This is a genomic window from Anderseniella sp. Alg231-50 (genome assembly GCF_900149695.1).
GTDB lineage: Bacteria > Pseudomonadota > Alphaproteobacteria > Rhizobiales > Aestuariivirgaceae > Anderseniella.
In genome coordinates this window covers 2,286,374-2,343,883 of the sequence record NZ_LT703003.1, presented here as the reverse complement: position 1 = coordinate 2,343,883, position 57,510 = coordinate 2,286,374, and the positions used below count along the sequence as shown (strand labels likewise).

General features: G+C 58.2%; 53 protein-coding genes and 1 other RNA gene (2 of these 54 only partly in view). 38 read left to right on the top strand and 16 right to left on the bottom strand.

Annotation, left to right across the window (positions count from 1 at the left end; all coding sequences use genetic code 11):
- On the top strand, window positions 1–682 hold the 3' portion of the coding sequence (locus tag DHN55_RS11155) for an EamA family transporter (protein WP_108881345.1). The gene continues 188 nt to the left of window position 1, outside the view; the window shows 682 of its 870 coding nt (coding positions 189–870); its start codon lies off the left edge, out of view; the stop codon is at window positions 680–682.
- A 4-nt stretch (window positions 683–686) separates the two neighbouring features.
- Here the strand turns inward: DHN55_RS11155 and DHN55_RS11150 are convergent, their stop codons facing one another.
- Entirely contained in the window at window positions 687–1,079 is a 393-nt protein-coding gene (locus tag DHN55_RS11150; protein WP_108881344.1) for a hypothetical protein, read from the bottom strand.
- A 99-nt stretch (window positions 1,080–1,178) separates the two neighbouring features.
- On the opposite strand from DHN55_RS11150, the gene DHN55_RS11145 reads away from it, so the two are divergent.
- Complete coding sequence (locus DHN55_RS11145) at window positions 1,179–1,958, top strand: LytTR family DNA-binding domain-containing protein (protein ID WP_337660171.1); 780 nt, start codon at window positions 1,179–1,181, stop codon at window positions 1,956–1,958.
- A 17-nt stretch (window positions 1,959–1,975) separates the two neighbouring features.
- On the opposite strand, the gene DHN55_RS11140 is transcribed toward DHN55_RS11145, so the two are convergent.
- Entirely contained in the window at window positions 1,976–5,563 is a 3,588-nt protein-coding gene (locus DHN55_RS11140; protein ID WP_108881342.1) for a hydantoinase B/oxoprolinase family protein, read from the bottom strand.
- 98 nt (window positions 5,564–5,661) lie between these two features.
- Between DHN55_RS11140 and DHN55_RS11135 the strand changes: the two genes are divergently transcribed.
- The 5 genes from DHN55_RS11135 to DHN55_RS11115 all read left to right on the top strand — a co-directional run bounded on the left by DHN55_RS11135 (window position 5,662) and on the right by DHN55_RS11115 (window position 8,846).
- Window positions 5,662–6,186, top strand: coding sequence for a winged helix DNA-binding protein (locus DHN55_RS11135; RefSeq protein WP_108881341.1), 525 nt, complete (start codon window positions 5,662–5,664; stop codon window positions 6,184–6,186).
- The gene (locus tag DHN55_RS11130) at window positions 6,183–6,815 is read left to right on the top strand and encodes a glutathione S-transferase N-terminal domain-containing protein (protein WP_108881340.1); all 633 of its coding nucleotides are present in this window, start codon (window positions 6,183–6,185) and stop codon (window positions 6,813–6,815) included. The genes DHN55_RS11135 and DHN55_RS11130 overlap by 4 nt, the downstream gene beginning before the upstream one ends.
- 217 nt (window positions 6,816–7,032) lie before the next feature.
- On the top strand, window positions 7,033–7,389 hold the full coding sequence (locus DHN55_RS11125) for an META domain-containing protein (RefSeq protein WP_337660170.1): 357 nt from the start codon (window positions 7,033–7,035) through the stop codon (window positions 7,387–7,389).
- A gap of 12 nt (window positions 7,390–7,401) precedes the next feature.
- A complete protein-coding gene (locus DHN55_RS11120) occupies window positions 7,402–8,385 on the top strand; it encodes an aldo/keto reductase (RefSeq protein WP_108881338.1) in 984 nt (327 codons plus the stop codon).
- On the top strand, window positions 8,382–8,846 hold the full coding sequence (locus DHN55_RS11115) for a flavodoxin family protein (protein WP_337660169.1): 465 nt from the start codon (window positions 8,382–8,384) through the stop codon (window positions 8,844–8,846). The genes DHN55_RS11120 and DHN55_RS11115 overlap by 4 nt, the downstream gene beginning before the upstream one ends.
- A 12-nt stretch (window positions 8,847–8,858) precedes the next feature.
- Here DHN55_RS11115 and DHN55_RS11110 read toward each other — a convergent pair whose 3' ends face one another.
- Complete coding sequence (locus DHN55_RS11110; protein WP_108881337.1) at window positions 8,859–9,719, bottom strand: EamA family transporter; 861 nt, start codon at window positions 9,717–9,719, stop codon at window positions 8,859–8,861.
- Window positions 9,720–9,786: 67 nt separating this feature from the next.
- Here DHN55_RS11110 and DHN55_RS11105 point away from each other — a divergent pair, with 67 nt between their 5' ends.
- The 6 genes from DHN55_RS11105 to infA all read left to right on the top strand — a co-directional run bounded on the left by DHN55_RS11105 (window position 9,787) and on the right by infA (window position 13,033).
- The gene (locus DHN55_RS11105) at window positions 9,787–10,479 is read left to right on the top strand and encodes a TerB family tellurite resistance protein (protein ID WP_108881336.1); all 693 of its coding nucleotides are present in this window, start codon (window positions 9,787–9,789) and stop codon (window positions 10,477–10,479) included.
- On the top strand, window positions 10,476–11,222 hold the full coding sequence (locus DHN55_RS11100; RefSeq protein ID WP_108881335.1) for an N-acetylmuramoyl-L-alanine amidase: 747 nt from the start codon (window positions 10,476–10,478) through the stop codon (window positions 11,220–11,222). The genes DHN55_RS11105 and DHN55_RS11100 overlap by 4 nt, the downstream gene beginning before the upstream one ends.
- 55 nt (window positions 11,223–11,277) lie before the next feature.
- An RNA gene (gene rnpB / locus DHN55_RS11095) (RNase P RNA component class A) lies at window positions 11,278–11,696 on the top strand.
- 135 nt (window positions 11,697–11,831) lie between these two features.
- Window positions 11,832–12,035 carry a hypothetical protein gene (locus DHN55_RS11090; RefSeq protein WP_108881334.1) on the top strand — a complete coding sequence of 68 codons (204 nt, stop codon included), beginning with the start codon at window positions 11,832–11,834 and terminating at the stop codon, window positions 12,033–12,035.
- A gap of 242 nt (window positions 12,036–12,277) precedes the next feature.
- Window positions 12,278–12,490, top strand: a complete 213-nt coding sequence (locus tag DHN55_RS11085) for a cold shock domain-containing protein (RefSeq protein WP_108881333.1) — start codon at window positions 12,278–12,280, stop codon at window positions 12,488–12,490.
- 255 nt (window positions 12,491–12,745) lie between these two features.
- Complete coding sequence (infA, locus tag DHN55_RS11080) at window positions 12,746–13,033, top strand: translation initiation factor IF-1 (RefSeq protein WP_108881332.1); 288 nt, start codon at window positions 12,746–12,748, stop codon at window positions 13,031–13,033.
- Between the two features lie 60 nt (window positions 13,034–13,093).
- Here infA and DHN55_RS22315 read toward each other — a convergent pair whose 3' ends face one another.
- Both DHN55_RS22315 and DHN55_RS11075 read right to left on the bottom strand, forming a co-directional pair.
- Window positions 13,094–13,252: a hypothetical protein gene (locus DHN55_RS22315; protein ID WP_337660168.1), complete on the bottom strand. Its 159-nt coding sequence runs from the start codon at window positions 13,250–13,252 to the stop codon at window positions 13,094–13,096.
- 22 nt (window positions 13,253–13,274) lie between these two features.
- On the bottom strand, window positions 13,275–14,231 hold the full coding sequence (locus tag DHN55_RS11075) for a glycine betaine ABC transporter substrate-binding protein (RefSeq protein ID WP_108881331.1): 957 nt from the start codon (window positions 14,229–14,231) through the stop codon (window positions 13,275–13,277).
- Between the two features lie 380 nt (window positions 14,232–14,611).
- Between DHN55_RS11075 and rsmH the strand changes: the two genes are divergently transcribed.
- The 15 genes from rsmH (at window position 14,612) to DHN55_RS10995 (ending at window position 32,042) form a co-directional block, all read left to right on the top strand.
- Window positions 14,612–15,622: a 16S rRNA (cytosine(1402)-N(4))-methyltransferase RsmH gene (gene rsmH, locus DHN55_RS11065; protein WP_108881329.1), complete on the top strand. Its 1,011-nt coding sequence runs from the start codon at window positions 14,612–14,614 to the stop codon at window positions 15,620–15,622.
- A complete protein-coding gene (ftsL, locus tag DHN55_RS11060; RefSeq protein WP_337660167.1) occupies window positions 15,616–15,972 on the top strand; it encodes a cell division protein FtsL in 357 nt (118 codons plus the stop codon). Before rsmH ends, ftsL begins: the two co-directional genes overlap by 7 nt.
- Window positions 15,969–17,717: a penicillin-binding transpeptidase domain-containing protein gene (locus tag DHN55_RS11055; RefSeq protein WP_108881327.1), complete on the top strand. Its 1,749-nt coding sequence runs from the start codon at window positions 15,969–15,971 to the stop codon at window positions 17,715–17,717. The genes ftsL and DHN55_RS11055 overlap by 4 nt, the downstream gene beginning before the upstream one ends.
- Before the next feature lie 2 nt (window positions 17,718–17,719).
- A complete protein-coding gene (locus DHN55_RS11050) occupies window positions 17,720–19,183 on the top strand; it encodes a UDP-N-acetylmuramoyl-L-alanyl-D-glutamate--2,6-diaminopimelate ligase (protein ID WP_108881830.1) in 1,464 nt (487 codons plus the stop codon).
- On the top strand, window positions 19,176–20,597 hold the full coding sequence (locus DHN55_RS11045; RefSeq protein WP_108881326.1) for a UDP-N-acetylmuramoylalanyl-D-glutamyl-2,6-diaminopimelate--D-alanyl-D-alanine ligase: 1,422 nt from the start codon (window positions 19,176–19,178) through the stop codon (window positions 20,595–20,597). The genes DHN55_RS11050 and DHN55_RS11045 overlap by 8 nt, the downstream gene beginning before the upstream one ends.
- A 20-nt stretch (window positions 20,598–20,617) precedes the next feature.
- Window positions 20,618–21,706, top strand: a complete 1,089-nt coding sequence (gene mraY / locus DHN55_RS11040) for a phospho-N-acetylmuramoyl-pentapeptide-transferase (protein ID WP_108881325.1) — start codon at window positions 20,618–20,620, stop codon at window positions 21,704–21,706.
- Between the two features lie 15 nt (window positions 21,707–21,721).
- The gene (gene murD, locus DHN55_RS11035) at window positions 21,722–23,119 is read left to right on the top strand and encodes a UDP-N-acetylmuramoyl-L-alanine--D-glutamate ligase (RefSeq protein ID WP_108881324.1); all 1,398 of its coding nucleotides are present in this window, start codon (window positions 21,722–21,724) and stop codon (window positions 23,117–23,119) included.
- Window positions 23,120–23,122: 3 nt separating this feature from the next.
- Complete coding sequence (locus DHN55_RS11030; protein WP_337660166.1) at window positions 23,123–24,277, top strand: FtsW/RodA/SpoVE family cell cycle protein; 1,155 nt, start codon at window positions 23,123–23,125, stop codon at window positions 24,275–24,277.
- 5 nt (window positions 24,278–24,282) lie between these two features.
- Window positions 24,283–25,455: an undecaprenyldiphospho-muramoylpentapeptide beta-N-acetylglucosaminyltransferase gene (murG, locus tag DHN55_RS11025; protein ID WP_108881323.1), complete on the top strand. Its 1,173-nt coding sequence runs from the start codon at window positions 24,283–24,285 to the stop codon at window positions 25,453–25,455.
- The gene (gene murC, locus DHN55_RS11020; RefSeq protein ID WP_108881322.1) at window positions 25,452–26,870 is read left to right on the top strand and encodes a UDP-N-acetylmuramate--L-alanine ligase; all 1,419 of its coding nucleotides are present in this window, start codon (window positions 25,452–25,454) and stop codon (window positions 26,868–26,870) included. The genes murG and murC overlap by 4 nt, the downstream gene beginning before the upstream one ends.
- Complete coding sequence (gene murB, locus DHN55_RS11015) at window positions 26,870–27,787, top strand: UDP-N-acetylmuramate dehydrogenase (RefSeq protein ID WP_108881321.1); 918 nt, start codon at window positions 26,870–26,872, stop codon at window positions 27,785–27,787. The genes murC and murB overlap by 1 nt, the downstream gene beginning before the upstream one ends.
- Window positions 27,788–27,853: 66 nt before the next feature.
- Window positions 27,854–28,792: a D-alanine--D-alanine ligase gene (locus DHN55_RS11010; RefSeq protein ID WP_108881320.1), complete on the top strand. Its 939-nt coding sequence runs from the start codon at window positions 27,854–27,856 to the stop codon at window positions 28,790–28,792.
- Window positions 28,789–29,676, top strand: a complete 888-nt coding sequence (locus DHN55_RS11005) for a cell division protein FtsQ/DivIB (RefSeq protein ID WP_108881319.1) — start codon at window positions 28,789–28,791, stop codon at window positions 29,674–29,676. Before DHN55_RS11010 ends, DHN55_RS11005 begins: the two co-directional genes overlap by 4 nt.
- A gap of 60 nt (window positions 29,677–29,736) precedes the next feature.
- On the top strand, window positions 29,737–31,059 hold the full coding sequence (gene ftsA, locus DHN55_RS11000) for a cell division protein FtsA (protein WP_108881318.1): 1,323 nt from the start codon (window positions 29,737–29,739) through the stop codon (window positions 31,057–31,059).
- Between the two features lie 152 nt (window positions 31,060–31,211).
- Entirely contained in the window at window positions 31,212–32,042 is an 831-nt protein-coding gene (locus DHN55_RS10995; RefSeq protein WP_108881317.1) for a YhjD/YihY/BrkB family envelope integrity protein, read from the top strand.
- Window positions 32,043–32,058: 16 nt separating this feature from the next.
- On the opposite strand, the gene DHN55_RS10990 is transcribed toward DHN55_RS10995, so the two are convergent.
- Complete coding sequence (locus tag DHN55_RS10990) at window positions 32,059–32,796, bottom strand: helix-turn-helix transcriptional regulator (RefSeq protein WP_337660165.1); 738 nt, start codon at window positions 32,794–32,796, stop codon at window positions 32,059–32,061.
- Window positions 32,797–32,945: 149 nt separating this feature from the next.
- Between DHN55_RS10990 and DHN55_RS10985 the strand changes: the two genes are divergently transcribed.
- Window positions 32,946–33,785 (top strand): hypothetical protein, encoded by an 840-nt coding sequence (locus tag DHN55_RS10985; protein WP_108881315.1) that lies wholly within the window; start codon window positions 32,946–32,948, stop codon window positions 33,783–33,785.
- A 113-nt stretch (window positions 33,786–33,898) separates the two neighbouring features.
- On the opposite strand, the gene DHN55_RS10980 is transcribed toward DHN55_RS10985, so the two are convergent.
- The 3 genes from DHN55_RS10980 to DHN55_RS10970 are packed head-to-tail and all read right to left on the bottom strand — an operon-like array spanning window position 33,899 to window position 36,644.
- Window positions 33,899–34,786, bottom strand: coding sequence for a crotonase/enoyl-CoA hydratase family protein (locus DHN55_RS10980; protein WP_108881314.1), 888 nt, complete (start codon window positions 34,784–34,786; stop codon window positions 33,899–33,901).
- Between the two features lie 40 nt (window positions 34,787–34,826).
- The gene (locus DHN55_RS10975) at window positions 34,827–35,189 is read right to left on the bottom strand and encodes a cupin domain-containing protein (RefSeq protein WP_108881313.1); all 363 of its coding nucleotides are present in this window, start codon (window positions 35,187–35,189) and stop codon (window positions 34,827–34,829) included.
- Window positions 35,190–35,243: 54 nt separating this feature from the next.
- A complete protein-coding gene (locus tag DHN55_RS10970; protein ID WP_108881828.1) occupies window positions 35,244–36,644 on the bottom strand; it encodes an FAD-dependent oxidoreductase in 1,401 nt (466 codons plus the stop codon).
- 269 nt (window positions 36,645–36,913) lie between these two features.
- Here DHN55_RS10970 and ftsZ point away from each other — a divergent pair, with 269 nt between their 5' ends.
- Together ftsZ and DHN55_RS10960 are read left to right on the top strand one after the other, a co-directional pair.
- Complete coding sequence (gene ftsZ, locus DHN55_RS10965) at window positions 36,914–38,446, top strand: cell division protein FtsZ (protein ID WP_108881312.1); 1,533 nt, start codon at window positions 36,914–36,916, stop codon at window positions 38,444–38,446.
- A 204-nt stretch (window positions 38,447–38,650) separates the two neighbouring features.
- Complete coding sequence (locus DHN55_RS10960) at window positions 38,651–39,559, top strand: outer membrane protein assembly factor BamD (protein WP_337660164.1); 909 nt, start codon at window positions 38,651–38,653, stop codon at window positions 39,557–39,559.
- A gap of 26 nt (window positions 39,560–39,585) precedes the next feature.
- On the opposite strand, the gene DHN55_RS10955 is transcribed toward DHN55_RS10960, so the two are convergent.
- The gene (locus DHN55_RS10955) at window positions 39,586–40,251 is read right to left on the bottom strand and encodes an aquaporin (protein WP_108881311.1); all 666 of its coding nucleotides are present in this window, start codon (window positions 40,249–40,251) and stop codon (window positions 39,586–39,588) included.
- A gap of 12 nt (window positions 40,252–40,263) precedes the next feature.
- Entirely contained in the window at window positions 40,264–40,758 is a 495-nt protein-coding gene (locus DHN55_RS10950; protein WP_108881310.1) for an arsenate reductase/protein-tyrosine-phosphatase family protein, read from the bottom strand.
- Between the two features lie 205 nt (window positions 40,759–40,963).
- On the opposite strand from DHN55_RS10950, the gene DHN55_RS10945 reads away from it, so the two are divergent.
- From DHN55_RS10945 to DHN55_RS10920, 6 genes are all read left to right on the top strand, one after another.
- Window positions 40,964–42,469: a glutamate synthase-related protein gene (locus DHN55_RS10945; protein ID WP_108881309.1), complete on the top strand. Its 1,506-nt coding sequence runs from the start codon at window positions 40,964–40,966 to the stop codon at window positions 42,467–42,469.
- A gap of 26 nt (window positions 42,470–42,495) precedes the next feature.
- Window positions 42,496–43,263 carry a glucose 1-dehydrogenase gene (locus tag DHN55_RS10940; RefSeq protein ID WP_108881308.1) on the top strand — a complete coding sequence of 256 codons (768 nt, stop codon included), beginning with the start codon at window positions 42,496–42,498 and terminating at the stop codon, window positions 43,261–43,263.
- Window positions 43,264–43,326: 63 nt separating this feature from the next.
- Complete coding sequence (recN, locus tag DHN55_RS10935) at window positions 43,327–45,006, top strand: DNA repair protein RecN (RefSeq protein ID WP_108881307.1); 1,680 nt, start codon at window positions 43,327–43,329, stop codon at window positions 45,004–45,006.
- Between the two features lie 3 nt (window positions 45,007–45,009).
- Complete coding sequence (gene ligA, locus DHN55_RS10930; protein WP_108881306.1) at window positions 45,010–47,118, top strand: NAD-dependent DNA ligase LigA; 2,109 nt, start codon at window positions 45,010–45,012, stop codon at window positions 47,116–47,118.
- A gap of 159 nt (window positions 47,119–47,277) precedes the next feature.
- Complete coding sequence (locus DHN55_RS10925; RefSeq protein WP_108881826.1) at window positions 47,278–47,745, top strand: DUF1203 domain-containing protein; 468 nt, start codon at window positions 47,278–47,280, stop codon at window positions 47,743–47,745.
- A gap of 141 nt (window positions 47,746–47,886) precedes the next feature.
- Window positions 47,887–49,149 carry an aromatic ring-hydroxylating oxygenase subunit alpha gene (locus DHN55_RS10920; protein ID WP_337660163.1) on the top strand — a complete coding sequence of 421 codons (1,263 nt, stop codon included), beginning with the start codon at window positions 47,887–47,889 and terminating at the stop codon, window positions 49,147–49,149.
- Window positions 49,150–49,170: 21 nt separating this feature from the next.
- Here DHN55_RS10920 and DHN55_RS10915 read toward each other — a convergent pair whose 3' ends face one another.
- From DHN55_RS10915 to DHN55_RS10900, 4 genes are all read right to left on the bottom strand, one after another.
- Entirely contained in the window at window positions 49,171–50,013 is an 843-nt protein-coding gene (locus tag DHN55_RS10915) for an ABC transporter permease subunit (RefSeq protein WP_108881305.1), read from the bottom strand.
- A 3-nt stretch (window positions 50,014–50,016) separates the two neighbouring features.
- Window positions 50,017–50,979 carry an ABC transporter permease subunit gene (locus tag DHN55_RS10910; RefSeq protein ID WP_108881304.1) on the bottom strand — a complete coding sequence of 321 codons (963 nt, stop codon included), beginning with the start codon at window positions 50,977–50,979 and terminating at the stop codon, window positions 50,017–50,019.
- Complete coding sequence (locus DHN55_RS10905) at window positions 50,976–52,121, bottom strand: polyamine ABC transporter ATP-binding protein (protein ID WP_108881303.1); 1,146 nt, start codon at window positions 52,119–52,121, stop codon at window positions 50,976–50,978. The genes DHN55_RS10910 and DHN55_RS10905 overlap by 4 nt, the downstream gene beginning before the upstream one ends.
- 85 nt (window positions 52,122–52,206) lie before the next feature.
- Window positions 52,207–53,319 (bottom strand): extracellular solute-binding protein, encoded by a 1,113-nt coding sequence (locus DHN55_RS10900; RefSeq protein WP_108881824.1) that lies wholly within the window; start codon window positions 53,317–53,319, stop codon window positions 52,207–52,209.
- Window positions 53,320–53,813: 494 nt separating this feature from the next.
- On the opposite strand from DHN55_RS10900, the gene DHN55_RS10895 reads away from it, so the two are divergent.
- The gene (locus DHN55_RS10895) at window positions 53,814–55,766 is read left to right on the top strand and encodes an oxidoreductase (RefSeq protein WP_108881302.1); all 1,953 of its coding nucleotides are present in this window, start codon (window positions 53,814–53,816) and stop codon (window positions 55,764–55,766) included.
- Between the two features lie 83 nt (window positions 55,767–55,849).
- Here the strand turns inward: DHN55_RS10895 and DHN55_RS10890 are convergent, their stop codons facing one another.
- Window positions 55,850–57,510, bottom strand: partial view of an oxidoreductase gene (locus DHN55_RS10890; RefSeq protein ID WP_108881301.1) — the 3' portion only. 379 nt of this gene lie beyond the right edge of the window; the window shows 1,661 of its 2,040 coding nt (coding positions 380–2,040); its start codon lies beyond the right edge, outside the window; it ends in the stop codon at window positions 55,850–55,852.

Below are 57,510 nucleotides of genomic sequence, written 5' to 3'. Positions count from 1 at the left end.
TGTTCCCGGTGTGCTGGGCGGGATGGCGCTGACCATGGCCTATGCCGCTGGCATAGGGGCGGTGCAACTGACCAGCGTGGCCAATGCGGCGTTTCTGTTTGCAACCGCACCCTTCATGGTCGCTCTACTCAGTTTTCTGGTGTTGGGCGAACGGGTCCGAAAGGCCACCTGGATGGCCATGGTACTTGGTTTTGCCGGCATCGGCTTCATGGTGTCCGACAGTTTTACCACCGGCAACTGGCAGGGTGATGGTGTCGCGCTGATGGCGGCGTTGGGGTTTGCCCTGTTCACGCTCGCGCTGCGCCGGGGCAAGGCATCCGACATGATGCCGGTTTCATTTCTCGGTGGATTGTTTGCGCTGGTGCTGTCGGGGCTGGTTGTCTCCGGGACCGGGCAGGGGTTTGATCTGCCGATGCATGAAATCACCATTGCTGTCATGCTTGGCGTGGTTCTGCTCGCGCTTGGCATGACATTGTACACATTCGGGTCACAGGTCGTGCCGGGTGCCGAACTGGCACTTCTGTCCATGACCGAAGTGGTTCTGGCACCCATATGGGTGTGGATTGTGCTGGGAGAAACCGCAGCGGCGGCAACGCTGATCGGCGGTGGTATATTGATGCTGGCCATCGGTTTCAACGCACTGACGGGCTTGCGCCGCAAGCCTTTGCCGATGGGGCACTGAGCTGTTATCCGAACAGTATGGCGCTCATCATCCGCCCTGGCATGAACGCGAAGAAACCCGCGCCAAGCAGTGCGCCTATCATGGTTGATATCATTGCATATTTATGGATACGAATATGGCCCGTCCTGACCGCCCAGACCGCCTTGCACAACCCCAGCAGCGTCCATGCCGACAACAGATGAATCCAGCTGTAGCCTGAACCGTTCATGCCGGTTATCCAGAATGACGATATGCAGATGAGAGCCAGCATCGCCACCCATGCCCGTCCTATTCGCTTATGCGCGGGCGTTCCCCTTCGGATAACAATGATCGCCACCGACAGCATGACGGCAAAGGCAGCAGCCGCCACGTGCAGTTGAATGGCAGGGCCTGCTTCCAGCAATGGCTTGATGTTCATCCGGCATTCCTTCAGGTATGACTGGTGTCTCACCTGAAGGCATAGCGACGGGCTGCAGCATTTAAGAAGTTGTGATGCGTCAACAAGGGCAAGAGCTACGTGAAACGTCAGATTGTGCAACTCACGCTTCGTGAAATGCAGTCGCTGTTTTCCGACAAACGGCTGTGGATGGCGTTTGGCGCCATAGTCGCGCTGTTCGTGTTCACCGGCCCGTTCGGCACGATTGGCCAGCTGGGGTTCGCCGAACGGCTGGGGTTCTGGCTCACCGTGCATTTCGTGACATGGACAATTGCGCTGACCAGCGTCGCACTGGTCAGCGTGTGGAACGGTGACAGCTCCCGCATCGGCATATGGCAGACGGTCATCGGATGCTGCCTTGCAACGCCGTTCATCGGATTTGCGGTCAGCCTGATCAGGACATTGTTCCTGAATGAAGCAATAACCGTCACCAGTGTTTTCTGGCAGATGGTTCAGGCGTTGCCGGTTGCCATTATCATCGGCATTGTTGCGTATTTCTTCTTTCAGCCGGCTCAATCACCGTCGGCTGATGCTGACGCGCGCGATCCAGATGCGCGCCTGATGCTGCGCCTGCCGCCGGAAAAACGTGGTGAACTGCTCTATATGTCGATGCAGGACCACTATGTCGAAATCGTCACGGCCAAGGGCAGGGAACTTGTCCTGCTGCGGCTGGCGGATGCTATCAGCGAGGCAGGCAGCACAACCGGTATCCAGGTGCACCGGTCGCACTGGGTAGCCTTTTCCGCCATTGCAACCACCAGGCGAGACGGCGGCAAAACAAGCGTCGTCGTGTCCGACGGTACCGAACTGCCGGTCAGCCGAACCTACGCAAAGGCGGTGCGCGACGCGGGCGTCGCCTGACGTTCAGATCGTTTCGCTCAAGGCTTGCCATAGCCGCCACCGGTGGGTGTCTGGATGATGATGGCGTCGCCGGGATGAACCCTGGTCTGATCGCAGCCCTTGAGCGGCTCAACCGTGCCGTCCCCGCGGCGGCAGGAATTGATCCCGACTTCGCCCGGTTCTGCACCGTCAAGACCGAACGGCGGTACGCGCCGGTGCCCGGTGAGCAACGAAACATCCATTTCCTCCAGGAAGCGCACCGTGCGCCTGGTGCCGCCACCGCCGGACCATTTGCCGTGGCCACCGGCGCCACGCCTGATGCGGAAATCCTCCAGCACCACCGGATAACGGAATTCCAGAATTTCCGGGTCGGTGAGCCGCGTATTGGTCATGTGGGTATGCACGCCTGAAGTACCGTCATAACCCGGCCCGGCACCCGAGCCTGAACAGATGGTCTCGTAGTACTGGTATCTGTCATTGCCGAAGTTGAAGTTGTTCATGGTTGACTGCGAGGCAGCAACCGCGTTGAGCGCCCCGAACAGGCAACTGGTCACAGCTTGCGAGACCTCGACATTTCCGGCCACCACCGCTGCCGGGTATTCCGGCGACAGCATGGATTTTTCAGGCGTGACGATGGTGATGGGTTTCAGGCAACCGGCATTCATCGGAATGTTGTCGGCGACCATGCACCGGAAAACATACAACACGGCCGCATTGGTGATGGGACGTGGTGCATTGAAGTTGCTTTCCTGCTGCTCGCTGGTGCCGGTGAAGTCGACCACGGCAGTGCGGTTTTCACGGTCCACCCGGATATGCACCTTGATGCGCTGGCCTGCATCCATTTCATAATCGAATGAGCAATCATGCAGGGCACCGATGACACGGCGCACGCTTTCTTCCGCATTGTCCTGCACGTGGTTCATATAGGCCTGCACCACGTCGAGGCTGAACTGCGCCACCATCTTGCGCAGTTCCTGCACGCCTTTCTCGTTGGCGGCGACCTGGGCCTTGAGATCGGCAATGTTCTGGCCCGGATTACGGCACGGATAGTCGCCGGCGGTCAGCACCGCCATGGTTTCGTCTTCCAGGAAGATGCCCTTGTCGACCATCTTGAAGTTGTCGATGACAACGCCTTCCTCATGGATGGAGGTCGCAAGCGGTGTCATGGAGCCGGGTGCCATGCCGCCGACATCGGCGTGGTGGCCGCGGCTTGCAGTGTAAAACAGGATGGTCCTGTCGTCGGTATCGAAGACCGGCGTGACCACCGTGATGTCAGGCAGGTGCGTGCCGCCATTGTAGGGCGCGTTCAGCATATACACATCACCTGGATGCATGACCGGATTGTTGGCGATGATGGTCTCCACGGACTTGTCCATGGAGCCCAGGTGCACCGGCATATGCGGCGCATTGGCCACCAGCGCGCCGTCTGCATTGAACACGGCGCAGGAAAAATCGAGGCGCTCCTTGATGTTCACTGAATAGGCTGTTTTCTCAAGCGTCACGCCCATCTGCTCGGCGATCGACATGAACAGGTTGTTGAACACTTCCAGCATCACAGGATCAGCGTCAGTGCCGATTGCAAATTCGCGTTTGGCGGCTACGGCACGGGTCAGCACCATGTGATCAAGGCTGGAGATTTCAACCTGCCAGCCGGGCTCAATGACCGTGGTGTTGTGCGCTTCGATGATCAGCGCAGGGCCGGATATACTGAAGCCCGGCTTGAGGAAGCTGCGGTCGTAAAGCGGTGTCTCGTGCCATTCACCGTTTGCGTAAATGCGTGTCTGGCCCATGGCATCCGCAGAGCCCTGCTGCAGCGTGCGTGCAGGTTCTGCGCTGTCTGATCCGCCGCCAACCGATTCAACGGTGACGGCCTCAACTATTATGTCCGTGCCGGGGCTGGAAAAACCGAACTGGGCCTTGTGGGCCGTTTCAAACTGGGCGCGCATCCGCTCAGCTGTATCAAGGTCTGCGTCCAGAGCCGAATCCGTTCCCTTGTAGCGCAGCAGCGCACGTGGAAAGGTGGTTGTTTCGGATACAGAAACGCCCTGTCCGGTCAACTCGTTTACCGAGTCTTTTGAAAGGCTTGCGGCAATTTTCTGGAGAGTTGATTCAATGTCCGGGGCCAGGGTTTCCTCGACCGCCTGCTGGCGGTGGCTGCGAATGTCGGCCAGGCCCATGCCATAGGCCGAAAGCACGCCGGCAAAGGGGTGGATGTAGACGGTTTTCATGCCCAGCGTGTCGGCAATCAGGCAGGCGTGCTGGCCTCCGGCACCGCCGAAACAGTTGAGCGCATAGCCCTGCACGTCATAGCCGCGCTGCACTGAAATCTTCTTGATGGCGTTGGCCATGTTCTCGACCGCTATGCGGATGAACCCTTCCGCGACATCTTCAGGGTTTTTCCCATCGCCGATGTCATTGGCCATGGCGGTGAATTTTTCACGCACCACGTCAGCATCAAGCGGTTCATCGCCATTGGGCCCGAACACTTGAGGGAAGTGAGCCGGGTTGAGTTTGCCCAGCATGACGTTGGCATCCGATACGGCCAGCGGTCCGCCACGCCGGTAGCAGGCGGGGCCCGGGTTGGCGCCGGCGGAATCCGGACCGACGCGGAAGCGGGAGCCGTCATAGTGCAGAATGGAACCGCCGCCGGCGGCCACAGTGTGAATGCGCATCATCGGCGCGCGCATGCGGACACCGGCGACCTCGGTTTCGAAGGCGCGTTCAAACTCGCCGTTGAAATGGGCAACGTCGGTAGAGGTGCCGCCCATGTCAAAGCCGATGAGCTTTTCGAAGCCAGACATGCGCCCGGTTTCGACCATGCCGACAACGCCGCCGGCGGGGCCGGACAGAATGGCATCCTTGCCCTGAAACAGTTCCGCCGCGGTCAAGCCGCCGGATGACTGCATGAACATCAGCCGGCAGTCACTGCCTTCGGTTCCAAGCTCGGTCGCGACCTGGTCCACATAGCGGCGCAGGATCGGCGACAGGTAGGCATCCACAACCGTGGTATCCCCGCGCCCGACCAGTTTCATCAGGGGTGACACCTGATGGCTGATGGAGACTTGCGTGAAGCCGATCTCCTCGGCGATCTCACCGGCCAGGGTTTCGTGGGCGGTATAGCGGTATCCGTGCATGAACACGATGGCAACGGCGCGGATACCGGCATCGAAAGCGGCCTGCAGTGCAGATCTTGCACCTGTCTCGTCCAGCGGCGTTTCCACCGTACCGTCGGCCAGTACGCGCTCATCCACTTCGGTTACCTGTTCGTACAGCAGTTCCGGCTTGATGATGTTGAGGTCAAAAATGTTGGGTCGCGCCTGGTAGCCGATTTCCAGCGCGTCGCGAAATCCACGCGTGGTCAGCAGCAATGTGCGGTCGCCCTTGCGCTCCAACAGGGCATTGGTGGCCACCGTGGTGCCCATTTTGACCGCTGCAATCTGGTCTGCCGGTATAGGGGCATCTTTGGCAATCCCCATCAGGTCGCGAATCCCCTGTATGGCGGCATCGCGATAGTTCTCCGGGTTTTCCGACAGCAGCTTGTGTGCTTTCAGGCTGCCGTCGGGCATCCGCGCAACAAGGTCAGTGAACGTGCCGCCACGATCGATCCAGAAATCCCACTTGGCCATTGTACGTTCCCTTGGTTGTCCGCATTTATGGATGCCAGCCTGCGCTGGGGTGACGAAAATCCTTGCCAACGTCTACGATTTATCGGTAAATTGTCAACATGAATAATGAGAAGACTGGAAAACTCGGACCAATCGTCTCGTCGTCGCACCTGGCGCAAGGTGCGATGCCGTCGCTGTCGGAGTTTGAATTCGGCCTGATCATGGCGTCTCACGCCTTTCAGCGCTGGATGGTTCGCTGCATGACTGCCGCCGGCGTGCCCGGCCTGTCGCCGCTTGATGTGCTTGTGCTGTTTTCGGTGCACCATCGCACCAAGCCAAAGCGCCTGGCTGATATTTGCCTGGTGCTGAATGTCGAAGACACTCATCTGGTGACCTATGCCATTCGCAAGCTGGACGGGGCCGGGCTGGTGAAGTCGGGCAAGTCTGGCAAGGAAAAGACAGTTGTGCTGACCGACAAGGGCGACGAAGTGTGCCGCAAGTACCGTGAAGTGCGCGAGGAACTGCTGGTGGAAACCATCAAGTCCCTGGGCTTGAAACCCGAAACGGCATCGGCCCTTGCCAAGGAACTGCGGGTCCTGTCGGGTCATTATGATCAGGCAGCAAGGGCTGCTGCGTCGCTGTGAGCGAACCCGTCTTACTGTTTGGCGCCGACTATAGTGTCTATGTCCGCATCTGCCGCATCGTGCTGGCCGAAAAGGGTGTGGACTACACGCTGCATCCAGTGGACATCTTTGCCGATGGCGGGCCACCGGGGAGCTATCTCGAGCTGAACCCGTTTGGCCGCATTCCGTCATTCCGGCATGGCACGTTTGAGCTTTATGAAACCGATGCAATCACGGCTTACGTCAATGAGGCCTTTGACGGCCCTGACCTGATGCCGTCCGATATCCGGGCCCGCGCCCGGGCCCGCCAGATCATGCGGCTGGCGGACACTGAAGTGTACAAGCATCTGGTGTGGGGCGTGTATGTGCCGTGGAAGGACAAGGGTGTACTGCCCGGTCTTGGGCGTGCCGGTCTCATTCTGGGCGAATTGCAGCGGCTTGCCGGGGAAAACTGGCTGGCCGGAGGCCAGGTCAGCCTTGCCGATGCTCATGTCTATCCGATGCTGACCTATTTCTCCATGGTGCCGGAAGGTGCCGCAAAACTGGCCCAATTCCCCCGTCTGGCACTATGGATGGAACAAATGAGAGAGTTGAACAGTGTTGTTTTTTCCCGGTTTTCAGAGGAAAAATCCGGTGCTGGTTCACTTTAATTCGCCTCGTTCATTGTTTCTTCATAATTAGTCCCTATATTGATCATCAGAGACGCAGAGACCGGATGTACGTCCTGCGGTTTGGAAAGCGGTTCTAGTTTTGGCCTTTGGCCTTAACTGAATCGCTTTTTTGATTCCTGAACTGATTGACCACGGTGCGGGGTTCACCCATAATTTTGCGATGATAAAGCCGCGCTTTCTGGTTTTCTTTACATGCATGCTGATTTTTGCATCTGCCACCGGGGAGGCTGGTGGCGGTTCGCTGGCCGGGTCCGAGTGGGGTCTGGGCGAGGGTGATGACCGCTTTGTGCAGTTTGGCGCTGACGGCAAGGTTTCCGGCCATGCTGGGTGCAACCGGTTTTTCACCAGCTACGAACGAGACGGAACGAAGCTGAAGATCGCCGGCATCGCAACCACACGCAAATTATGCAGTGACGCCACCATGAAGCGGGAGAAGGAGTGGCTCGGGGTGCTGAAACGGGTGCGTGCAATCGAACTGACGCATTTGAAGCTCATCCTTTATGGTGCAAAACGAACCCGATTGGCGACCCTGAAACGCCGGGATTTCGATTAGGAGACTTGCTACATGGACTATGTGAAACTTGGTGGCGCCGGCGTTAAGGTATCGCGGCTCTGCCTCGGGATGATGAGTTATGGCACACCGGGATGGCCGCATCATCCCTGGGTGCTGGGCGAGGCGGAGGCGCAACCCTTCCTCAAGGGCGCACTGGATGCGGGCATCAATTTCTTCGACACGGCTGACTTTTATTCAACCGGCGCCAGTGAGGAGATTCTCGGCAATTTCGTTGCCGCGAACATGAAGCGGTCGAACGCCGTGATCGCCACCAAGGTGTGCCTGCCGATGGGCGATGACCCCAACGACAAGGGATTGTCACGCAAGCACATCCTCGAAGGTATAGATGCATCGCTGAAGCGGTTGAAAACCGATTATGTCGACCTTTTGTATATTCACCGGCTTGACCCCGACACCGGGTTCGAGGAACTGGCGGATGCCCTGAACGATGTGGTGCGGGCCGGCAAGGCGACCTATCTCGGGGCCTCCAGCATGTGGACCTGGCAGTTCGCCATGCTGCGTGAAATGCAGCGTGCCAATGGCTGGGCGCAGTTCCGCGTGATGCAGAATTTCTACAACCTGTGCTATCGCGAGGAAGAACGCGAGATGATCCCGTATTGCGAGGCAGAAGGCGTGGCGCTGGTGCCATGGTCGCCGATGGCGCGCGGCTTCCTGGCCGGCAACCAGCCGAAAGATGGCAAGGGTGCCACGTCGCGCGGGCAGACCGACAAGATCGCGCAAGGATACTTTGGCACCAGGCAGGACTATGCCGTGCTGGCGCGGGTGGAAAAACTGGCAGCGAAACTGGGTGTGAAACCGGCGCAGGTGGCACTGGCGTGGGTGCTGGCCAAGGGCATCACATCGCCCATTATCGGCGCCACCAAACCGCATCACCTGAGCGATGCGGTTGCGGCAACAGACATCAAGCTGACCGATGCGCAGGTCGCATCGCTCGAGGCCCCCTATGCGCCACGTGCGGTTCAGGGCCACTCGTGACCAAGCGGCTCCTGATAGTCGCGCATGTGCCGTCGCCCAACACCACCGCGCTTCGTGACGCAGCGGTGCGCGGAGCCTCGTCACCGGATGTGTCGGGCATAGAAACCGTGTCGAAAACACCGTTCGAGGCAGGTCCGGAAGATGTGCTGGCGTGTGACGGCATTATCCTCGGCACTACGGAAAATCTCGGCTACATGTCGGGTGCCCTGAAGGACTTTTTCGACCGCACCTATTATGGGGTGATCGAGGAAAAACAGGGCTTGCCGCTGGGTGTCTATATCCGGGCAGGCCTGGACGGCACCGGTACGCGCCGCGCCATTGAAAGCATTACCGGCGGCCTGCGCTGGAAACTGGTGCAGGAGCCGATGATCCTGCACGGCGAGTGGCAGGACGATTTTACGCAACAGGTTGAAGAGCTTGGGCTGGCCATGGCGGCAGGTCTTGAGGCAGGGGTCTTTTGAGATAAAGGCAACTCATGCCTTGCGGCCCATCCATACGCAAAGCGCCACTATTAGAGCAAAACCGAAGGTAACCGCGGTCACCGTTTCACCGAGCAGGGCCCATGATCCTGCCAGGGTCACGAAGATCTGCAGCAACTGCACCTGGCCCGCTTTTGCCACGCCGGCAAGTGCCATGCCGTTGTTCCAGAAGAAGAAGCCGAGGAACTGCGAGAACACGGCCACATAGGCAAATGCCAGCCAGGCTGAGGACGACGCATTCCAGTTCACCTCTGGCAGGGAAAACATCACCGGAATTATGATGATCGGCACCATGACCAGCAGGCACCAGGAAATGACCTGCCACCCGCCGAGCCGCCTGGTCAGATCGCCTGATATGGCGTAGCCGACGGCGGCGGCGATGATGGATGCCAGCAACCACAAATCGGCGCCGTAAAGCTCACCGCCGCCGGCGTTCAGCAGGGCAAACACAACCACCGCAACAGAACCTGCTATGGCCCAGGCCCAGAATTTCAATGACGGGTTTTCACCGGCGAACACGATGGCGGCAGCTGCCGTTGCCAATGGCAGAATGCCCAACACGACGCCGCCGTGACTGGCCGGGGCGGTTTGCATGGCAATGGCGGAAAACAGCGGAAAGCCGATGACGATGCCGAATCCCGCCAGTAATAATTTCAGCAGGTCGCGACGGACCGGACGGGGTGAACGCGTCACCAGCAGCATGAAACCTGCAATCACGGCGGCAAAAATGGCGCGGCCCAGACCGACGAACACCGGCGGCAATTCAGCCACGGCAATGCGCGTAAACGGCAGTGTCAGGCCAAAAATGACGACACCGGCAAATGCCAGCAAATAGCCCTTGGTGGTGTGCGACATGAAATCTTTGTAATTGATGCGGGAAACAGGTGCGAAACCTAATGGTCATCGGGTAGTCTGACAAGCAATGACGATATGGACGACAATCACTGAGATACTTCAGGCGGTGGGAGACAGTGTCAGCGAGGCATTGTCGCGTATCGTCGGCGCGCCGCGTGAAAAACGCGATCCGCAAAAATCCGTTGCCTTCACCATCGGCGTCATTGCTTTGTCCGCCAAGATGGCCAAGGCGGACGGGCTGGTAAGTGAAGCCGAGATCGCGGCTTTTCGCGAGATTTTCGTGATCCACCCGGAAGAAACCCAGAATGTTGCGCGGGTATTCAACCTGGCAAAGCAGGAAGTGACCGGCTTTGACAGTTATGCCCGCAAGATCGCCAGGTTGTTCAGCGATCAGAAGGACGTGCTGGAAGACCTGGTTGACGGCCTGTTTCACATCGCGCGTGCCGACGGGGCCGTTGGTGAACAGGAACTGGCGTTCCTGGAGGAAGTATCTCAGATATTCGGCCTCGAAGACCGCTTCGGCTGCATCCGCTCGCGAAACCTTCGCGGTACCGACAGCGATCCCTACAGCATTCTCGGCATTGACTGCGCAGCAAGCGACGGTGACCTCAAGGCGCATTACCGCAAGCTGGTGAAGGAAAACCATCCTGACCGTCATATTGCAGCCGGCATGCCCGAAGAAGCGGTGGCAATCGCCACAACCCGGCTGGCCCGTATCACCGAGGCCTGGGGGCAGGTCGAACGTGAGCGTGGTATATGAGTGTTACCGGCCTGCCGCATGAACTGATCCCGGCAACCAATTTCAGCGACCGCGTCGGCGTGGCCGGGCCGGACATACTGCTGCTGCATTATACCGGCGTGCCGACACCTGAATTTGCAATCGAGATACTGACAAACGGCGAGCGCGAGGTGTCATGTCATTACCTGGTGCGCCAGGATGGCGGCATCGTGCACATGGTCGATGAAGACAAACGCGCCTGGCATGCCGGCAAGTCATCCTGGGAAGGCGCCGGTGACATCAACTCACGCTCGGTCGGCATCGAGATCTGCAATCCCGGCCATGGTGACAACTATCATGATTTTCCAGATGTCCAGATCGAGGCTGTGATTGCCCTGGGGCAGGACATTGTCGCCCGTCACGCCATTGAGCCCCGGCACGTCCTGGCTCATTCGGACGTGGCACCGGGGCGCAAGATTGACCCGGGAGAAAAATTTCCGTGGGCCCGGTTGGCAAGCCGGGGTATCGGTTTGTGGGTGACGCCTGCAGCGATTGCTGACGGGCCGGTGCTGGCGGAAGGCGCTGTCGGTGCTGATGTCAGCAGCTTGCAGCAAAACCTTGCAGCCTTTGGATACGGCATCGATGTGACCGGTGATTATGATGGTGCGACGGCAACCGTGGTCCGGGCCTTCCAGCTGCATTTTCGACCGGAGCTGTGTGACGGGCGGGCGGATGTGTCGACACTTGCAACGCTTGCGGCCGTGCTGGCGGCCCGTTCTGCCTGAGCCGCAACAAGCCGGTGCATGTGCGCAACAAGTGTGCTAGATGAAAACCTTGACACCAGTCGGCTGGATGACCGCGCAATGTTACTGATCCCTTCGGGACCGGGGGCGTTGTGAGGAAAGTCCGGGCTCCACGGAGACACGGTGCCGGATAACGTCCGGCGGAGGTGACTCCAGGGAAAGTGCCACAGAAAGCAAACCGCCTCACGCCCGGCAACGGGCGAAGGTAAGGGTGAAAGGGTGCGGTAAGAGCGCACCGCGCGTCCGGTAACGGAAGCGGCACGGCAAACCCCACCGGGAGCAAGACTAAATAGGGGCAGCAGGCGCGCCTTAAATGGCGAGCCGGTTCGTGTTCTTCCGGAACGCTGCCCGGGTTGGTCGCAAGAGGTGTGCGGTAACGTACATCCCAGATGAATGGTCATCCAGTGGTGCAGCATGCGCCATGGACAGAACCCGGCTTACAGGCCGGCTGGTGTCAGTCACTTTCCCGCACATGTTTTTGAGCCGGTTTGAATTGCCTCGTCCCGGCCTCGCCTGCATCAATTCCGGCAACAGGCTGATCGGCGAAGCGCTGATCTCCGTATAAAGAAAGTCATTAAAGGAGAGATCAACATGAAGATCGCAAGTTATGCAGTTGCCGCTACCTTGATATACGCCGTTTCCATGCTTGGCGTATCGGCTGTCACAAGCGATGCTGCCTATGCCCGGGGCAGTACCATTCACGCAAAATGCCACTGGTACAAGCAGCAGGCCTTCAAACTGAAGACGGAAGCCGCCTGGAACAGGTACAGAAAGTGCTTACGCGGACAATTTTAGAAAAACGGCAGAACCGCCGCAGTTTTTGGTTGCTGTTTGAATTGCCCTGAGGCGGTTTCTGCCCTATGATCGGTGTCACCGGCACATCGAATATGGAATGGATGTGTCCAGCGACGATCGGATTAGAATTGCGTTGTCCTGGATTTGAGGCACGACTGCTTTCCCGAGTACGCCCGGAGACCGGCACTGAGTTTTGAGCCGGACTGGTCATTCCAGATTGATAGCGGGAAAGGAATATCCCCATGCGTGTCAGCGGCACCGTCAAGTTCTTCAACACCCAGAAAGGGTTCGGCTTTATCGCACCGGAAGATGGCTCCAAGGATGTGTTCGTGCACATCACCGCCATCCAGCGTTCAGGCCTGGAAGGACTTGCTGACGGCGATAAAGTCAGCTTTGTCGTGGAAGATGATCCACGCGGCAGAGGTCAGCAGGCAACCGACATCCAGATGGGCTGACCAGCCCGGCCTGAAACTGACTGACGACATAACAGCGCGGGTTCTGTTGAACCGGACCGGCTGCGGTGATGTCGGGAAACTGGTTCGGGCAGCGGGGCCTGATATTGCAGGCAACCGCAAGCCCGTTTCGGCTGATGCCGGATAAAAGCGCGCAAAAATGCGGGCTTTGTCCGGCTTTTGTTTTTTGAGCAATTGATTGCTGGCGCGCAAACGGGTATGCATCCATCAACAGACACCGCGAGGGAATAGGTTTTTATGTCGAAAGAAGAAGTGCTCGAGTTTGAAGGTATCGTTACCGAGGTCCTGCCAGACTCGCGCTTTCGGGTTAAACTCGAGAATGATCACGAGATCATCGCCTACACTGCCGGCAAGATGAAGAAGTTCAGGATTCGCACCATTGCAGGTGACCGGGTGACGGTGGAGATGACCCCTTACGATCTCGACAAGGGCCGCATTACTTTCCGGCACAAGGACACCAAATCAGGCAGCCCGCCGCCTCCTGGACAGGGTCAGAACCGCCGGCCGGGTGGCAACCGGCGCTGAGTGCCGGGCCAGTCACTGTGCTTTGATAAACTGAAAACGGCCCCGAAACAGGGGCCGTTTTCACGTCACCACGAGCAGGCAAGACGGCTCAAACCGGGCTTGGTCCATGTAGGCCGGTTGCCCGTTCATCTCACTGACTTCCAGCCTGCCGGCCTCATCATCCGGTGGCAATTCGTCGGGGATGGTGACGAGGCGAACCCGGCCGCCGATTTTCACCATTCCCCGATTCTGGCTTCAACGGTTACTGGAACCAGCTGTCGACGGTCGCCTTGTTTTCCTCGACCCACTTGGCTGCAAACGCGGCCGGTTCCTGCTTTTCGACCTCCAGCGCGAAGGTCATCTTGGTCAGGGTTTCGGTGTCCAGTTTCACCTTGGACAGCATGGCCGCGGCCTTGGGCTGTGCCTGTTCAAGTGCAGTGGCGTAGCTGACATGAAGTGTTGCGGTATCCCAGGCAACCGCTGCGGACGATTTTTCCAGCCAGCCCGGTGTGGGCGATGGCGGCACGATGACCCACTGGTTCGGGTCGTGAGCCGGTTCTTTTAGGAGCACCAGTTCATTTGCCGCAAACATGTAATGCGGGGTGTAGCAGAAAAAGACGATGTCCTTTTTCTCCTTCACCGCGTTGTTCACTGTTTCCAGGGCAGCGGCTTCCTCCATGATCTTCAGGTCCAATGTCTTGTCGTACCCGTAGGAGCGCGCGCGTATCTGCTCGATGGGTGTCGATCCCCATCCTGGCGCGCCTATCCAGACCTCGCCTTTGCCGTCACCATCGGTATCAAACTTCTTGGCCATCTCCGGCTCTCTCAGTTGCTTGATGTCCGTGATTCCGGTTCTTTCCGCGGTTCCCTTGGTCACGCACATGCCCTGTTCGCCGGTGGCCGCGTTCCCTGTCATCTTGATGGACTTCTTGCCGTCGACATACTGGCGCTTGAGGTGGTCCAGGTTCGGCAGCCAGGCTTCCGGATGCACATGGATTGAACCGGCGTCCATTGCGTCGAACACTGCCTTGTTGGACCCGTTCTTCAGCTCGACCTCAATACCGAGTTTGTTTTCCATGGCGACTTTCAAAACGTGAGCCGTTGCCTGAACGGACGGCCAGTTGGGAACACCGATCACGACATCCGCAGCAAAAGCGGCCGAACTGCAGGCAGACATGGCGGCGGCGCAGCACAGTGTGAGTAGCTTTCTTGATTTCATATCGATTTCCTCCTGGGCGGGTGTATCTGTCAACGAAGCGACCCGGATCCGGGCTGCCTCGCAAATCGCTCAACCGAGTATACAACCTCAAGGCCGGAATTCCAATAAACCGGGAAACCATTGCCGTAGCGCAGGAAAAACAGGCATTGCAGGGAATCATCGCCACCCGGGTCAGGATGTTGCCGCGTTTTGCCTGTTTTATTCCGGTGTCTTGTCCGTGGAAGATGTACCAAACGGCGAAATTTGCCCTCCGGGTGCAAAACGAGGCATGAAATCAACGGTTTGTTAAGTATCCCGGCTCCAAAGTCCTAACGCTTGTTAAGATTTTGGCGATGGACGCGCCTTCAGGGCCGTTCGTCAGGTGGAGCCGCATTACAACCATGACCCGTTCAGGCGATCATACGCCAGATCTCCATATACCTGTGCTGCTTGGCCCGGTGATGGATGTGCTGTGCCCGGCGCATGGTGAAGTCTTTGTCGACGGCACTTTCGGGGCAGGCGGCTACACCAGGGCCGTGCTCGATGCCGCGTCCTGCAGGGTTATCGCCATAGACCGCGACCCGAACGCAATTGCAGCCGGTGACTGGCTGGTTCAGAGCTCCGCCGACCGGCTGACACTGGTGCAGGGCCGGTTTTCGCAGATGGAGCAAATCGCGGCAGATGCCGGACTGGCCAATGTGGACGGTATTGTCCTGGATGTCGGTGTGTCATCCATGCAACTGGATCAGGGCGAACGCGGGTTCTCCTTCATGCGGGACGGGCCTCTGGATATGCGCATGGAGCAGCAGGGCACCAGCGCGGCAGATGTCGTCAACGAGTTCGAAGAACGCGATTTGCGCCACATCATCGGGGTCCTCGGCGAGGAAAAACGCGCTTTCGCCATTGCAAAAGCAATTACCAAACGACGCAAGCTGGAACCTTTCACCCGGACGCTTGATCTCGCGGCACTGATCGAGGCAACGCTTGGCCGTCCGCCTAAATTCAAGGGACCGTCCATCCACCCGGCGACCCGCACATTTCAGGCCTTGCGCATCTATGTGAATGCGGAACTGAGAGAACTGGCTGAAGCACTTGCAGCAGCTGAACGGTTGCTGGCGCCCGGTGGCCGGCTGGCGATTGTGACATTCCATTCCCTTGAGGACCGGATCGTGAAGCGCTTCCTGCACCAAAGGTCGGGGCGCGCCGCGCGAGCCTCGCGCCATGCGCCCCAGGTCGCGGAACCGGATCCGTCTTTTGAGGATCTGGCCCGTGGCGGCGTGGTTGCCGACGAGAGCGAAACTGCCTCAAACCCGCGGGCACGATCTGCGCGGCTTCGTGCCGGCAGGCGCACCGAAGCCGAGCCGCACCCGTTTGCGCTTGAGGATTTCGGACGCGAGGTGACGCTGTGCTGAGATTGCTCAATGTCATACTGGTTGTCTGTGTGCTGGCAGCAGGCTTTGCACTGTACACCCTTGAACACCGGACCCGCTCGGTTGAAAGAGAGATCGCACGCGTCGATAAAGGTATCGAAAGCGAATATGAATTTATCGGGCTGTTGAATGCCGAGTGGAGCATGCTGACCCGGCCGCAACGGCTGGAGCAGCTTGCCAGGAACCATCTGGAGCTCGCGCCTGTACTGCCTGACCAACTGGTTGAACTGAACGGACTGGCGGCAAAGCTGCCAGCTGCACCGGCGCATGAACCGGACAAGACTCCGGCCTCCGATGATCCCATGGCAGACCTGTTGCGGATGATGCAATGACCAGAGCAAACCCAATCGATACCAGCCAGGCAGACTTTACCTTTCGCGGCCACAAGCGGCTGCGGCTGGTGGTGGCAGGCTTTGCACTGGGATTTGCGGTACTGGTCGGCAAGCTTGGATGGCTGACATTGGTTGAGGGCGGGCAGGTCAACCGGACAGCGCAATTCGATGCCAAGGTGCGCATTCCGCGGCCCGACATAACCGACCGGCACGGCAATGTGCTGGCAACCGATATTCCGGTGTCATCACTGTATGCTGACCCAGCCAAGATGATCGACGTCGATGAAGCCGTTGAGCTGTTGACGGGCGCCTTGCCTGAACTGAATGCGAAAGACCTGCGCCGCAAGCTGGACAAACGCAAACGGCGGTTTGTCTGGATCAAGCGCGAGGTCTCTCCCGGCCAGCGTGAGCTGATCCACAATATGGGCATACCCGGGGTTGGTTTCCGGGCGGAAACCCGCCGCATCTACCCGATGGGCAAGCTGGCATCCCATGTCCTGGGTTCCGTTGACGTAGACTCGCACGGAATTGCAGGCCTCGAGAAGTTCCTTGATGACCAGGGTGCTCTCTACACGGCTTCACTTGCCGAGACGGAACGTGCCGCCAGCATGCCGGCGCAAACCTCGATTGATGTCCGTGTCCAGCATGCGGTCACCGACGAGTTGCGCAAGTCCATCACCAAGTTCAGCGCCAAGGCCGCAGCCGGCATCGTGCTCAGGTCCGATACCGGTGAGGTATTGTCGCTGGTTTCCCTGCCGGATTACAGTCCCAACAATCCCAAGGACGCGCTCAAGAGCGAGAACGTCAATCGCGTGACAGCCGGTGTGTTTGAACTGGGATCGATCGTCAAGGCGGTCACCTTCGCCATGGCTCTCGACGCCGGTACCGCGACGCTTAATTCGCGGTATGACGCCCGTTACCCGCTGGTGATCGGCCGCGCCCGCATCAACGATTTCCATGCCAAGCGGCGTATTCTGAGTGTGCCGGAAATCTTCATGTTTTCGTCAAACATAGGCACCGGAAAAATGGCGCTGGATGTCGGTCTGGACGGTCACCAGGCTTTCCTGCGCAAGATGGGGTTTTTCGACCGTTTGACTACCGAACTGCCTGAGGCGGCCAAGCCGTTATTGCCCAAGAAATGGGGTAAGCTGGTAACCGTCACGGCGTCTTTTGGTCACGGATTTGCCGTACAACCGTTGCAGGGTGCCACAGTCGCAGCAGCTTTGCTCAACGGCGGTAAGCTAATACCGCCTACGTTGCTGCGCCGCGATGCAGAAACCGCCGAGGCCCTTGCTCAACAAGTGATTAAACCGTCCACCAGCGCGGACATGCGCTATTTGTTCAAGCTCAATGTAGACAAGGGTACCGCCGGCAAGGCCGGGGTGCCGGGCTTCCGCGTTGGCGGCAAGACGGGGACTGCCGAAAAGGTGGTCAACGGCAGGTATTCCAAGAACCACCGGTTGAACTCCTTCGTCGGTGCATTTCCCATGGATGATCCGAAATTTGTAATCCTGATCATGCTGGATGAACCAAAGCCGCTGCCGGAAACCCATGGTTATGCTACGTCCGGCTGGAATGCGGTACCGACCGCCGGCAAGGTCATTGCGCGGATTGCCCCGCTTCTGGGGGTGATGCCGAAGTTTGATGAGACCTCGTCGGGAAAACTGAAAAAATACAAGACCCGGGTTCTGAAAGAACGCAAAAAAGCCGATACGCAGGCCAGCCTTGCAGGTGCCGGCCAATGAGCATGACACTGTCCAGCCTGATGCATTCCATTGCCGAGATTCCCGACGGCTCCGGCGACGTAATAGTTTCCGGATTGAACAGCGACAGCCGTCTGATCAAGCAGGGCGAGGTGTTTGCCGCGCTTGCCGGTGTCGAAGCCGACGGCGCAAGCTATGTGCAAAGTGCGATTGATAACGGCGCGGTTGCGATTGTTACCGGTCGCGATGCGGAGCTGCCGGACGGCCTGGCCGTACCGGTGGTTGTATGCGATAATCCACGGCTTGTTTTCGCTCGCATGGCGGCTCGTTTTTATGTCCGCCAGCCGGACGTCATGGTTGCGGTCACCGGTACCAATGGCAAGACATCGGTAGCGTCGTTCGTGCGCCAGATCTGGGCGGTGCTCGGACTGTCAGCCGCCAGTATAGGCACGGTCGGTATCGTTTCGCCCGGCGGTACGCGGAAACTCGTTCATACCACACCGGACCCTGTCGAGATTCATGCTGCTCTGGCTGAACTCGCAGCCCAACAGGTAAGCCATGTTGCACTGGAGGCGTCCAGCCACGGCCTGGCACAATATCGTTTGCATGGCGCACGGTTCGCCGCTGCCGGGTTCACCAACCTGACGCGGGACCACCTGGACTACCACAAGACCTTCGAGGCCTATCTTGATGCAAAGATGATGTTGTTCGAAGAGGTGCTCAGCGAAGGTGCTACTGCCATTGTCAATTCGGATATGCCTGAAGCGAAAGACATCATGGCGCGCTGCACGTCGCGTGGCCTGGTGGTGTCCAGCGTCGGGCGCAAGGGAACCGGCCTGAAGCTGGTTTCGGCGACACAGCAAGGGTTTGGTCAGTTGCTCGAGATCAAGGGGCAGGAGGGCGGGTATAATGTTTACCTGCCGCTGGTTGGGGATTTCCAGGCCGAGAATGCGCTTATGGCGGTTGGCCTGGTGGTTGCCGCAGGAGGTTCGGAACCCCATGCGATAAGGGCCCTGGAGCAGCTTCAGGGCGCATCCGGCAGGCTCGAACTGGTCGCAACGACACATGCCGGAGCGCCGGTTTTCGTGGACTTCGCCCATACCCCTGATGCACTCGAGCATGTGCTCAAGTCCCTGCGTCCATATGCGACCGGCAGGCTGCAGGTGGTGTTCGGGGCTGGCGGTGATCGCGATCCGGGCAAGCGGCCCGAAATGGGCAAGGTTGTCTGCGAACATGCCGATATTGCCATTGTAACCGATGACAATCCGCGCACCGAAGACCCCGCCCTGATCCGCAAGGCCATCATGGCCGCATGTCCGGACGGGATCGAGATAGGGGACCGGGCCCAGGCTATTCAACATGGCGTAGACAACCTGGCTTCAGGCGATGTGCTGGTTGTTGCCGGCAAGGGTCATGAGACCGGCCAGACCGTCGGCAAGAAGGTCATTCCGTTCTCAGACCAGGAAGCTGTTCTGGCCTGTGTAGCGGGGAGGGTTGCCAATGGCTGATCAACCCTTGTGGACCATCGATGAGGTTGTCGAGGCCACCGGCGGACACCTTGACGGCGAGGTAACCGAGGCGCTGGACGGTGTTGCGATAGACAGTCGCGCCATCAGCGCAGGTGATATCTTCGTTGCCATCAAGGGGGAGCGCACCGATGGCCATGAATATGCGGCCAACGCACTCAAGGCCGGTGCCGGCGTAGCCATCGTCTCGCGGCCCGACAGTGCCATGCGGGATGCTGGCCCGGTGCTCGTCGTGGATGATGCGCTGGCGGCTCTTGAGGCACTGGGACGGGCGGCGCGGACGCGCAGCAGTGCGCATGTCATCGCGGTTACCGGCTCAGTCGGCAAGACAACCACAAAGGACGCCCTCAAGGTTGCTCTGGCATCATGCGGAGAAACCCACGCGTCGGTTTCGTCGTTCAACAATCAGTGGGGTGTGCCGCTTACCCTGGCGCGGTTTTCGCGCACTGCCGAGTTTGGTGTGTTCGAGGTCGGCATGAATCATGCCGGTGAAATCGAAACGCTGATCGACATGGTGCGCCCGCACACCGCAATCGTCACGGCGATTGCGGAAAGCCATCTTGGGCACTTTGCGTCGCTGTCCGACATTGCGCGGGCCAAGGCAGAAATCTTTACCGGCTTGGTTACAGGCGGTGTGGCCATCATCAATCACGACACCGAGTTTTTTGATCTGCTGCGCGATGCTGCACATGAACAGGACATCACGGACATTCGCAGCTTTGGCGAAAAGGACGGATCGCACATTGCACTGAAACAGGTGACCCTGCACGACACCTGCTCATGCGTCACGGCAGATGTACGCGGCCAGCAGGTCACCTACAAACTGGGTGCCGCCGGCAAGCATGTGGTCTTGAATTCTCTTGCCGTCCTGGCTGCCTGTGAGGCGGCGGGCGCTGATCTTGCGAAATGCGCACTGGCTCTGGCCAACATTACCCCGCCGTCAGGGCGTGGCGTGCGCCACAAGCTGAGCAGGGACGGGTCCCATGTCACGGTTATCGACGAAAGCTACAATGCCAACCCGGCGTCCATGCGCGCAGCGCTGGAGATGCTTGGCGCCTCGCAGCCGTCCGGGCGCGGACGGCGGATTGCCGTATTGGGCGACATGCTGGAACTTGGTGATCATTCGGATCGCCTTCACGGTGAACTGGTTGATCCGCTGCAAACTGCTGAAGTTGATCAAGTGTTTGCCTGCGGTCCCGCCATGAACGCTCTCTGGCAGAAGTTGCCGGTTGCGGCGCGTGGTGCGTATGCACCGTCATCGCAGGACCTGATCGCACCGCTGCTTGAGTCCATACAAGCCAACGACGTTATCATGATAAAGGGGTCGCTGGGGTCGCGCATGGCACCGGTGGTTGATGCAGTAATCAAACAATACAGGGGCACATCCGGAGGCTGAGCTTCTGGAGGGGAATACTCATGTTCTACTATCTATCTCTCGAACTAAGTGACCAGATTTCCGGGTTGAACGTGTTCCGCTACATCACTTTCAGAACCGGTGGGGCGCTGATGACATCCCTGTTTCTGGTGTTCATGTTCGGCCCCTGGCTGATCTCCAACCTGCGCTTGAAACAGGGCAGGGGCCAGCCGATCCGCGAAGACGGCCCGGCCCGGCACATTATTGAAAAACAGGGCACTCCCACCATGGGCGGATTGATGATTCTGGCCGGCATCGTGATCTCGACGCTGCTGTGGGCCGACCTCAACAATCTTTATGTATGGTCGGTCTTGTTCGTCACCCTGGGCTTCGGCGCGATTGGCTTTTATGACGACTATCTGAAAGTGACCCGCGCTGCCGTCGGCGGTTTTTCAGGGCGCATGAGATTGGCGCTGGAATTCGTGATTGCCGGATTTGCGGTGTGGATGTTCACCGCGCTGGGCGATGACAAGCTGTCCAATGCCCTGGCACTGCCGTTCCTGAAGGATACGCTGATCCAACTGGGTGCGGTGTTCGTGCTGTTTGGCATGGTGGTGGTGGTTGGTGCCGGTAACGCTGTGAACCTGACCGACGGTCTCGACGGACTGGCCATCGTGCCGGTGATGATTGCCGCCGCCAGTTTTGGCGTCATCGTGTATCTTGCCGGTAATGTGAAGTTCGCCGACTACCTGCAGATCCACTATATTCGAGGCACCGGTGAACTGGCGGTTCTGTGCGGCGCCCTGATCGGGGCCGGCCTTGGATTCTTATGGTTCAACGCTCCACCTGCCATGATCTTCATGGGCGATACGGGGTCCCTGTCTCTCGGCGGTACGCTGGGCGCCATTGCCGTGGCGGCGAAGCATGAAATCGTCCTGGCCATTATCGGTGGCCTGTTCGTGCTGGAAACCGTTTCAGTGATCGTGCAGGTGGCATCGTTCAAGCTTACCGGCAAGCGGGTGTTCGCAATGGCGCCGCTGCATCATCACTTCGAGCAGAAGGGCTGGAAGGAACCGACTATCGTGATCCGCTTCTGGATCATTTCAGTGGTTCTGGCGCTTATCGGCCTTGCCACCTTGAAGTTGCGCTAGAGGCTACCTGACACAATGACTATCGCAGCGCACAGCTTTAAAGGCAAAAGGGTCGGCGTATTCGGCCTGGGCCGCAGTGGTAACGCCACTGTCGATGCCCTTGTGCGCGGTGGTGCTGAGGTGCTGGCATGGGACGATGCACCTGCTGCGTCCGACATGGCAAAGGAGCAGGGACTGCCGGTGGTCAATCTGCATGGTGTCGATTTTACGACGCTGGACAGTTTCGTCCTGTCACCTGGCGTGCCGCTCACCCACCCCGAACCGCACTGGAGCGTAAAGAAAGCTCTCGCCTGCGGCGTGGAAATCATCGGTGATACGGAAATCCTGGCGCGCGAGCTGGCGGGGACAGGTGCGAAGCTGGTGGCGATCACGGGAACCAACGGCAAGTCCACCACAACTGCGCTGGCCGGTCATGTGCTTGCATCTGCCGGTCTTGATGTTGAAGTCGGCGGCAATATCGGAACCGCGGCGCTGCTGCTGCCGGCGCCGGTTTCCGGCAAGATTTATGTCATCGAGTTGTCCTCCTACCAGATCGACCTGATGCCGTCACTGAAACCGGATGTGGGCATCTTGATGAACCTGACGCCGGATCATCTGGAACGCCACGGCGACATGGAGAATTATGCGGCCGTCAAGGCGCGCATGTTCGCGCTGCAGGACAATGATGATCTGGCCGGTATTTCGCTGGATGACGAATGGTGTGTCGAGATTGCCGCGGCTGCGGCGAAACACACTGCACTGTCATCGTTTTCCGTAGGCGCAAAAGAAGCTACGGTCCAATCGGACGGCGACACTGTATCCGACACACGTGACGGCACATCCGTCTCGCTCTCCCAGGCCCGAGCATTGCGCGGGGAGCACAATGCCCAGAATGCCTGTGCCGCCTATATTATCGCGCACCGGCTTGGCCTGGATGCCGGCCAGATCGAGCAGGGGTTAAACAGCTTTCCAGGCCTTGAACACCGTATGGAGGAAATCGGTTCTGCCGGACGTGTCGTGTTCATCAATGACAGCAAGGCGACCAATGCAGACGCGGCGGCAAAGGCCCTGTCGAGTTTCAAACGCATATACTGGATTGCCGGCGGTCAGGCAAAGCAGGGCGGTATCGCTCCATTGCAACCTCATTTTGACAGGATTGCGAAAGCATACCTCATTGGCCAGGATGCCCCGCTGCTGGCGGAGGCACTTGCCGGCCATGCGCCTCATATCGCCTGCGATACTATGGCGACTGCTGTGCGCCAGGCCGCGCAGGATGCTGCTGCTGACACAAGTGACCAGGGTGAAATCGCGGTGCTTCTGTCACCTGCTTGCGCGTCGTTTGATCAATATCCCAATTTCGAGATGCGCGGAGATGATTTTCGCGCCTGTGTGCTGGCGCTTGATGGTGTGCAGCAACAAACAAAGGTGGCCTGAGACATGCTGATCTCCCGTTCTGATCGCGGACTGATTGCCGACTGGTGGTTTTCTGTCGACAAGGTGTTGCTGGGTTGTGTGCTGGTTCTCATGGCATCCGGTGTGTTGTTCTCCATGGCCGCCAGCCCACCTGTCGCGGCACGCCTCGGGTTGGACAATTTCCATTTCTTCACCCGCCAACTGGTGTTTCTGGTTCCGGCAGCTGTTGTACTGGTGCTGACATCGCTGCTTTCACCTTCGCAGGCGCGTCGGGTTTGCATGCTGACCTTTATTGCGGGCCTGGCAGCCATGTTGCTGGCGATTTTTATCGGACCGGAAATCAAGGGTGCGCATCGCTGGCTCGATCTGGGCCCGATCAATGTGCAGCCGTCGGAGTTTGCCAAGCCGGCATTTGTGGTTGCCGCGGCCTGGTTTCTGGCTGAGGGCATCAGGCGCCCGGACATGCCGGGCCTGTGGATTTCCTTCGCCATGTTTGCAGCCCTGGCGGGACTGTTGGTAAAGCAACCTGATTTTGGCCAACTGGTCCTCATGGCGGCGGTGTTCGCCACCTTGTTGCTGGTTCACGGCATTTCGTGGATCTGGATATTCGGCCTTGCCGGACTGGCCGGCGGCGGCGCGGTTGTCGCCTTTCTGACATTTCCGCATGTCGCGTCGCGGGTGAACCGGTTTCTCGATCCGGAAAAGCACGACACCTTTCAGGTCGATGCCGCCACCCAGGCCTTCAACAATGGCGGCCTGATGGGAACCGGGCCAGGTGGCGGAACGGCGAAGCATATCCTGCCGGATGCCCACACTGACTTCATTCCCGCCGTCATTGGCGAGGAGTTCGGCTTTATCGCCAGCGCCATCCTGATCTGCATCATCGGTTTTATCGTGTTGAGGGTGCTGCTGCGGGCCATGCGTGTTACCGACCCGTTTGCCGTCCTGTCCCTGACCGGACTGGTCAGCCTGTACGGCTTTCAGTCGTTCATAAATCTCGGTGTGAACCTGACGCTGCTGCCAGCCAAGGGCATGACACTGCCGTTTATCTCGTATGGCGGATCATCGCTGATTGCGATGGCGTTCTCCATGGGGTTATTGTTGGCGTTCTCGCGTGTGCGGGTACGCAGTAATGCGTTTCATTCCCAAGTTGGCGGCATGGCTCTGAAGGCAGCTTGAGTAGTATGGACAAGTCTGAGAAAGCGGAAGCCAAGGCTGAGGCTGAGGTCGAGGCCAGCAGGACGATTGTTCTGGCGTCTGGCGGTACGGGCGGCCATCTGTTCCCGGCACAAGCGCTTGCATCAGCGCTGGAGGCCCGCGACTGGAAGGTCCACCTGTTCACCGACAAGCGCGGCCTGGAGTGGCAGGACCGGTTTCGCGACGGGACCGTGCAGGAAATCGCCTCATCAACCCTGACATTCGGCAAACCATGGTTGCTGCCGGGGCAGGCCTCGCAGCTGGTCTCGGGCTTTCGCGAGTGCCTTGAACAGTTCAAACTGCTGACACCGCAAGTGGTGGTCGGGTTCGGTGGTTACCCGTCACTGCCTGTCATGATGGCCGCACGCTATGCCGGAATTTCGTCCATGGTGCATGAGCAAAACGCGGTTGCCGGACGCGCCAACCGGATTGCGGCGGGGCTTGGCAATGCCAAGGTTATCGCCTCCTCGTTCGAGCCGCTGTACGGATTTTCAACCGGTCAGATGGAACGTGTCAGGCTTACCGGAAATCCGGTTCGCAAGCAGGTGATTGATGCGGCACGGTCCTACGAGGTGCCTCGCGCCGATGCGCCGTTCAACCTGCTGGTGTTCGGTGGCAGCCAGGGGGCCCAGTTTTTTTCCGACTTCATGCCCAAAATGGTTGCCGAACTGCCGAAAGCCGTTCTCAAAACACTGCGGGTCGCGCAGCAGTGCCGTCCCGAAGACATTGAACGGGTTCGCCAGGCCTATGAGGCAGCAGGCGTGACCGCCCTGTGCAAAAGCTTTTTCGATGACATGCCGGAGCTGATCGCCAGGTCTCATCTGGTGATGTGCCGGGCCGGTGCATCCAGCGTGGCCGAGCTCGGAGTGATCGGCAGGCCTGCCATCTACGTGCCGTTGCCGCATTCCCTCGACAATGATCAGCTGCGCAATGCACAAAGCATGGAGAAGGCCGGTGGTGGCTGGGTCATGCTGCAGAATGAAATGATGCCGCAGGAAACAGCCGCTGTGTTTACACGCTTGCGTTTCGACGAGGCTGACCTTACCAGAACGGCATTGGCCGCGTCTGCGCATGGTCGGCCAAATGCTGCCGAGTTGCTGGCAGACCAGGTTGAAGAGCTGGCGCGCGAAACACAGTCAGAGGATACTGCACCGGAATGAAATTGACGCAGGATATCGGGCCTATCCACTTCGTGGGCATTGGCGGCATTGGCATGAGCGGTATTGCCGAGGTGATGGCAACGCTTGGGTATACGGTGCAAGGGTCCGACATGACCGACAACTACAATGTCGCCCGGTTGCGCAAGGCAGGTGTGATCGTTCACATAGGCCACCAGCCGGAGAACCTGGGTGACGCCCAGGTTGTGGTCACCTCTACCGCAGTCAAGCAGGACAACCCTGAAGTGCTGGAAGCACGCGCCCGGTTTCTGCCCCTGGTGCGGCGGGCGGAAATGCTGGCGGAACTGATGCGGTTCAAGTCCTGTGTTGCTGTTGGCGGCACACACGGCAAGACCACGACCACATCACTGGTATCCGCACTTCTGGATGCCGGCGGCATTGATCCGACCGTCATCAATGGCGGCATCATCAACGCCTACGGGACCAATGCCAGGCTCGGCAAGGGCGACTGGATGGTTGTGGAAGCAGACGAGTCCGACGGTACCTTCGTCAAGCTGCCGGCTGACGTCACCATCGTAACCAACATGGATCCCGAGCACCTGGATCACTACGGCACATTCGACAAGGCAAAAGAAGCGTACCGCACATTTGTGGAGAACATTCCTTTCTACGGGTTTGCAGTGATGTGCATGGACCACCCGGAAGTGCAGTCGCTGATTGCGCAAGTGATTGATCGCCGCGTGTTCACCTATGGCAAGAGCGCCCAGGCAGACTACCGCCTGACGGATGTGAGTTTTTCAGGCGGCAAGAGCCATTTCTCGGTGGTCATCAATGATCGCCGCACTGGTGAAAGCCGCACGCTGGACAACATCACACTCGCCATGCCGGGTGAACACAATCTGCTCAATTCAACCGCGGCGATCGCGGTTGCCGCCAATCTGGGCGTCAGTGACAAGGCAATCCGCAAGGGCCTGGCGGGATTTGCCGGCGTCAAGCGCCGCTTTACCCAGACCGGTTCCAGCAACGGCATCGACGTCTATGATGACTATGGTCATCACCCGGTTGAGATTACGGCTGTGCTGAAGGCGGCTCGCGGGGTCACGGACAAGCGGGTGGTCGCGGTTATGCAACCTCATCGCTACACCCGGCTGGAAAGCCTGTTTGACGAGTTCAGTTCATGTTTCAACGATGCTGACCAGGTGGTGCTGGCCCCGGTTTATGAGGCGGGAGAAGCACCGATCGAAGGTTTCGATCATATGACGCTTGCAGAGGGTTTGCGGGCGCACGGGCACAGGAATGTATCGACAATTTCTCACAACAGCGAACTGGCCCCGCTGATCCACGAAACAGCGGAAAGTGGTGACCTGGTCATCTGTCTTGGTGCCGGCAATATTACCCAGTGGGCCTATTCCTTGCCCGATGAGCTTGACGCGCTGGCAAAGCGGAGCGGCAAGTAATGACGACGCCGGGTGCGCAACTGGCGCGCAGACTGCCAGCGGTTCGCGGCCGTATTGAACTGGACAAGCCATTGGCAGAGTTTACCTGGTTCCGCGTCGGCGGGCCTGCGGACGTCCTGTATTCTCCGGCGGATGAAGAAGACCTCGCGAGCTTTCTTGCCGCGCTGGATGAACACATTCCGGTGCAGGTGATCGGGGTCGGATCCAATCTGCTGGTGCGCGATGGCGGCATTCCCGGTGTGGTCATCAGGCTGGGTCGCGGATTTGGCCAGATGGCGCTTGAAGACGGGTTTCTTGTGCGCTCCGGTACCTCTGTTCCCGACATCCGGCTGGCCCAGTTCGCCCTGCAACAAGGTATTACTTTGTTAACCTTTCTGAGAGGTATACCGGGCACAATCGGCGGCGCGTTGAGGATGAACGCGGGTGCTCACGGCGGCGAAACCCGAGACATCCTGGTGGAAGCGCGTGGGATTGATCGCAAGGGGAAGCTTCATATCATGTCAAACGAGGACATGGGCTATGGCTATCGCAGCTCGACAGCACCGGCAGACATGATCTTCACGTCTGCGCTGTTTCAGGGTGCGCAAGGCGACCGCGACGAGATCAAGGCCCATATGGATGAGATTACCGCTGCACGCGAGGCAAGCCAGCCGATCCGATCACGCACCGGGGGCTCAACGTTCAAGAATCCCGAGGGTGGCAAATCATGGCAACTCATCGATGCAGCCGGCATGCGCGGCTTTGCAATCGGTCCTGCCAGAGTATCCGAGATGCATTGCAACTTTCTGATCAATGAAGGCGGTGCCACCGCGGCGCAGATCGAACAGCTTGGTGAAACTGTTAAGGCGCGCGTAAAGGAGAATTCCGGCATCGATCTGCACTGGGAGATTAAACGCGTTGGTGTCGAGGTACGCTGACACATTGGAAATGACCAGGTTTCCTGACCTGCTCTTGTCAATGGATGTTCTGGAAAAGGTTGAGTAATGCAACAACGCGATCCTGAGTTTACGCATGTCGCCATGCTGATGGGTGGCTGGTCGAACGAGCGTGAGGTGTCGCTTAGTTCGGGCAAGGCGTGCACCAAGGGTCTCGAAGGTGCGGGGTTCAAGGTTACCCAGATTGACGTCCAGCCAAATATTATCGATCAGTTGCGCGATTTGGAACCTGACGTCGCGTTCAATGCGCTGCATGGCAAATGGGGCGAGGATGGCTATATCCAGGCAATTCTCGAAACCCTGAAAATTCCATATACCCATTCCGGCATGCTTGCCTCGGCGCTGGCCATGGACAAGCACCTTTGCAAATCTGCTGTTGCCCGGGTCAGGGTGCCCGTCGTCGAACATCAGGTTGTGCCGCTCGGTGATGCCATCGATCACGATGTCCTGCCGCAGCCCTATGTCGTAAAACCCGTTGCGGACGGGTCCAGCGTCGGCGTGCATATCATAGACAAGGGCAATAACTCGCTGGTCTCCATGATCAACAGCGAAGGCTTCGATGCTGAGAGCAAAGTCATGGTGGAACGCTATGTGCCCGGCCGGGAACTGACCTGTGCGGTAATGGGAAACGTGGCCCTGGGGGTCACTGAAGTTGTGTCAACCGAGGGGTTTTACGACTATGCCGCCAAGTACCAGCCGGGCGGGTCCGAGCACATCCTGCCTGCCGATGTTCCGCGTATGGTTTATCATCGGGTCCAGAAATATGCGCTTGCAGCCCACATGGAGCTTGGCTGCAAGGGCGTGACCCGGTCGGACTTTCGCTACAATGACACCGAGGGAACTGACGGTGAACTGATCTTCATGGAAATAAACACTCAGCCCGGGATGACGGCGACCTCCCTCGTGCCGGAAATGGCAGCTCATGCCGGGCATGACTTTCCTGAGCTGCTGACCTGGATGATCAACGATGCGGGGCTGGACCGATGAAAACCATGTCAATCATTCGCCGTTACCGCAAATTGCGCAGGGCTCCCGTGTGGGGCGAGCTGGCAAGTCTGCTGCAGGCCGGTGAGCGGATAACCAATCGCCGCACATGCCGCGTTCTGGTGCGCTCAAGCGCCGTGGGCATGCTGACGCTGGTCACCGGATATGGCTTGCTGGCCGGAGATCACCTGACGGATCCGTCCAGCGGCACCCGTGGCCTGCCGGCGCAGGTGTCGTCGTATTTCGGCTATGCGGCTGAACAAATCCGGATTACCGGCCTGAAACGAATGGGTGGAGCAAGTGTGCTCAAAGCAATCGGTATCAAACCAGGCGGTTCGCTGGTGGGGTTCGATGCCAACAATGCACGCTCGATCCTGCTCAATCTTGACTGGGTGCAGGAAGCCAGCGTACGGGTGCTGCCGCCCAACCGGCTGGAAATTGAAATCGGCGAGCGCGAGCCGTTTGCGGTCTGGCAGCGTGACGGCAACTATTACGTAATCGACCGTGAGGGCGCCGCAATCGCCAGTTTTGAGGCGCGCAAGTTTCCGCACCTGATGCTGGTCTCGGGTGAGGGCGCGCAGGAAAGCGTTTCGCAACTTGTTAACCAACTTGAAGCATGGCCTGGGCTACACTCAAGGATCAAGGCTGCGGCGCGGGTGGGGAAACGCCGGTGGTCGTTGTATTTCGCTGGCGGGCGGCAGGTTTTATTGCCTGAAAGGGACGTGGCACTGGCCCTCGCCAATTTGACGGATCTGGATGCGCGATTTGGTGTTCTGGCATCGGGTATTGAGCAGGTGGATCTTCGGATCGCGGGTTCTGCAGTGATGGTTCCGTTCGATGGAGCCAACGCGGAGGCGGATCGCACAGTTGCTTTGCGTAACCGTTGAGCAGGGCGTGCCGGCAGCGGTTTCGAGTGTGTGGGTTGTTTGAGTAGGTTTTTGAATTCCATGAAAGTTGTGCCTTTTCCATCTTCATCCGCAAATGGCGGATCGACCCTGGCATCTGTTCCTTCCACCATCGCGGCACTGGATATCGGTTCCACCAAGATTTGCTGTCTGATTGGATCCATCGAAAGCCGCAGGCGCCGCGCCGTTGATGAAACGGTGCCGCAGATCAAGGTGATCGGGGCCGGGCACTGCCGTTCGGAGGGTGTGAACGGCGGGGCTGTTGCAGATCTCGATGATGCTGAACGGGCACTGCGTACGGCAATTGACCAGGCTGAGCGCATGGCCGGCCGCAGCATATCCGATGTTTATGTGAACATGTCAGGTGGCCGCACTGTCAGCGTGCATGTCACTGGTCAGGCTGTGCTCGGCCGGCAGGCTGTCGACGAGGCGGCCAAGCGCCGTGCTGCGGTCAATGCCATGTCGAAGGTTGAGACAGGTGGCCGAGCGGTTCTGCATGCATCGGTGATACAGTACCGCCTGGATGATGCACGCGGTGTGCGTGAACCGGCAGGCATGCACGGCAGCACGCTGACGGCAGAGATGAACGTCGTCCTGGCAGACCCGCACGCCATCACGAACCTTGGCATCCTGCTGGAGCGCTGTCATCTGGATGCGGTCGGATTTGTTGCTGCGCCCTACGCAGCGGCGCGCTCTGTCCTGCTGGCTGATGAAATGGAGCTTGGCGTTGCCGTGATCGAGCTTGGCGGCGGCACGACGTCATATGCAGTGTTCAACGAGGGCATGCTGGCGCATGCGGACATGATTCCAGTGGGATCGCACCACGTGACCACCGACATAGCCCGTGGTCTCAACACGACCATTGCGCATGCCGAGCGGGTCAAGACACTGTGGGGTTCAACCGTTCCGGCCCAGCTTGACGAGCGTGAGCTGATTACCTGCCCGATCCTCGGCGAGAGCGGCAGTGATGCGGTCCAGAGCATTCCGCGATCAATGATCTGCGGTGTGGTCCGCCCGCGCATGGAAGAGATATTTGAAATCATCCGGGACAGGCTCGACGCAGTGCCGGCGGCACGGCATTTTGTGCGCCGTGTCGTGCTGACGGGTGGCGGCGGCCAGTTGAACGGTGTCGAGCAACTTGCGGGAGAAATTCTCGGCAGGCGGGTCCGCGTGGCAAAACCATCGCGTTTTGACGGTTTGCCGGACGCCCTGTCCACGCCCGGTTTCTGTGTTGCTACGGGCCTGTTGCGCTACGGCCTGATGCCGGATGAGCAGGCGGCAAACCTCGGAGCGCTGATCGCAGGTGCTGGTCATGACAGCAGTTATTTCAGGCGTGTCGGCCAGTGGCTGAAGGAAAGTTTCTGATCTTGCCGGCACGCGGGTCTGGATTGCGGGCTGTTCAGACCCCATGTAGATGCAATCCGAATTCACGCATGATGTCCCGCGGCATTTGTTGAATTATTCGCGTATGGGACGTTTCAGGGATGTTAGCGATTTTCAGATAAGGACTTAACGGCATGGTCCAGATTGCAAAAACGCTTTGGCGAGCGACCACAAAGTTCGTGGATGACGGTGGCTCCGCGATTGCCAGCAATGTCGCTCTTTCCCTGCTGTTGTCGCTGTTTCCGTTTTTGATGCTGGTGACATCGCTGGTGCGTATCTGGGGCAATCCGGCGCTGGTCGATGAGGTTTTTAACCTCGTGCTCGAACACTGGCCCGCCGATAGCGAAAAGGCGATTACTGACCAGGTGAAGGTCATGGTCGCCCAAACCCCGAACGAGTTTTTTTCCGTCAGCACCCTGGTTGCGCTGGTTCTGGCCACCAATGGTATCGAAAATGCCCGCGATGGCCTCAACCGTGCTTATCGGGTGACGGAAACGCGCCCGTTCTGGTGGCGGCGCCTGCAAGGCGCGGTCTTTGTCATTATTGGCGCTTTCGGGCTTATTCTGGCGGCCATCACTCTTATTGGAACGCCGCTGGTATGGTCGTACCTGGTCAACAAGCTTGCCTGGCTGGAACCGTTTTCCTTTACAGTCGCTGTGACCAAGTATGCTCTTGCAATTGCTGTTCTGACCCTCACACTATTTGCATTTCATCGCTTCCTCCCTGATGGAAAACGCACCATCAGAACCACTTTTCCAGGCATTGCACTGACCATTTCCGGCATCATTGTCGGGTCGCAGCTGTTTGCGCTCTACCTGCAGACAATTGCCAATTACACAGCCCTTTATGCGGGGCTGGCGGGCACCATGATAGCCATCGTTTATCTTTATGGCCTGTCTGCCCTTATTCTGTTCGGCGCGGAGTTCAACACGGCTCTGACAGAACGCGAACGCGCGCCCGACTGATGCACCTGATACAGGGCTACAGTTCGATCTGGCCGCTCAGAATTGCCCGGGCAACGGCCTGCTCGCGGGTCTTTGCGCCCAGTTTGGCGCGCGCATTCTTGATGTAGAGATTGACTGCCGACTCGCTGATTGCAAGCTGGTCGGCTATCATCGAAACCCGGCAACCGGCACACAGCCAGAGCAGGACCTCGCGCTCGCGGCCACTGAGCAGCTTTTCATTTGCCTCGCGCCCAAGCCCCAGTGAAACCATCCGTTCATATGCCAGCAATCCGGCCAGATGAGCCTCTTGGCCGTGGCCTGCAACGAGTTTGTGGAAGGTTTCTTCCGGTTCACGGCTGGAAAACATCCAGCCCCCGAAGACCTGGTTTTCGCTGGTACGAACCGGAATGCCAATGCCGCCGGTATTGCCGGCCTGAGCCACGCGATCCAGGAACTCCTGATGTTTCGGCGAGCTTTCCGGGAAACTCGACAAATCCCTGGTCAGAACTTTTCCCGCGCCTGGCTTGTGACAACTGAACAGCAGGAACGGGTCAATATCGATCAGTTCACCTTTGGTGTAGGCTTCGCTGAATTCATTTCCGAGATCGGTTCTCAGATATCTGGATTCCAGCCTGGATTGCGTGCGCTCGGCCATGGTGAGAGAGCAGGAACTGAAGCCGAGATTGTGGCCGAATTCCGCGGTGCACTGCCAGACCTCATCGGCGTCAGGCAGGTTTATCATCTGGTCCGCAAAATCCTCGAATGCCGTGGGCATGCCGTCTTCCTGACTTTCTGAGCCGCGCCCCGCACGCATGATGACGTTGCGACAGTCAAATTTCAATATATGGATTTTGCCATATTGCAGGGGCAGGTGCTGAGCGGCTTCATTCTCATCCGGGGTGTTATATGGAGAGTTGAGTGCTCATGACACATCTTCTACGCATTGCGCTGGCCTGTTCCTTGTCCACAGTTCCTGTTGTGCTGGCAGCGGGAACGGCCGTCTTGTCATCTTTGCCGGCGCTCGCCGACAATCACAATGTTACCTGTGCCGAATATGCAGCCGCTTCGGTGTTTCGCGCGCGCGAAAACGCAAAGCTGGGGTGCGGGTTCAAGGGTGGAAGATGGGCTGATGACCATGCAGGCCACCTGAAGTGGTGCCAGACATCCGCCACCAAGCAGCTCATCCATCGCGAGCTTGATATCCGCCTGAAACAGATACAGGCCTGCAAGGCAAAGATTGCCCAGAAAAACGAAGGGCCGTGCAGGCTGTATGCGATCCAGGCCATCGCACAGAACGGCCTGAACAAGAGTTACAAATGCGGGTTCAGAGGAGGCAACTGGTCAGACAACAAGCAGGGCCACCAGAATTGGTGTGTGAAGGTCGGCTACAAGACGGCCAAAGCCAGAGCCTCTGACTGGAGGGACCGCAAGCTGGACGAGTGCAAGGCCAAGCCCATTGTGTATAAACCGGCGTGGGGCGGCAGTTATCGTGGTGAAAGACTTCCGGTGGATGTTTGCAGCCGTAATTCCAAAGACAGTTCAAACAGCCCGCAAATGTGCGGCAAGACGAACGCACAGCTGTTTTGCACGCTGAAGGGCGATGGCGACCTGGTGAGGTACAACACGGCCTGGAAGGACAAGCGCGCCGGCACGTTCAGTGTCAAGGCGGACTTGCCGGTGTCATGGTATCTCGACACCAAGAGGCCCTGCTTCGGCAAATGCTCCTACTTCACCAGAGTTGTGTGCAAGCGGATCGGCACCTAGAGCAACATCGGATCATTTGAACCCATAAAGTTGCTCCAGCGCTTTGAAAGCGATCGGTTTTATGATTTTTGATTGATTTAATCAAAAATAATACTGATCTAGCGCCGTTTCGGTCAGCGTTTCGGGTTGATCGGCCGGTTGTGGGTCCAGTCATAGGTGCCAAGGTCGCGTTCACGCACCGCTTGTTTCCAGCCCACGTCTTCGGCGCGATGCTTGAAGTTCATGCCTTCCGGCGAGTGCCGGGTGATGCCGTCGAACACAGTCGCCATCATCTGGGTGTTGGCAAGACCCATGGCATCAATGGCCTGGTTGATGACCAGCTTCTGCATCATCAACTGGTTGGTGGGAACGGTTGAGATGCGCGCGGCGAGGTCTTCCACATAAGCATCTAGCTCTGCCGGCGGCACCGCCTTGTGCACCAGGCCAATGCGCTCTGCCTCATGCCCGTCGATCCTGTCGCCGGTCAGCAGCATGCGCTTGGCGCCTTCCGCGCCCAGGCGGTACACCCACATGGCGGTGGTCGGGCATCCCCAGACGCGGGTCGGCATGTAACCGATTTCAGCATCGTCAGCCATGACCACAAGATCGCAGCAAAGCGCAATGTCAGAGCCGCCCGCCACGGCATATCCGTGCACCTTGCAGATCACCGGTTTGTAACTGCGCCACAAGGACATGAACAGATCGGTGTTTCGTTTCATGAAGGCATAATCCTTCATCGGGTCCCACGGCATCTCCTGGGTGACGGAGTTCTCGCCTGCGGTTTCCGCATAGGCCTTCAGGTCATAGCCGGCACAAAATGCGCGGCCTGCACCGCTCAGGATGATGACATGCACATCGTCATCGGCGTTGGCGCGGGCTACGCAATCGGCGAGCTGTTGTGGGACATCATCATCAATGGCATTGAGCACCTCCGGGCGGTTCAGGGTGATCCTGCCAATGCGCCCGTCGCTGTGATATTCCACCTTCGCCATGCAAACTGCCTCCTGAGGATTTTTCCTCATGAGGCTCGCAAGTTAGCGCTGTCTGATCAAGTGCGGAATTCTATTTTACGTGGCGAACCAGGAAGTGTTTTTTGGTGGTTTCCACGACATCCCAGTGACCTTCAAAACCGTTTGGAATGATGAAGCTGTCACCGGCACGGAAGTCTTTCGCTGTTCCGTCCTTGGCGACCAGGCGGCAGTGGCCGGACAGGATGAAACAGATTTCGTCACGATCCGCGAATACATGCCACTTGCCCGGCGTGCTGGTCCAGGTGCCTGACATGACTGCGCCATCGGGGCTTTCAAAGCGGATCCGGGTGGTGTGGTGGGGATCACCCTCAATCACGCGGTCCGGCAGATCTGCGAGACGGCGGTTGGTTTCCTCGACATCGTCCGAGAAGTCGATAACTGGCGTGCTGGTCATTATGGAGTGTCCTGTTGGTGATTGGACCCAAGGGTCCGGATTGGGGTCGCGATCCTAGAATTTTTCGTCCTGCAGCCAGTACCAGCCGTACATCATGCGCTGGCCCATGCGGCGGAACGGGGTGAGGATGCCGTGACCCGGCAATTGTGACGTAAAGATCGGCAGGTCAAGCTTCTGCGCCTTGCCGGCAATCATCTGTGCCATACGTTTGCCTGCCTGGGCGGAGTACATGACACCATTGCCGCCATAACCCATGGCATAGAAAATACGCCGATCGGGATCCGGCTGGAAGATGCGTGGCATCATGTCGTGGCTGACATCCACCCAGCCCCACCATGAATAATCCAGATTGATGCCGGTCAGGGCAGGGAACTTGCGGTAAAGGCTTTCCTGTAAACGCTCAAGATGTTTGGGGTTTTCCGCATCTGCGCCGGTGATGGCGCTGCGGCTTCCGATCTGAACACAGCCGTCCGGCAGAAAGCGGTAATAGTGACGCAAAGTGCGGGTGTCGGTCAGTGGAGACCCTGTCTTGAAACCGCACGCGGCAATCTCGTTCGGGTCTAGCGGGCGTGTCACCATCGAGTTCGACAGTACCGGCATCAGGCGGTGCTTGGTGCGTTTGTGCAGGCCCGGCGGTGTGTAGCCGGCTGTTGCAAGCGCGACTGTCCTGGCACGCACCGTGCCACCGGGGGTGGTCAGGTGATTGACACCGTTCACTGTCTTCCAGCCCATGACCGGGCTTGCGGGATGAATTTTCACTCCGAGTTTGCGGGCCAGTTTCATGTAACCGAACGCCAGTTTCGCCGCATGAATGGAAATCCCGTCAGGCTCCATCAATGCACCGGCTGCTTCCTCGTCCTTCACGACGGTTTCGTGCAGTTCTTCGCGTGACATGACGCGGGACTTGTAACCGAACACCTCATTGAGCAGCTTGGACTCAGCTTCCAGTTTGGGCATCACGCCCGGTTTGTGGGCAATGTAGAAATGACCGCCGTCCTGTGGATCGCAATCGACCTCCGGTTCTGCGATCAGGCTGCGAAACAGTTCAAATGCCTCGACAATTTCGTCATGCATCTTCCTGGCAACATCAACACCCCAGCGTTGTATCCACTGTGAGCGCTTGAGCCTGCCGGACGAAATCTGTGCCTGGCCGCCATTGCGGGTGCTGCAGCCCCACGCAACGGTGTTGGCATCCAGTACGACAGCCTTGATGCCATGCTCGCGGGCCAGATGGATGGCGCATGACAGGCCGGTATAGCCGGATCCGATTACGACAACTTCAGCATCCATATCGCCGGAGACAGGACCGTCATCAGGCGGCGGCGTGCCGGCCGTGCCGATCCAGTAGGTAGGCGCGTAATCGCGATTATGACCGGGGCCTGCGTCGACCAGCGGGTCATAGTGGGGATCATAGCTGCTCTTGGGCCAGTGTTTTGGGCGAAGGCTATCAGGCATGACAGAAACCACCAAAAAAGTGACGTGGGATCATCCTCACGTGCATTTTCGGCGTATATGCTCAATTTGACTGGCACCATACCCTCAGATTCGACAATCTTGTGGTACCACATTGGTGCCAGAGCGGGTTTGCCGCCTGTTAACTTTTGTAAACGCGCTGCGTCGATTTATTGCAATTTTCTGCACTGCAGTAAGGTCGCGTTAACCATTTGTTAGTGATTTGGAAACCAAAATGGCAGCCCCAGGGGATATCAATCGGATGCAAAACCATGCCTATCAAACTGACTGTACCTGACTCTACGGAGTTAAAACCGCGTATTACTGTTTTTGGCGTAGGTGGTGCAGGGGGCAATGCCGTCAACAACATGATCGAGTCCAACCTCGAAGGGGTTGAGTTCGTTGTTGCAAACACCGATGCGCAGGCCATCCTGCAAAGCTCCGCAGACCGGCGCATCCAGATGGGCACTGACCTGACGCAGGGGCTCGGTGCCGGGTCACAGCCACAGATTGGCGCAGGCGCAGCCGAGGAAGCTCTGCCGGAAATCCTGGATCACCTGGCCGGTGCGCACATGGTGTTCATTACCGCCGGTATGGGCGGCGGTACGGGCACAGGCGCAGCACCGGTAATTGCGCGCGCGGCAAAGGAGCAGGGCATCCTGACCGTTGGTGTCGTCACCAAGCCGTTTCACTTCGAAGGCCAGCGCCGCATGCTGACGGCGGACCGCGGCATCGAACAGCTTACCCAGCATGTCGATACGCTGATTGTCATCCCGAACCAGAACCTGTTCCGTGTCGCCAACGAGAAGACGACTTTTGCAGCCGCCTTCGCGATGGCTGACGAAGTGCTGTATTCCGGCGTTGCGTCCATCACTGAGTTGATGACCCGCGACGGGCTGATCAATCTCGACTTCGCCGATGTTCGCGCCATCATGTCCGAGATGGGCAAGGCGATGATGGGTACCGGCGAGGCTTCCGGGGAAAAACGTGCCATTGAAGCTGCCGAAGCCGCGATCTCCAATCCGCTGCTTGATGATGTATCGATGCGCGGCGCGCGCGGCCTGCTGATTTCCATCTCGGGCGGACCCGATCTGACCCTGTATGAAGTCGATGAGGCTGCAACCCGTATTCGCGAGGAAGTTGATCCCGAAGCCAATATCATCCTCGGTGCAACCTTTGATGAAAAACTTGAAGGCACCATGCGCGTGTCGGTCGTCGCAACAGGTCTGGCAGAAGAGTTCCTGCAGGGCAGTGACGATTCCGAAGTGGAAGATGACGAAGAAGAGGCCGGCTATGGCTATGCCACACCGCAGCCTGCCGCAAAGGCTGTCGCTCCGGCACCTGTGGCTCCTACACCTCAGATTGAAGAGGTGGTTGAGGAAAACATGGAAGTTGCAGCGGAGCTTCAGGAAGCTGCTGCACCGGCTTCAGAACCCGCACCGCGCCCGGCAATGGCCGAATCAGCATCCAAACCGCGCCCGCAAATGCCGGCACGCGAGGAATTTCCACCGATTGCGCGTGAGCAAATGGCAGCCGGGCCTGAAAAACTGCAACAGGTTGCCAAGGCGGCGCAGACCAAGCGCAAGGGCCTGCTGGAACGTCTTGCCAGCGTAGGATTGGGTGTGCGGCGCGACGAAGAGCCCGCGCCAGCGCCAAAAACTGCCAAGGAAGAGCCGCAGATGCAACGGCCTCAGTCCGCGGCGCAGCCCCAGGGAAATGTGCATCCGCTGCAACCTGCCATCGATCCATCGCTGGATGATGATCAATTGGAAATTCCGGCGTTTCTGCGCAGGCAATCCAACTGATTGTAACGCTTCAGAGCCATGTTCTGACATTATCGTGTGCTGGCCCGGCTTAATCCGGACCAGCCATATTTCCGCCCGGTTGCTGCACCATTCCAGATGTACAACAGACGAGCAAAGCTGGCTGTGTAATGCTTTTTGCGTTAGTCTTGAGGGAACATGGCCCGATGAACATTGATTCAGGCCGGAATTCAGCGGAGTAGAGCGTTGCCGTCAAAGTCAAAATTTACGACACTGGCGCTGTTTTGTGCGGCGGGTATAGTCTTGTCTGGCTGTGCGGGCGGCAATCTGAACGACTACCTGCCCGGTGGCGGTGATGACAATTCCGGCTCTTCGCAAGGGTTCAGCCTGTTTGGCAGCAGCGACGCTGTGGCGCCCGACCTTGGCAACGATCCGGACGGTGCGCCTATTGCGAAGATCTACAATGCGGGCGTCAAGGATGTCCGTAACGAAGAGTTTCGCTCGGCGGTGAAGAAATTCAGTGAGGTGGAACGCCAGCACCCATATTCCAAGTGGGCCACCAAGTCCATCCTGATGCAGGCCTATGCACAGTATCGGCGCAGCGCCCATCCGGAATCCATTGCGGCAGCCAAACGCTTTATCCAGCTGCATCCCGGACACCAGGACGCGGCCTACGCACAGTACCTGATCGCGCTCAATCACTATGAGCAGATCAACGATGTCCGACGCGATCCGACTGCAGCCCGCAAGTCTCTGGCAGAGCTTGAGGAGGTGGCACGGCGTTATCCCAACACATCCTATGCGCAAGATGCAGCCGGCAAGGCGTCACTGGCGCGTGATCTTCTGGCCGGTAAGGAGATGGAAGTCGGTCGGCATTATCAGCGCAAGAAGTCATTTCTTGCAGCCATTAACCGGTACAAGACCGTGGTCAAGAAATATCAGACCTCGACCCACACACCTGAAGCCCTGTACCGGCTTACAGAAAACTACTTGCAGTTGGGCATCCGTTCCGAAGCACAGACCGCTGCTGCGGTACTGGGGCATAACTACCCGAATTCAAAGTGGTACAAAGATGCGTTTGCATTGTTGCAGGATGGTGGTTTGACCCCGGTTGCCGATTCCGGTTCGTGGTTGTCCGGCATATTCGGATCATAAGACCCCCCCGCGACATTCGTCTCTGTTCAGTTGTTCGATTTCAACAACCATCCCATCACGGCAACCGCGGCTGTCGCGCCGATCAGCTCGGCGCTGATGAAACCCGGCAGATCAACAGGGCGGATACCGGAGAAGGTGTCTGTAAGCGCACGTGAAATCGCGACGGCAGGGTTGGCAAAAGATGTCGATGCGGTGAACCAGTAGGCAGCGGTAATGTACAATCCTACAAGCCACGCCACGGCATCGGTTCTGAATTTGATTCCGCCCAGGATGACGGCCATCAGGCCAAAGGTTGCGACAAACTCCGCAAACCATTGTGCCCCGCCGGTCCGCACGGTCTGTGACAATTGAACCACGTCCAGTTCGAACATCACATGGGCTGCCCAGGTGCCGATGATGCCACCTGCTATCTGTGACAGCACATAGGGTACGATTTCGCTCCACGGCAAGTCCCGCCGCAGCGCAAACCCGAATGAAACAGCAGGATTGAAGTGCGCACCGGAGACTGGCCCGAGAACCGTGATCAGCACGACCAGGATTGCCCCTGTGGGGATGGTGTTTCCCAGCAGGGATAGCGCCACATCGCCAGTCAGTTTGTCGGCCATGATGCCGGAACCCACAACGGTGCAAACCAGCGCGCACGTGCCGAGCGCTTCCGCCGCCAGCCTGCGCGGCAGATCAAAAGTGCTCATTTCGCATTGCCCCTATTGCTTGCCAATATCGTCCAGCCGCCGTGTAAGGCTCAACCGGTCTATACTCTGAATCGGCAAGTTCACGAAAGCCGTAATACGATTGTTCATGAGGCGATAGGATTCGGCAAAGGCTGCGGCAATTTCGGCGTCCGACCCTTCAACTGCAGCCGGATCCGGCACGCCCCAATGGGCATTCATCGGCTGGCCCGGCCATACCGGGCATACTTCGCTTGCTGCGTTATCACAGACGGTAAACACGAAATCCAGCGTCGGTGCGCCAGGCTTTGCGAACTCGTCCCAGCTCTTTGATCTGAACTGCCCGATGTCATATTTGAGGGATTCGAGCAGTTTGAGTGCCTGCGGATGCGGCTCCCCCTTGGGTTGTGAACCGGCAGAGTACGAGTTGAACTGCTGCTTGCCGAGACGGTTCAATATAGCCTCAGCCAATATTGAGCGCGCAGAATTTCCGGTGCAAAGGAACAACACATTGTATGCCTTTTCGACCATTGCAGAGCCTCCTCATTCGGAACGCCTCTGCGATACGTCGGTCACATGACAATCGGGTGACAAAACCGAAATCGAGAAAAGCCCGAGAAAACACAAAATCACTGCTGCTGGCGAGTTGACCGCAGGCTTTACATCAGGTTCTCCTAGGTGCCGGTATGACTTTGATGTCAAAACTGGCAGGACTGCCAAACAATAAGGGTCGGTAATGGGATTTGTCGGAAGTCTTGTCGCTCAGGCACTGTCGCTGCTGGCGACCCTGTTCGTGTTCGCAGTCGGTGCATTCGTTCTGGCTGTCGTCGTCATGTTCATCATCGATATCAGTCAGCGCCAGGACGCCATTCGGCGAAATTATCCGGTTATCGGGCGCTTCAGGCACCTGTTCTCCACACTCGGTGAGTTTTTCCGGCAGTACTTTTTTGCCCAGGACCGTGAGGAGATGCCGTTCAACCGGGCGCAGCGGGAGTGGGCGTACAAGTCTGCTGCCGGCGTGGACAATACTGTGGCATTTGGTTCAACAGAAAACACCGCCATTGTCGGGACGCCCATTTTTGCAAACGAAATATATGGCTTGCTCGACGATGAAGTGTCCGAGCCGCCGGTTCTGACCATCGGAGAAGGTGCCCGCCACCCTTATCAGGCCAGATCCCTGATCAACATTTCCGGCATGAGCTATGGCGCACTATCAGCGCCTGCCGTGCAAGCCTTGTCGAAAGGCGCCGCAATGGCGGGCTGCTGGCTCAACACGGGAGAGGGCGGATTGTCCGACCATCACCTGTCGGGCGGCTGCGACATTATCTTTCAGATCGGCACAGCAAAATATGGCGTGCGCGACGAACACGGCAATTTCTCGGAACACAAGCTGAAGGAAATAGCCGATCTGCCGCAAGTGAAAATGGTGGAAATCAAGCTTAGCCAGGGGGCGAAGCCAGGCAAGGGCGGGCTCCTGCCGGCCGACAAGGTAACCGAGGAAATAGCGCGGATCAGGGGGATTCCGGCCGGCAAGGCCTCAGTTTCGCCAAACCGGCATTCGGAAATCGCCAACCATGGAGAGTTGCTTGATTTTGTCGCCCGCGTGCGCGATCTGTCCGGCCTGCCGACCGGGTTCAAGACCGCGATGGGTGACGTGGATTGGCTTGAGGAGCTGTGCAGGCTCATCAAGAAGAGGGGCCCAGACTGCGCGCCTGATTTCATCACAATTGATTCAGGCGACGGTGGTACCGGCGCTGCCCCCATGCCACTTATCGACAATACCGCACTGACCGTTCGCGAGGCACTTCCGATGGTGGTGGATGTGCTGGAGAAGCACAAACTCAAGGGCCGCATCCGGGTCATTTGCGCGGGCAAGCTGATCACGCCGGCCGAGGTCGCCTGGGCCTATTGCGCCGGTGCGGATTTCGTCAACTCGGCGCGAGGTTTCCTGTTTGCACTCGGGTGCATCCAGTCACTCAAGTGCAACAAGAACACCTGTCCGACCGGCATTACCACTCACCAGCCTCACCTGCAGCGCGGGCTTGACCCGGCCGACAAGTCGGTGCGGGTCAAGAACTATACCGGCAAGATACACTATGGGGTCGGGCTGATCGCGCATGCCTGCGGGGCACCGCATGCCAGGGCTCTTGAGCGCCGGCATGTGCGTCTTATCCAGCCAGACGGCAAATCCCGCCCTCTAAGCGAAATTTATCCGCCGGCGGGAAAAACCAAAGCGGGCTGAAACTGAGTAACAACGGAGTTGCCTGAATGCGGGGTATTGAAGGAAAAACAGTGATCGTGACCGGTGGCGGCAGCGGTATCGGCCGCGCCATATGTCAACGGTTTTCGGAAGAGGGGGCAAAGGTCGCCATTTTCGACATTGACGGCGATGGTGCTGCGGAAACAGCCGGACTGATCTCGGATGCGAATGGTCGTGCGAGCACATACGTCACCGACATTTCAGATTATGATGCAGTGGAAGCAGCTGTTGCGGCGACCGAAAGGGAGCTCGGCTCAGTCGACATACTGGTCAATAATGCGGGTTGGGATGAAGCCAGGCCCTTCCTTGCCACTGATACCGCCTTGTGGCGCAAGATCATCGATATCAATCTGTACGGGCCGCTCAACCTGCACCACACGGTGGTATCGCGGATGGTGCAGCGCGAAACCGGCAAGGTGATCAATATCGCGTCTGATGCGGGCCGTGTCGGCTCATCCGGCGAAGCGGTTTATTCGGCCTGCAAGGGCGGCATTATCGCGTTCTCGAAAACCCTGGCGCGTGAACTGGCCCGCAAGAACATTCAGATCAATACGGTTTGTCCCGGCCCGACCGATACACCGTTGTTTGCCAGCTTCGCCGGCGATGCGGAGCAGGGCAGGAAGCTGATCGACGGCCTGACCCGAGCCATCCCCATGCGCCGTCTCGGCCAGCCGGCGGACTATCCCGGCATTGTGGTGTTTCTGGCCAGTGAAGATGCCGATTACATCACCGGACAGACAATCAGTGTTTCAGGTGGCCTGACCATGCATGGATAACTCTCGGGACTCCCTAATCCTCTCGCCCGATTCTACAAAAATGCGCTATAAACGGCGTCAGTCATGCTCACACATCTTGCCATACGCGACATTGTCCTGATCGAGAAGCTGGACCTCTCCCTTGAGGAGGGTCTTGGCGTGCTGACCGGCGAGACCGGCGCCGGCAAGTCCATCCTGCTGGATTCGCTGGGCCTGGCGCTCGGCGCGCGTGGTGATGCATCGCTGGTGCGCACAGGCTGTGACAAGGGCAGTGTGACCGCCAGCTTCCATCCCCCCGCAGATCACTCCGCTTACCGGCTGTTGGCCGATGCGGAAATCGAGACAGGCGAGGAGGGTATCGTCATCCGCCGCATTCAGGGAGCCGATGGCAAGTCCCGGGTGCTCATCAATGACCAGCCGTCCAGCGTCAACCTGCTTCGGCAACTGGGCGGACTGCTGGCGGAAATCCATGGCCAGCATGATGATCGCGCGCTTATGGACGTCTCGTTCCATCGCACGGCCCTGGATGCCTATGGCGAGCTTGAACCGAAGCTGCGCAAGGTGGAGGTTGTCTGGGCGGCGCTGAGCAGCGCAAGAGAGGCATATGATGCGCATCAGGCGCGGCTCGACCGGGCGGAGACCGAGAGGGCGTTTCTGGAACATGCGCTGAAGGAAATGCATGAACTTGATCCGCAACCGGGTGAAGAAGCCACCCTGGCGGACAAGCGCCAGATGATGATGAACGCTGAAGAATTCTCTTCCGTCGTCAACGAGGCGCAGAAGGCTGTCTCCGACGGCGACACAATTGCCGCCCTGAACACGGCGCTGCGCAAGCTGGAACGACGCCGCGAGCAGGCGAAAGGCGGGCTGGACCCGGTATGTGCCGCCCTGGAGCGCGCGGTGATCGAGATGAACGAGGCACAAAACCAGCTGGATGCCGCGGCCCGGGAATTCGTGCTCAACCCTGCAGAACTGGAAAAGGCCGAGGAGAGACTTTTTGCACTGCGCGCGCTGGCGCGAAAGCACAAGGTGCAGGTGGATGATCTTGCCGGCCTGATGGAGCGTTTTGAAACCGACCTGCAGTCCATTGATGACGGTGGTGTCATGCTGGCCAAACTCAAAGCGGCCCGCGATGAGGCACAGACCACATATGACGAGCTGGCCCGCAAGCTGTCGGACGCGCGCGTGAAGGCGGCTGTGAAACTGGATCAGGAGATCTTGTCGGAGCTGGCGCCGCTGCGGCTGGAAAAGGCGCGCTTTGAGACCCGGGTTGAGACCGACGAAGCCCGCGCCGGGCCGCACGGCATAGACCGGGTTGAGTTTCTGATTGCCGCCAATCCCGGAACCCCGTTGGCCCCCATCGTCAAGGCGGCGTCAGGTGGCGAGTTGTCCCGGTTCCTGCTGGCCCTGAAAGTGGTGCTGGCGGCACGGGCGTCAGCGCCAACGCTCGTCTTTGACGAGATTGATACCGGGGTTGGCGGTGCCGTCGCCGATGCCATCGGACAGCGGCTTGCGCGCATGTCGAAGGGGTTGCAGGTCCTGGCGGTGACACACAGCCCGCAGGTTGCGTCGCGTGCCGACGCGCATTTGCTGATTTCCAAGATGGAAGAAGCAGGAGATGCAGCCGGACGGCGCATGATCACCCGCGTTACGCAACTCAGTGGCGAGGGCCGGCGTGAGGAAATAGCCCGCATGTTGTCCGGCGCCGAGGTGACATCGGAAGCCCGCGCCCAAGCTGACCGACTGCTGTCGGCTACAGGTTAACCCATGACTAAAGACACTCCTGTTGCGGCATTGACGCCGCTGGAAGCTGCTGACGAACTTGAGCGCCTGGCGGTCGAACTGGCACGCCATGACGCGGCTTACTACCGTGAGGATGAACCGGAAATCTCCGATGCGGACTATGACGCCCTGCGTCGCCGCAATGATGAGATTGAAGCTGCGTTTCCTGACCTGGTCCTGGCGGATTCGCCGTCCCGGCGGGTGGGTGCAGCGCCATCGGAAAAATTCGGAAAGGTCCGTCATGCAGTCTCGATGCTGTCGCTGGGCAACGCGTTTGCCGATGAGGATGTGCATGAGTTCGTCGCCCGCGTTCGCCGCTTCCTGAAACTTGCCGATGGCGAGGTGGTCGAGGTCACCGCCGAACCAAAGATCGATGGTCTGTCGATATCGCTGCGTTACGAAGCCGGCAGACTTGTGCAGGCAGCCACTCGCGGTGACGGACAGGAAGGTGAAAATGTCACCCGAAACGTCGAAACGATCGGAGATATCCCCCACAAGGTGACAGGTTCCGACTTTCCGGATGTGTTTGAGGTGCGTGGCGAAATTTATATGTCTCACAAAGACTTCGCTCAACTTAATGAGTCACAGTTAGAGGCAAATGCCAAGGTTTTCGCCAATCCGCGCAACGCTGCCGCCGGCTCCCTGCGCCAGCTTGATGCAGCCATTACAGCGTCGCGTCCATTGCGGTTTTTCGCCTATGCCTGGGGGCAGGTTGACAGGTTGCCCGCCGAGACCCAGCGCGGAGTTCTGGATGCGTTCGATCGCTGGAGATTTCCGGTCAATCCGCTGACGAAACTCTGTACTTCTGTCGATGAATTGCTGGCGCACTACCGGTCCATCGAAGAGCAACGGGCCTCGCTGGGGTATGACATTGACGGCGTGGTCTACAAGGTAAACCGGCTCGACTGGCAGGAGCGACTGGGTTTCGTGTCGCGCTCGCCGCGCTGGGCCGTGGCACACAAGTTCGCTGCCGAGAAGGCCACCACGGTTCTGGAGGGTATCGACATTCAGGTGGGCCGCACCGGAGCGCTGACACCTGTGGCGAGATTGAAGCCGGTCACGGTTGGCGGGGTGGTGGTGTCGAATGCAACCTTGCACAATGAAGACGAGATCATTCGCAAGGACATTCGTATCGGTGATACGGTGACCATCCAGCGGGCAGGGGATGTCATACCGCAGGTGCTCGGCCATTTGCCCGACAAACGCCCGGCAGTTGCTGTGGAGTACGAGTTTCCGACCACGTGTCCTGCCTGCGGTTCGCATGCGGTGCGCGAGATCAACGAGAAAACCGGCAAGATGGATGTGGTGCGCCGTTGTACCGGAGGCCTGATATGTCCGGCCCAGCGCGTCGAAAGGCTCAAGCATTTCGTGTCGCGCAATGCGTTTGATATTGAAGGCATGGGCGACAAGGTCATCCAGGAATTTTACGATGACGGTCTGATACAGTCGCCGCAGGATATCTTCACGCTCAAGGTTCGGGATGAACGCTCGTTGAAGAAGCTGAAGGACCGGGAGGGCTGGGGCGGAACGTCAGCGAGCAATCTGTTTGCCGCCATTGATGAGCGCCGCAGGATCGGTCTCGACCGCTTCATATTCTCGCTTGGTGTTCGCCATGTGGGCGAAACCACTGGTCGCACGCTGGCCCGGTCATACGGAACAGCGGATCAGTTTCTGGTGGCAATGGCAGCGGCCCAGGACCATGCATCGGAAGCCTATGCCGACCTGGTCAACATTGACGGCATCGGCGATGTGGTAGCGCGCGCCGTGGCAGATTTTTTTGCCGAACCGCACAATCTGTCCGTGGTTCAGGAACTGGTTGATGATCATCTCGACATTCAGCCGCTGGAAGCCGTCGACACCGGGTCGCCCGTGTCCGGCATGACGGTCGTTTTCACCGGGGCGCTGGAGCGCATGACACGCGATGAAGCCAAAGCCATGGCGGAACGGCTAGGCGCGAAAGTGGCCGGTTCGGTGTCCAAGAAAACCAACCTTGTTGTGGCCGGTCCGGGCGCCGGATCAAAGCTGAAGAAGGCAGCCGAACTGGGGGTCGAGGTCATCTCTGAAGATGACTGGTTTGTCCGGGTGGAGAGCTAGACGAGCACAGCTTTCGCCGGTCATCCGAGCAGCACGGAAACATTGCCGTGTGTTGTCTCCAAGTTTGAATGATGAAAGCGAAACGGGCCCGTAAAACGGGTGGCCTTATGGCCTGAGCGACATCAGGATCGTCAGATGATCCAATCCAGGGAGCACAAGATGTCGTTTCTTATTCAATCACTTGAGCCAGATCAGTTTGGCTCGCTGTTCTCAATGTCCGATGATGAACTGCAGCGCCACCAGGCCAGACGCGTTGTTGTCGATGCCAACCCCGGAACGCCGTGCCGTGTGAGCCTGCAAGATGCAGAGATCGGCGAAGAGGTGGTTCTGGTTCACTATGAACACCAGCCGGCGGACAGCCCGTTCAGGTCAAGCCATGCCATTTATGTCAGGAACAATGTGGCACAGAGTTTCCTGAACGAAGGAGAGATACCAGCCTTGTTCCGGCATCGGCTGATGTCGGTGCGGGCCTTCAATGCGGATCATATCATGATCGATGCCGAAGCAGTTGAAGGAACACAACTGGAATCGGTGCTGAACCGGTTTCTGGATGACCCGCAGGTGGATTACATCCACTTGCACTATGCAAAGCCGGGGTGCTTTGCAGCCCGGGTCGAGCGCTGCTGACAGGGGGCCACAAAACCCATTTTCCAACAGTACCTGAAACACGGCCGTCGATTTTCGGCCGGAATCGTAACTCCCGAATTGTCACAATTGGAAAAATCATGCTATATTGAATGATCGTTCAGTTTGGCAAAGGCGTTTCTGATGACCCGGATGGAAAGCTTCAACGCCGCTCCACCTGCGCTCGACAAGTCGCAAATCGGTGGCGCGCCCGAGCAATGGGACCGCAGCGGGCTGCCCGCCTGGGCATACACAAACAACGAACAGCTTGAGCTGGAACGGGACCTGCTGTTCCGCCGTCACTGGCAACTGGCAGGCCATGTCAGCAACGCGCCTGAGCCGGGTAACTATTTCTGTTTCGATGTGGCAGGGGAGCGGGCCATCATTGTGCGCGGCAAGGACAGCGAAATACGCGCATTCCACAATGTCTGCCGCCATCGCGGATCACGGGTGGTGGTCAACGAAACCGGCACGTGCGGTTCGGCGCTGGTTTGTCCGTTTCATGGCTGGTCGTTTAACCTCGACGGAACACTGCGAACGGTTGCGCAACCCAAATCGGTGCCGACGCTTGATCCGGTCGAGCACGGCCTTGTTCCGGTGGAGTTTGAAATCTGGCACGGATTTGTGTTCGTCAGGTTTCAGCCCGGCCCGCAACCGGCGGTCAGGGACCTTCTGGTCCGCCATGAAGCCGAAATTGCGCTGTACCGGTCAGCCGAGGCAGAACCGACCCGCAACAGTTTCTGGTCCCAGGAGATAGCGTCCAACTGGAAGTGTGTCCGGGATGTCGACAACGAGGGATATCATGTCCCCATGGCACATCCCGGTTTGCAGGATCTGTACGGCAACAACTATTTCGATGAACACTGGCAGGACGGCACGACACGGTCATTCGGTCCCTTCAAAACCGATCATAACCGGCTGTGGTCGGTGCGGGCTTATAACAACATTCTGCCTGACATAGATTATCTGCCGGAAAGCCATCGCAAGGCGTGGCTTTATATCGGGATGTTTCCCAATCAGGTTTTGTATTTCTACCCGGAAGGGCTGGGATTTTATCAGGAGTTTCCGCTGGCAACCGACAAGACGGCATTGCGCGGCGGCGCGTACGGCATGCCGCTTTCAGATGCTGCAGATGCGACCTTCAACCGGCGCATTCTGGCGGCGCGCTACCTGTCTGAGCGGATTGATAATGATACTGCGGCAGAAGACATCCAGTTGACTGTCTGGTCCAACGAAGCAGCGCATTCAAGCGGCTTTCAGGGCTTTATCCTGTCTGACCTGGAGTATGGCGTAAAACAGTATCATGACCAGTTGCGTGCGGTTATGCCGGTGCTGAATCAGCCGGAAGCGCCCGAGCCCGGTCACCTGGAGACACTCAACAACAAGCTGCTGAAGAACCCGACATAGACGTCCCCGGAGGCGCCGCCGTCAGGTGTCTCCCCGATCGGCGATCTGCTGATCGAGTTCCTGGCGTTTTTGCTGGTAGTACATGATCAATGCAGCAATTGCGACGAAAGCTGCAACAAACAGGATAATGATTGTTGCCAGTGCATTGATGTCGGGACGCAACCCCAGTCGAATGCGTGAAAAGATCAGAATCGGCAAGGTATTCGCACCCGGTCCCGTAACAAAACTTGCGATCACCAGATCATCCAGCGACAGGGTGAAAGCCAGAAGCCAGCCACTTATCATTCCCGGAGCCAGGCGCGGAATTGTGATCGCTGTCAGGACTTTGAACGGCTTGGCTCCGAGGTCCGATGCGGCCTCTTCAAGGGTCTGGCCCATACCGGTCAAGCGTGCCTGAACAATCACGGCCACGTAGGCCAAAGAGAAGGTAATGTGCGCGATTGTGATCGTTGTAAATCCGCGCTCGGCAGGCCAGCCGATCAATTGTTTCAGCGTGATGAACAATACCAGCAGTGACAGTCCTGTTATCACTTCCGGCATGACCAGTGGCGCAACCAGCATACCGCCAAACAGCGTCCGCCCCTTGAATCTGCCGAACCGCACCATCGCCAGGCCGGCAAGCGTTCCCAGTATGGTTGCGAATGTGGCATTCACAACTGCTATCTGGACGCTGAGCGCAACTGCGTTCCAAACCTCTTCTGACTTGAACAGCACTTCGTACCAGCGCAGCGACCATCCACCCCAGACCGGTACAAGCTTTGAATAATTGAATGAGTAGATGATAAGCAGAATCATCGGGATGTAGAAGAACGCCAGGCCGATAGCGAGCATCACTGAAAGAAATCTGGAGCGCTTGCCATACATCGGTTATTGCTCCTCCGCGGCCTTGCCCTGGAAATACTGGTATATAGTCATGGGCAATACGAGCAGGACCAGCAGGACAATGGCAACGGCTGACGCAACCGGCCAATCCGTGTTGGCTGAGAACTCGTTGAAAAGCAGGCGTCCGATCATCAAAACATTACCACCGCCAAGCAGATCGGGAATTACGTACTCGCCGGTTGCCGGAATGAACACAAGCAATGAACCGGCGATAATTCCGGGCACTGTTAATGGCAGGGTGACTTTCAGAAACGTGTTTACCGGTCGCGAACCAAGGTCTGCAGCCGCTTCGTTCAAGCTGTTGTCCAACCGTTCCATGTTGGCATAAAGCGGCAGGATCATGAACGGCAGATAGGTGTACACGATGCCGATATACACCGCGAACTCGGTGTAGAGCATGCGAATGGGCTCGTCGATCAACCCCAACCAGATCAGCAAATTGTTTATGGTTCCCTGGTCTGCCAGCAGGCCCATCCACGCGTACACGCGCAGCAGGAACGATGTCCAGAACGGCAGTATGACCGCGAACAGCAAAAGTCTCTTTGCCACGGGTCCCGAGCGAACGATGCCGTAGGCCATCGGGTAGCCGATCAACAGGCAGACGATGGTGGAAATGATCGAGATTTTCAGGGAGTTGAAGTATGTCCGGTAATACAGACTATCCGTCAGGATGTAGATGTAGTTGTCGAAAACCAGCCGGATGTTCATGATCCCGTCATCGGTCCATTCAATCATTTTGGAGAATGGCGGGCTGGCTATGACGATCTCTGCCAGGCTTATCTTGGCGACTATGAAAAACGGAAGCAGGAAAAACACCAACAACCAGGCATAGGGCACAAACACGATGATGGATCGCCATCCGGACTGAATACGCCGGGCAAGTTTCTGGAGTATGCCTGACCGGTCTGCCGATGGTTCGGAGGTCGTGTTTGCGGTAATGTCGCTCATGTCTTCAGCAACATCGCGCTTGATGGATCCCAGGTGAGATACACGGTATCCTCCCAGGTGATCTGGTGTGTCCGGCTCCTTGGCCTGACCTGATTGGGTGCAGTGACATCAACAATCAGGCCATCGTTCAGGCGAATCTTGTAGATCGAGGTGTTGCCCAGGTAACCGATGTCATCGACTTTGCCCTGTGCCTGATTGGCTGTGGACTTGCCTTTTCTCGGTGCCGTTTTGCTCAACTTGATTTTTTCCGGCCGTATGGCAATCCATACTCGGCCATCTTCTTTCACCGATTGCCCGTGGTCGATATAGATTTCGCCCAGCTCGGTATCGACCCGGACATGGTCCGGGCTGTTTTCCGTAACCTTGCCTTCCAGAATATTCGCCGAACCGATGAAATCCGCGACAAAACGCGATTCCGGGAATTCGTATATTTCGGTCGGAGTACCAATCTGTGCGAGCTTGCCGGCATCCATTACGGCAATTCGGCTAGAAAGCGTCATCGCTTCTTCCTGATCGTGTGTAACGACGACAAAAGTGATGCCAACCTGCTCCTGAATGTTGGCAAGTTCAAACTGAGTTTGCTCACGCAGTTTCTTGTCGAGGGCACCGAGCGGTTCATCGAGGAGCAGAAGTTTCGGCTCCTTGACCAGGGCGCGCGCGAGCGCCACTCGCTGGCGCTGGCCACCGGATAGCTGTTGCGGCTTGCGCTTCTTGTAGTCCTGAAGCTCAACCAGCTTGAGTATCTCGTGGACCTTGTGGTCGATTTCATCGTTTGGCAGCTTGTCCTGTTTAAGGCCAAAGGCGATGTTCTTTTCAACGCTCATGTGCGGAAACAGCGCGTAGCTTTGAAACATCATGTTTGTCGGACGCTCATAAGGCGGCACCGTCGACATATCGGCACCATCGATAAGAATCGTGCCAGATGTGGGTGTTTCGAAGCCGGCCAGCATTCTGAGCAGGGTGGTCTTGCCGCACCCTGAACCGCCGAGCAGGCAAAACAGTTCGCCTTTGTAAATGTCGAGATCTATGTTGTTTACAGCGGTGATTTCACCGAATTTCTTCGTAACACCCCTGACGCGGACCATCGGTTCTGCGTCGGTGTCGAGCCATGGAGTGTCACTCGCAGTCGGATCACCAGCCATGTTGGACCTCGTTTTTCTTGTGCGGTCTGAACAGCGGTGTGATGGCGGCCCCCAGCCGGGGGTCGTCATCACAGCCTACTGCTGTCTAGTTGCCGGCCTTGAAATCGGTCCAGGTTCTTGTCCGGAATTTTTCAGCCTTGGGTGGCAGCGGATTCAGTGTGTACATATCCGCGACCTGTTCCGGCGTCGGGTAGGCGGCGGGACTTGAGGTTACCGCCTTGTCGATCATCGGTTTGGCGGTGATGTTGGCAGATGCATACCAAGTGGTGTTGCTGTCTGCTGCACCCACTTCCGGACGCATCATGTAGTTGAGGAACATGTGTGCTTCCTCGATGTTTTTCGCGTCAGCCGGGATGACCCAGCCGTCAACCCAGAAGTTGGACTTGCCTTTTCCGGTTGGCAGGAAGAAGTCGAGCACGACACCGGTTTTGGCTTCCGCGGCACCTGACATGGCAAGCAGGCCATCCGGGCCCCATGTGGTTGACACGCAGAATTCTTTCTGCGGCATTCTCTGGTAGGCGTAATTGTCGAACGTTTTCACGTACGGGCGGATTTTTTTGAGAAGTTCTCCGACCTGCTGGTAGTCTTTCCGGCTGGTTGAGTCCGGCGGCAGTCCGAGATAGGCAAGGGCCATCGGGATCATGTCAGTCGGTGAATCGAGGAAAGAGACACCGCATTTTGATAATTCTTTCATGTGTTTGGGGTCGAAGATCAGGTCGAGCGAGCCAATTGGTGCGTCGGGATAGGTTTCAAGCACCAGTTCCTTGTTGAAGGTCACACCGTGGGTGCCCCACATGAACGGAACAACGTACTTGTTGTCCGGGTCCCATTTGCCGGACAACTGAGCCATGACCGCCTTGTCCATGTGCTTGAAATTGTCCAGTTTGGATTTGTCGACGGGCTGCAGTATGCCCCCGGCCTTTATCAAACGTGCGACCTGTGAGGCAGCATGAGAGACGACATCGTAGCCGCTGTCGCCCGCGAGCAGTTTGGCATCGATAGCCTCAACAGACTCGTAATTGTCGTAAACGACCTTGATGCCGGTTTCTTTCTCGAAATTTTTGATTGTATCTGCGCCAATGTATTCGGCCCAGTTCGTGACTTTCAGGACCCGCTCCTGAGCCGCCGCCTGCACGGTAAGCAATGCACCAGCCGCGGCTACGCAAGCCAGTGCCTTCAATTTACTAGTGAATTTCATCGTCGTGTTTCCTCCCTGAAACTTGATGATCTCTTGATTCCGATCAATCCGCAGGAGCCCGACTGCGTATTGCAAAGGGAATCTCTGCATTTTGAAAGCGTCACCGGCTAACCCAAAAACTTTGCCACCCGGATTTTGCAGTTGACTAACTGAACAACCGTTCAGAGAGTAGTTTGGCTCAAACGTGTAAGTCAAGGCGATGAATGCCCGCCGTTCAAACGGGCCGCTTCTGGTCTTGATGGTTGGCCAAGCCACCGTCGAAAACTGATTGTGCCGAAGCAATGAGAGGGACATCCGTCAAATGGTAGAATCCAGCTGCCATATTCTGTTCGGGCAAGTCAGCATCGGCCCGAAAACGGCGGAGACCAGGATTCGACCATGTGCCCCGCTGCAACGGCATGGAACGTCGCCGGCACCGCACCATGGCCGAAACGCGTGGCGTCGCGGCGGTGTCGCTTTCCAGTTGATCGTGTCGTGAGGGGAGACCTGTAATCTTGTCGTTCAAACACCTTTTCACACCGCACAAGATAAGGGCTTGTGAATTTCGCAACCGCATATTCTCGACTGCGCACCAGACGATCCTGGCGCGCGATGGTGTTCCCGGCGACGACATGGTTGCCTATCATGAAACTCGAGCGCGTGGAGGTGCAGGCCTGATTGTCATGGAATCCTCGCGTCCGAACAGCGACGAGGTCTCCGCGTCCTATTATCTCGACTCAAGCACCGACGACTGCATTCCGGGGTACCGCAGGGTAGCGGAAGCCGTGCACCGCCATGACACCCGGCTTTTTGCGCAAATCAACCATGGCGGCCGCATCACCTATGCCCAGGACGGCATGCAGCGTGTCGCCTATGCTCCCTCGGTAGTGCCGGATCACCGGTTTCACTGCATGCCGCGCGAAATGTCCAACGACTATGTGTGGTTCATCATCGATGCGTTTGCCAGGGCGGCGGCGCGGATGATCGAGGCCGGGTTGGATGGGGTCGAGCTGACCGCAAGCCACGGCATGCTGATTGCGCAGTTTCTCAACCCGCTGACCAATCATCGCTCGGACGAGTTCGGCGGCACGCCGGAAAACCGGTTCAGGATGGTGGCGGAGATGTTGAAAGCGACACGCAAGGCGGTCGGTCCGGACAAGGTCATCGGCCTGCGGATTTCTGCAGAAGAAGTAGAACCGGACGGGCTCGATGAAGCCGCCTGGCTGAGCATTTGCCAGCGCCTCAACGAGGAACCTGAACTCGACTATCTGAGCGTGACGACAGGCTCGATGATGGGACTGGCCGGATCGGTGCACGTGGTGCCGCCAATGCAGGTCGAGCATGCCTACCTCGCACCCCAGGCCGGCGCGATCAAGGCCCAGGTGCGCAAGTCGGTTTTTGTGGCAGGCCGGATAAATCAGCCACAGCTCGCAGAACAGGTTCTGGCAAGCAACCAGGCCGATATGTGCGGCATGACCCGTGCCCTGATTTCCGACCCGGACATGCCAGCCAAGGCTCGCGACGGCCGGATAGACGACATACGAGCCTGCATAGGGTGCAACCAGGCATGTATCGGCCACTACCATATGGGCGTGAGAATTTCCTGCATCCAGCATCCTGTCACCGGACGCGAGCGTGAACTCCTGCCGCACCCGAAAACCCAAACGCCCCGGCATGTTGTCGTTGTGGGCGGCGGGCCGGCGGGAATGAAGGCGGCAGCCATTGCTGCGGAACGCGGCCATCGTGTCACGCTATGCGAGGCTGCCGGCCAGTTGGGCGGACAAGCCCTGCTTGCACAACAACTGCCCGGGCGCGCAGAGTTCGGCGGTATCGTCACCAACCTGAATCGCGAGATGGAGCTGGCCGGAGTAAAGGTCAGGCTGAAGTGCCGCGCTGATCCGGCACAGATGGCAGCGCTTTGCCCCGACGCGATCATCATGGCAACGGGTGCGACGCCGTACATGCCTGATGTGGACATTGCCGATGATGTCCAGGCGGTCAATGCGTGGCAGGTCCTCAGGGGCGAGGTCAATCCCGGCGCATCGGTCGTGATAGCCGACTGGCGCTGCGACTGGGTCGGGCTGGGCCTGGCGGAAAAGCTCGCGCGCGAAGGCTCGCATGTGCGTTTATGCGTCGACGGTGAAATGGCCGGACAGAACCTGCAAAAATACCTGCGCTGGCATTGGATCGGCACGATCCGGAAGCTGGGCGTGGAAATTGTTCCCTATGCACGGTTCTTCGGCGCTATGGGCGACACGGCCTTCTTCATGCATACCCTGTCGGGCGAAGCGATCGAGTGCGCGGATACGGATACGCTGGTCGTCGCTCAGGGACATCAACCGGAAACCGGAATGGAAACTGCATTGCGCTCGATCGGCGTACCGGTCACGCTTGCCGGAGACTGCCTCAGCCCGCGCTCGGCGGAAGAGGCCGTTTATGAAGGGATGATGGCCGCTCGCAGTGTATAACTGAACCGGTTACACTGTGTTCGTCCAGTGCCTGCAGCGTAATGAAAACCGCCAGTAGATGCCGGCATGGGCGAGGTTGCGTTTCAGGTCTCCACGCCATCCCGCTTGACATCGTTATCGCTCGCATCGCCCGCATCGAATTCGCGCGCATATCTGTGACCGGCGTACACCGCTGCTGCGATGATAGCGGGTGCCTCGCAATCTCCGATACGCCTGACGGATTTCATCGGACCGGCGGAGCCTTGTGCAAGCCCTTCCAGCAACTCCCGGTACAGTGCCTCATTCGGTGACCGGGCCGTGACCATGACGATCGCGTCAGCCAGCACTGTGCGGTCTCGTTCGGTGTAGATGCACTTGAGCAGAGCTTCATTGCCGTCAAAGCCATGAAGATTATGAGCCAGGACCAGATCGACGCCCAGTTCTATCAGCCGTTTCTGCGTACCGTGCTGTTCCGCTGTCTCGGCGCCAAATGACGCGACGAGATTTTCAGGCGTTACATAGGTTACGGAGGCATTGGCCGTATTTAGTAGTTCAGCAACGACCGCAGCCATGTAGTAGTTGTCGTCATCAAACACCAGCACCCGTCCTTCAGGCAGGCGACCTGCCATGATGTCGTCCGGTGTGAATATCTGTGACGGTGCCTGCAGTCTGGAGATGCCGGCTGTGTTGGACCGGCCAAGTCCGTCATTGCGCCAGCTCGAGCCGGTCGCAATGACAACATGGTCAGGTTCGACCAGCGCCACGTCATCGGCGCTCAACTCGCTTTCCGGAAAGATCTGTACATTTGCCATGGCCTGCAGTTGCTGGGTCCTGTAGTCGCGGACCCGCGCCCACTCGCTCAATCCCGGCAGGCGGGCCTCCAGCGTTACCCTGCCGCCCAGTTCGCGCCGCGCCTCTGACAGCATGACCTCGTAGCCGCGCTGGCCCAGCGCACGGGCGCATTCCAGCCCTGCGGGACCGGCGCCGACGACCAGTATCTTGTCGTTCGATTGTTTCGCGCTGATGGTTTCGGGATGCCAGCCCTTGCGCCATTCCTCGCCCATGGCCGGGTTCTGGGTACAACGGATCGGCACGCCGAGACCGTCGCCCGCATAGCAGATATTGCAGCCGATGCATTCACGAATGTCTTCCGGCCTGCCGTCTGCAATCTTGTTAGGCAGGAACGGGTCCGCGATTGATGGCCGGGCTGCACCGATGAAATCGGAAACGCCGCGCCTGATATGACTGACCATGGTGTCGGGCGAGGTAAAGCGGCCGACGGTGACAACCGGCTTGGTGGTTGCCGATTTCACGAACGACATCAACGGTTCCAGTGATGCTTCACCGACGAAGCGCGAAACGCCCATCTCGTGGGAATAATCATGGACGGTGATGTCCCACAGGTCGGGCATTTCCGCCATCAGCGAAAACATGTCGCGGCTTTCATTATCGTCTGAAAGCCCGTCCACGGCGAAGCGCACTGCTACAGCGCACTTGTCGCCGACGGCTTGTTTGGTCTCTTCAATCAGTTCGCGGCACAGGCGGGTCCGGTTGCGCAAGTTGCCGCCATATTCATCTGTCCGGTGATTGGTTTGGGCCGACAGGAAGTGTGACAGGAGGTAGCCGTGAGCGGCATAAACGTAGACCAGGTCAAACTCTGCCTCACGCGCCCGCAGGGCCGCATCCCGGTGCCAGCGCCGGAGCTGTGCAATGTCCTGCTTGTCCATGGCCCGCGACTGGAACGGCACTCCGGATGCCGACGGCA

Coding starts and splice junctions, on each gene's coding strand:
- DHN55_RS11125 (WP_337660170.1), top strand. CDS start 7,033: ATGCTGATTTTTGCATCTGCCACCGGGGAGGCTGGTGGCGGTTCGCTG.
- DHN55_RS10995 (WP_108881317.1), top strand. CDS start 31,212: ATGGTCCAGATTGCAAAAACGCTTTGGCGAGCGACCACAAAGTTCGTG.
- DHN55_RS11010 (WP_108881320.1), top strand. CDS start 27,854: ATGCAACAACGCGATCCTGAGTTTACGCATGTCGCCATGCTGATGGGT.
- DHN55_RS22315 (WP_337660168.1), bottom strand. CDS start 13,252: ATGGTGAAAATCGGCGGCCGGGTTCGCCTCGTCACCATCCCCGACGAA.
- DHN55_RS11075 (WP_108881331.1), bottom strand. CDS start 14,231: ATGAAATCAAGAAAGCTACTCACACTGTGCTGCGCCGCCGCCATGTCT.
- DHN55_RS10985 (WP_108881315.1), top strand. CDS start 32,946: ATGACACATCTTCTACGCATTGCGCTGGCCTGTTCCTTGTCCACAGTT.
- DHN55_RS11050 (WP_108881830.1), top strand. CDS start 17,720: ATGACACTGTCCAGCCTGATGCATTCCATTGCCGAGATTCCCGACGGC.
- mraY (WP_108881325.1), top strand. CDS start 20,618: ATGTTCTACTATCTATCTCTCGAACTAAGTGACCAGATTTCCGGGTTG.
- ligA (WP_108881306.1), top strand. CDS start 45,010: ATGACTAAAGACACTCCTGTTGCGGCATTGACGCCGCTGGAAGCTGCT.
- DHN55_RS11085 (WP_108881333.1), top strand. CDS start 12,278: ATGCGTGTCAGCGGCACCGTCAAGTTCTTCAACACCCAGAAAGGGTTC.
- DHN55_RS10940 (WP_108881308.1), top strand. CDS start 42,496: ATGCGGGGTATTGAAGGAAAAACAGTGATCGTGACCGGTGGCGGCAGC.
- ftsA (WP_108881318.1), top strand. CDS start 29,737: ATGAAAGTTGTGCCTTTTCCATCTTCATCCGCAAATGGCGGATCGACC.
- rsmH (WP_108881329.1), top strand. CDS start 14,612: ATGACCCGTTCAGGCGATCATACGCCAGATCTCCATATACCTGTGCTG.
- DHN55_RS11090 (WP_108881334.1), top strand. CDS start 11,832: ATGAAGATCGCAAGTTATGCAGTTGCCGCTACCTTGATATACGCCGTT.
- murD (WP_108881324.1), top strand. CDS start 21,722: ATGACTATCGCAGCGCACAGCTTTAAAGGCAAAAGGGTCGGCGTATTC.
- DHN55_RS10955 (WP_108881311.1), bottom strand. CDS start 40,251: ATGAGCACTTTTGATCTGCCGCGCAGGCTGGCGGCGGAAGCGCTCGGC.
- murC (WP_108881322.1), top strand. CDS start 25,452: ATGAAATTGACGCAGGATATCGGGCCTATCCACTTCGTGGGCATTGGC.
- DHN55_RS10990 (WP_337660165.1), bottom strand. CDS start 32,796: ATGCCCACGGCATTCGAGGATTTTGCGGACCAGATGATAAACCTGCCT.
- DHN55_RS11140 (WP_108881342.1), bottom strand. CDS start 5,563: ATGGCCAAGTGGGATTTCTGGATCGATCGTGGCGGCACGTTCACTGAC.
- DHN55_RS11055 (WP_108881327.1), top strand. CDS start 15,969: ATGACCAGAGCAAACCCAATCGATACCAGCCAGGCAGACTTTACCTTT.
- DHN55_RS10980 (WP_108881314.1), bottom strand. CDS start 34,786: ATGAGGAAAAATCCTCAGGAGGCAGTTTGCATGGCGAAGGTGGAATAT.
- DHN55_RS11030 (WP_337660166.1), top strand. CDS start 23,123: ATGCTGATCTCCCGTTCTGATCGCGGACTGATTGCCGACTGGTGGTTT.
- DHN55_RS10950 (WP_108881310.1), bottom strand. CDS start 40,758: ATGGTCGAAAAGGCATACAATGTGTTGTTCCTTTGCACCGGAAATTCT.
- DHN55_RS11135 (WP_108881341.1), top strand. CDS start 5,662: ATGAATAATGAGAAGACTGGAAAACTCGGACCAATCGTCTCGTCGTCG.
- DHN55_RS11005 (WP_108881319.1), top strand. CDS start 28,789: ATGAAAACCATGTCAATCATTCGCCGTTACCGCAAATTGCGCAGGGCT.
- DHN55_RS11105 (WP_108881336.1), top strand. CDS start 9,787: ATGACGATATGGACGACAATCACTGAGATACTTCAGGCGGTGGGAGAC.
- DHN55_RS10975 (WP_108881313.1), bottom strand. CDS start 35,189: ATGACCAGCACGCCAGTTATCGACTTCTCGGACGATGTCGAGGAAACC.
- DHN55_RS10905 (WP_108881303.1), bottom strand. CDS start 52,121: ATGGCTGGTGATCCGACTGCGAGTGACACTCCATGGCTCGACACCGAC.
- DHN55_RS10970 (WP_108881828.1), bottom strand. CDS start 36,644: ATGCCTGATAGCCTTCGCCCAAAACACTGGCCCAAGAGCAGCTATGAT.
- DHN55_RS10925 (WP_108881826.1), top strand. CDS start 47,278: ATGTCGTTTCTTATTCAATCACTTGAGCCAGATCAGTTTGGCTCGCTG.
- DHN55_RS11100 (WP_108881335.1), top strand. CDS start 10,476: ATGAGTGTTACCGGCCTGCCGCATGAACTGATCCCGGCAACCAATTTC.
- DHN55_RS10945 (WP_108881309.1), top strand. CDS start 40,964: ATGGGATTTGTCGGAAGTCTTGTCGCTCAGGCACTGTCGCTGCTGGCG.
- ftsZ (WP_108881312.1), top strand. CDS start 36,914: ATGCCTATCAAACTGACTGTACCTGACTCTACGGAGTTAAAACCGCGT.
- DHN55_RS11110 (WP_108881337.1), bottom strand. CDS start 9,719: ATGTCGCACACCACCAAGGGCTATTTGCTGGCATTTGCCGGTGTCGTC.
- recN (WP_108881307.1), top strand. CDS start 43,327: ATGCTCACACATCTTGCCATACGCGACATTGTCCTGATCGAGAAGCTG.
- murG (WP_108881323.1), top strand. CDS start 24,283: ATGGACAAGTCTGAGAAAGCGGAAGCCAAGGCTGAGGCTGAGGTCGAG.
- infA (WP_108881332.1), top strand. CDS start 12,746: ATGTCGAAAGAAGAAGTGCTCGAGTTTGAAGGTATCGTTACCGAGGTC.
- DHN55_RS10920 (WP_337660163.1), top strand. CDS start 47,887: ATGACCCGGATGGAAAGCTTCAACGCCGCTCCACCTGCGCTCGACAAG.
- murB (WP_108881321.1), top strand. CDS start 26,870: ATGACGACGCCGGGTGCGCAACTGGCGCGCAGACTGCCAGCGGTTCGC.
- DHN55_RS10900 (WP_108881824.1), bottom strand. CDS start 53,319: ATGAAATTCACTAGTAAATTGAAGGCACTGGCTTGCGTAGCCGCGGCT.
- DHN55_RS11150 (WP_108881344.1), bottom strand. CDS start 1,079: ATGAACATCAAGCCATTGCTGGAAGCAGGCCCTGCCATTCAACTGCAC.
- DHN55_RS11120 (WP_108881338.1), top strand. CDS start 7,402: ATGGACTATGTGAAACTTGGTGGCGCCGGCGTTAAGGTATCGCGGCTC.
- DHN55_RS10910 (WP_108881304.1), bottom strand. CDS start 50,979: ATGAGCGACATTACCGCAAACACGACCTCCGAACCATCGGCAGACCGG.
- DHN55_RS10915 (WP_108881305.1), bottom strand. CDS start 50,013: ATGTATGGCAAGCGCTCCAGATTTCTTTCAGTGATGCTCGCTATCGGC.
- DHN55_RS11045 (WP_108881326.1), top strand. CDS start 19,176: ATGGCTGATCAACCCTTGTGGACCATCGATGAGGTTGTCGAGGCCACC.